Source organism: Allohahella marinimesophila, from assembly GCF_039538005.1.
In the GTDB taxonomy this organism is placed as follows: Bacteria; Pseudomonadota; Gammaproteobacteria; order Pseudomonadales; family Oleiphilaceae; genus Allohahella; species Allohahella marinimesophila.
This window is the reverse complement of sequence record NZ_BAABBO010000001.1, coordinates 862,368-919,719: the sequence shown is the minus strand read 5'-3', so window position 1 is coordinate 919,719 and position 57,352 is coordinate 862,368. Positions and strand designations below refer to the sequence as shown.

General features: G+C 56.6%; 54 protein-coding genes and 5 tRNA genes (2 of these 59 only partly in view). 22 read left to right on the top strand and 37 right to left on the bottom strand.

The window, feature by feature from the left end:
* Positions 1–385, bottom strand: the 5' portion of a protein-coding gene (gene rraA / locus ABD735_RS04155) for a ribonuclease E activity regulator RraA (RefSeq protein ID WP_344803561.1). 101 nt of this gene lie to the left of the window's left edge; 385 of the gene's 486 nt are visible here — the first part of the coding sequence; the start codon lies at positions 383–385; its stop codon lies beyond the left edge, outside the window.
* A gap of 13 nt (positions 386–398) precedes the next feature.
* Complete coding sequence (ppsA, locus tag ABD735_RS04150; RefSeq protein WP_344803559.1) at positions 399–2,768, bottom strand: phosphoenolpyruvate synthase; 2,370 nt, start codon at positions 2,766–2,768, stop codon at positions 399–401.
* Positions 2,769–2,922: 154 nt separating this feature from the next.
* Between ppsA and ppsR the strand changes: the two genes are divergently transcribed.
* Positions 2,923–3,741, top strand: a complete 819-nt coding sequence (ppsR, locus tag ABD735_RS04145; protein ID WP_344803557.1) for a posphoenolpyruvate synthetase regulatory kinase/phosphorylase PpsR — start codon at positions 2,923–2,925, stop codon at positions 3,739–3,741.
* A gap of 40 nt (positions 3,742–3,781) precedes the next feature.
* On the opposite strand, the gene ABD735_RS04140 is transcribed toward ppsR, so the two are convergent.
* Complete coding sequence (locus ABD735_RS04140) at positions 3,782–6,820, bottom strand: insulinase family protein (protein ID WP_344803555.1); 3,039 nt, start codon at positions 6,818–6,820, stop codon at positions 3,782–3,784.
* Positions 6,821–6,971: 151 nt separating this feature from the next.
* On the opposite strand from ABD735_RS04140, the gene ABD735_RS04135 reads away from it, so the two are divergent.
* From ABD735_RS04135 to ABD735_RS04120, 4 genes are all read left to right on the top strand, one after another.
* Positions 6,972–7,652: a hypothetical protein gene (locus tag ABD735_RS04135; RefSeq protein ID WP_344803554.1), complete on the top strand. Its 681-nt coding sequence runs from the start codon at positions 6,972–6,974 to the stop codon at positions 7,650–7,652.
* A gap of 69 nt (positions 7,653–7,721) precedes the next feature.
* A complete protein-coding gene (locus ABD735_RS04130; protein ID WP_344803552.1) occupies positions 7,722–9,269 on the top strand; it encodes an MORN repeat-containing protein in 1,548 nt (515 codons plus the stop codon).
* 47 nt (positions 9,270–9,316) lie between these two features.
* The gene (locus ABD735_RS04125) at positions 9,317–10,444 is read left to right on the top strand and encodes a response regulator (protein WP_344803550.1); all 1,128 of its coding nucleotides are present in this window, start codon (positions 9,317–9,319) and stop codon (positions 10,442–10,444) included.
* Positions 10,445–10,476: 32 nt separating this feature from the next.
* Positions 10,477–11,340 (top strand): 6-carboxytetrahydropterin synthase, encoded by an 864-nt coding sequence (locus tag ABD735_RS04120; protein WP_344803548.1) that lies wholly within the window; start codon positions 10,477–10,479, stop codon positions 11,338–11,340.
* A 196-nt stretch (positions 11,341–11,536) separates the two neighbouring features.
* Here ABD735_RS04120 and ABD735_RS04115 read toward each other — a convergent pair.
* The 4 genes from ABD735_RS04115 to msrA all read right to left on the bottom strand — a co-directional run bounded on the left by ABD735_RS04115 (position 11,537) and on the right by msrA (position 14,079).
* A tRNA-Glu gene (locus ABD735_RS04115) sits at positions 11,537–11,612 on the bottom strand.
* A gap of 84 nt (positions 11,613–11,696) precedes the next feature.
* Positions 11,697–11,772: transfer RNA gene (locus ABD735_RS04110), tRNA-Ala, on the bottom strand.
* Between the two features lie 58 nt (positions 11,773–11,830).
* The gene (gltX, locus tag ABD735_RS04105; protein ID WP_344803546.1) at positions 11,831–13,366 is read right to left on the bottom strand and encodes a glutamate--tRNA ligase; all 1,536 of its coding nucleotides are present in this window, start codon (positions 13,364–13,366) and stop codon (positions 11,831–11,833) included.
* A 41-nt stretch (positions 13,367–13,407) separates the two neighbouring features.
* Positions 13,408–14,079 carry a peptide-methionine (S)-S-oxide reductase MsrA gene (gene msrA, locus ABD735_RS04100; RefSeq protein ID WP_344803544.1) on the bottom strand — a complete coding sequence of 224 codons (672 nt, stop codon included), beginning with the start codon at positions 14,077–14,079 and terminating at the stop codon, positions 13,408–13,410.
* Between the two features lie 189 nt (positions 14,080–14,268).
* Here msrA and ABD735_RS04095 point away from each other — a divergent pair, with 189 nt between their 5' ends.
* The 3 genes from ABD735_RS04095 to cmoB are packed head-to-tail and all read left to right on the top strand — an operon-like array spanning position 14,269 to position 17,416.
* Positions 14,269–15,618: a response regulator gene (locus tag ABD735_RS04095; protein ID WP_344803542.1), complete on the top strand. Its 1,350-nt coding sequence runs from the start codon at positions 14,269–14,271 to the stop codon at positions 15,616–15,618.
* Positions 15,615–16,388 carry a carboxy-S-adenosyl-L-methionine synthase CmoA gene (gene cmoA, locus ABD735_RS04090; RefSeq protein WP_344803540.1) on the top strand — a complete coding sequence of 258 codons (774 nt, stop codon included), beginning with the start codon at positions 15,615–15,617 and terminating at the stop codon, positions 16,386–16,388. The genes ABD735_RS04095 and cmoA overlap by 4 nt, the downstream gene beginning before the upstream one ends.
* A complete protein-coding gene (gene cmoB, locus ABD735_RS04085; RefSeq protein ID WP_344803537.1) occupies positions 16,385–17,416 on the top strand; it encodes a tRNA 5-methoxyuridine(34)/uridine 5-oxyacetic acid(34) synthase CmoB in 1,032 nt (343 codons plus the stop codon). The genes cmoA and cmoB overlap by 4 nt, the downstream gene beginning before the upstream one ends.
* A gap of 59 nt (positions 17,417–17,475) precedes the next feature.
* Here cmoB and ABD735_RS04080 read toward each other — a convergent pair.
* Together ABD735_RS04080 and ABD735_RS04075 are read right to left on the bottom strand one after the other, a co-directional pair.
* A tRNA-Gly gene (locus ABD735_RS04080) sits at positions 17,476–17,550 on the bottom strand.
* A 168-nt stretch (positions 17,551–17,718) separates the two neighbouring features.
* Positions 17,719–18,159 carry a DUF924 family protein gene (locus ABD735_RS04075; protein WP_344803535.1) on the bottom strand — a complete coding sequence of 147 codons (441 nt, stop codon included), beginning with the start codon at positions 18,157–18,159 and terminating at the stop codon, positions 17,719–17,721.
* Positions 18,160–18,239: 80 nt separating this feature from the next.
* Between ABD735_RS04075 and ABD735_RS04070 the strand changes: the two genes are divergently transcribed.
* The 6 genes from ABD735_RS04070 (at position 18,240) to galU (ending at position 23,748) form a co-directional block, all read left to right on the top strand.
* Entirely contained in the window at positions 18,240–18,623 is a 384-nt protein-coding gene (locus ABD735_RS04070) for a sirohydrochlorin chelatase (RefSeq protein WP_344803533.1), read from the top strand.
* A complete protein-coding gene (locus ABD735_RS04065) occupies positions 18,620–19,657 on the top strand; it encodes a TIGR01777 family oxidoreductase (protein ID WP_344803531.1) in 1,038 nt (345 codons plus the stop codon). The genes ABD735_RS04070 and ABD735_RS04065 overlap by 4 nt, the downstream gene beginning before the upstream one ends.
* Before the next feature lie 96 nt (positions 19,658–19,753).
* Positions 19,754–21,568 (top strand): proline--tRNA ligase, encoded by a 1,815-nt coding sequence (locus tag ABD735_RS04060; protein WP_344803529.1) that lies wholly within the window; start codon positions 19,754–19,756, stop codon positions 21,566–21,568.
* Positions 21,537–22,151, top strand: a complete 615-nt coding sequence (locus ABD735_RS04055) for a lytic transglycosylase domain-containing protein (RefSeq protein ID WP_344803527.1) — start codon at positions 21,537–21,539, stop codon at positions 22,149–22,151. The genes ABD735_RS04060 and ABD735_RS04055 overlap by 32 nt, the downstream gene beginning before the upstream one ends.
* Positions 22,152–22,164: 13 nt before the next feature.
* On the top strand, positions 22,165–22,776 hold the full coding sequence (locus tag ABD735_RS04050; protein WP_344803525.1) for an NUDIX domain-containing protein: 612 nt from the start codon (positions 22,165–22,167) through the stop codon (positions 22,774–22,776).
* A 132-nt stretch (positions 22,777–22,908) separates the two neighbouring features.
* Positions 22,909–23,748, top strand: coding sequence for a UTP--glucose-1-phosphate uridylyltransferase GalU (galU, locus tag ABD735_RS04045; protein ID WP_344803523.1), 840 nt, complete (start codon positions 22,909–22,911; stop codon positions 23,746–23,748).
* 78 nt (positions 23,749–23,826) lie between these two features.
* On the opposite strand, the gene ABD735_RS04040 is transcribed toward galU, so the two are convergent.
* Genes ABD735_RS04040 through ABD735_RS04030 form a run of 3 tightly spaced genes read right to left on the bottom strand, consistent with a single transcriptional unit; the run spans position 23,827 to position 26,238 of the window.
* A complete protein-coding gene (locus ABD735_RS04040; RefSeq protein ID WP_344803521.1) occupies positions 23,827–24,318 on the bottom strand; it encodes a helix-turn-helix domain-containing protein in 492 nt (163 codons plus the stop codon).
* A gap of 41 nt (positions 24,319–24,359) precedes the next feature.
* Complete coding sequence (locus tag ABD735_RS04035; protein WP_344803519.1) at positions 24,360–25,190, bottom strand: alpha/beta fold hydrolase; 831 nt, start codon at positions 25,188–25,190, stop codon at positions 24,360–24,362.
* 1 nt (position 25,191) lies between these two features.
* Positions 25,192–26,238 (bottom strand): M14 family zinc carboxypeptidase, encoded by a 1,047-nt coding sequence (locus ABD735_RS04030; RefSeq protein ID WP_344803517.1) that lies wholly within the window; start codon positions 26,236–26,238, stop codon positions 25,192–25,194.
* A 96-nt stretch (positions 26,239–26,334) separates the two neighbouring features.
* Between ABD735_RS04030 and ABD735_RS04025 the strand changes: the two genes are divergently transcribed.
* Both ABD735_RS04025 and ABD735_RS04020 read left to right on the top strand, forming a co-directional pair.
* Positions 26,335–26,808, top strand: coding sequence for a flavodoxin family protein (locus tag ABD735_RS04025; RefSeq protein ID WP_344803515.1), 474 nt, complete (start codon positions 26,335–26,337; stop codon positions 26,806–26,808).
* Positions 26,809–26,909: 101 nt separating this feature from the next.
* Positions 26,910–27,611 carry a glutathione S-transferase family protein gene (locus tag ABD735_RS04020; protein WP_344803513.1) on the top strand — a complete coding sequence of 234 codons (702 nt, stop codon included), beginning with the start codon at positions 26,910–26,912 and terminating at the stop codon, positions 27,609–27,611.
* 53 nt (positions 27,612–27,664) lie between these two features.
* Here the strand turns inward: ABD735_RS04020 and ABD735_RS04015 are convergent.
* The 7 genes from ABD735_RS04015 to dapA all read right to left on the bottom strand — a co-directional run bounded on the left by ABD735_RS04015 (position 27,665) and on the right by dapA (position 33,095).
* Positions 27,665–27,741, bottom strand: a tRNA-Val gene (locus ABD735_RS04015).
* Positions 27,742–27,894: 153 nt separating this feature from the next.
* Positions 27,895–28,410 carry a molybdenum cofactor biosynthesis protein B gene (gene moaB / locus ABD735_RS04010; protein WP_344803511.1) on the bottom strand — a complete coding sequence of 172 codons (516 nt, stop codon included), beginning with the start codon at positions 28,408–28,410 and terminating at the stop codon, positions 27,895–27,897.
* Positions 28,411–28,417: 7 nt separating this feature from the next.
* Entirely contained in the window at positions 28,418–29,425 is a 1,008-nt protein-coding gene (locus ABD735_RS04005; protein WP_344803509.1) for an NAD-dependent epimerase, read from the bottom strand.
* A 31-nt stretch (positions 29,426–29,456) separates the two neighbouring features.
* Positions 29,457–30,269, bottom strand: a complete 813-nt coding sequence (locus ABD735_RS04000) for a TIGR04219 family outer membrane beta-barrel protein (RefSeq protein ID WP_344803507.1) — start codon at positions 30,267–30,269, stop codon at positions 29,457–29,459.
* A gap of 56 nt (positions 30,270–30,325) precedes the next feature.
* The gene (purC, locus tag ABD735_RS03995) at positions 30,326–31,060 is read right to left on the bottom strand and encodes a phosphoribosylaminoimidazolesuccinocarboxamide synthase (RefSeq protein ID WP_344803807.1); all 735 of its coding nucleotides are present in this window, start codon (positions 31,058–31,060) and stop codon (positions 30,326–30,328) included.
* Positions 31,061–31,065: 5 nt separating this feature from the next.
* Positions 31,066–32,208 (bottom strand): NlpB/DapX family lipoprotein, encoded by a 1,143-nt coding sequence (gene bamC / locus ABD735_RS03990; protein WP_344803505.1) that lies wholly within the window; start codon positions 32,206–32,208, stop codon positions 31,066–31,068.
* A gap of 8 nt (positions 32,209–32,216) precedes the next feature.
* The gene (gene dapA / locus ABD735_RS03985; RefSeq protein WP_344803503.1) at positions 32,217–33,095 is read right to left on the bottom strand and encodes a 4-hydroxy-tetrahydrodipicolinate synthase; all 879 of its coding nucleotides are present in this window, start codon (positions 33,093–33,095) and stop codon (positions 32,217–32,219) included.
* Positions 33,096–33,258: 163 nt separating this feature from the next.
* Here dapA and ABD735_RS03980 point away from each other — a divergent pair, with 163 nt between their 5' ends.
* The gene (locus tag ABD735_RS03980) at positions 33,259–33,750 is read left to right on the top strand and encodes a peroxiredoxin (RefSeq protein ID WP_344803501.1); all 492 of its coding nucleotides are present in this window, start codon (positions 33,259–33,261) and stop codon (positions 33,748–33,750) included.
* Here ABD735_RS03980 and ABD735_RS03975 read toward each other — a convergent pair.
* Complete coding sequence (locus ABD735_RS03975) at positions 33,747–34,826, bottom strand: AI-2E family transporter (protein ID WP_344803499.1); 1,080 nt, start codon at positions 34,824–34,826, stop codon at positions 33,747–33,749. The two genes, ABD735_RS03980 and ABD735_RS03975, sit on opposite strands and share 4 nt — an antisense overlap.
* Positions 34,819–35,142, bottom strand: a complete 324-nt coding sequence (locus tag ABD735_RS03970; RefSeq protein WP_344803497.1) for a sulfurtransferase TusA family protein — start codon at positions 35,140–35,142, stop codon at positions 34,819–34,821. Before ABD735_RS03970 ends, ABD735_RS03975 begins: the two co-directional genes overlap by 8 nt.
* Positions 35,143–35,283: 141 nt before the next feature.
* Between ABD735_RS03970 and ABD735_RS03965 the strand changes: the two genes are divergently transcribed.
* The gene (locus ABD735_RS03965) at positions 35,284–36,864 is read left to right on the top strand and encodes a M48 family metalloprotease (protein WP_344803495.1); all 1,581 of its coding nucleotides are present in this window, start codon (positions 35,284–35,286) and stop codon (positions 36,862–36,864) included.
* Here ABD735_RS03965 and nadA read toward each other — a convergent pair.
* From nadA to ruvA, 11 genes are all read right to left on the bottom strand, one after another.
* A complete protein-coding gene (nadA, locus tag ABD735_RS03960) occupies positions 36,861–37,940 on the bottom strand; it encodes a quinolinate synthase NadA (protein ID WP_344803493.1) in 1,080 nt (359 codons plus the stop codon). The two genes, ABD735_RS03965 and nadA, sit on opposite strands and share 4 nt — an antisense overlap.
* Before the next feature lie 209 nt (positions 37,941–38,149).
* Positions 38,150–38,225: transfer RNA gene (locus ABD735_RS03955), tRNA-Lys, on the bottom strand.
* Between the two features lie 81 nt (positions 38,226–38,306).
* The gene (gene ybgF / locus ABD735_RS03950; RefSeq protein WP_344803491.1) at positions 38,307–39,149 is read right to left on the bottom strand and encodes a tol-pal system protein YbgF; all 843 of its coding nucleotides are present in this window, start codon (positions 39,147–39,149) and stop codon (positions 38,307–38,309) included.
* A 29-nt stretch (positions 39,150–39,178) separates the two neighbouring features.
* Positions 39,179–39,748 carry an OmpA family protein gene (locus ABD735_RS03945; RefSeq protein WP_344803489.1) on the bottom strand — a complete coding sequence of 190 codons (570 nt, stop codon included), beginning with the start codon at positions 39,746–39,748 and terminating at the stop codon, positions 39,179–39,181.
* A gap of 56 nt (positions 39,749–39,804) precedes the next feature.
* Positions 39,805–41,127 carry a Tol-Pal system beta propeller repeat protein TolB gene (gene tolB / locus ABD735_RS03940; RefSeq protein WP_344803487.1) on the bottom strand — a complete coding sequence of 441 codons (1,323 nt, stop codon included), beginning with the start codon at positions 41,125–41,127 and terminating at the stop codon, positions 39,805–39,807.
* Between the two features lie 36 nt (positions 41,128–41,163).
* Positions 41,164–42,249 (bottom strand): cell envelope integrity protein TolA, encoded by a 1,086-nt coding sequence (gene tolA, locus ABD735_RS03935; RefSeq protein ID WP_344803485.1) that lies wholly within the window; start codon positions 42,247–42,249, stop codon positions 41,164–41,166.
* Positions 42,250–42,251: 2 nt separating this feature from the next.
* Positions 42,252–42,677, bottom strand: coding sequence for a protein TolR (tolR, locus tag ABD735_RS03930; RefSeq protein ID WP_344803483.1), 426 nt, complete (start codon positions 42,675–42,677; stop codon positions 42,252–42,254).
* An 80-nt stretch (positions 42,678–42,757) separates the two neighbouring features.
* Positions 42,758–43,432, bottom strand: coding sequence for a protein TolQ (gene tolQ / locus ABD735_RS03925; RefSeq protein ID WP_344803481.1), 675 nt, complete (start codon positions 43,430–43,432; stop codon positions 42,758–42,760).
* Between the two features lie 70 nt (positions 43,433–43,502).
* Positions 43,503–43,931, bottom strand: coding sequence for a YbgC/FadM family acyl-CoA thioesterase (locus ABD735_RS03920; RefSeq protein ID WP_344803479.1), 429 nt, complete (start codon positions 43,929–43,931; stop codon positions 43,503–43,505).
* Positions 43,928–44,992 (bottom strand): Holliday junction branch migration DNA helicase RuvB, encoded by a 1,065-nt coding sequence (gene ruvB / locus ABD735_RS03915; protein WP_344803477.1) that lies wholly within the window; start codon positions 44,990–44,992, stop codon positions 43,928–43,930. The genes ABD735_RS03920 and ruvB overlap by 4 nt, the downstream gene beginning before the upstream one ends.
* Positions 44,993–45,006: 14 nt before the next feature.
* Positions 45,007–45,702: a Holliday junction branch migration protein RuvA gene (gene ruvA, locus ABD735_RS03910; protein ID WP_344803475.1), complete on the bottom strand. Its 696-nt coding sequence runs from the start codon at positions 45,700–45,702 to the stop codon at positions 45,007–45,009.
* A 188-nt stretch (positions 45,703–45,890) separates the two neighbouring features.
* Between ruvA and imuA the strand changes: the two genes are divergently transcribed.
* The 3 genes from imuA to ABD735_RS03895 are packed head-to-tail and all read left to right on the top strand — an operon-like array spanning position 45,891 to position 51,384.
* Positions 45,891–46,730, top strand: coding sequence for a translesion DNA synthesis-associated protein ImuA (gene imuA, locus ABD735_RS03905; RefSeq protein ID WP_344803473.1), 840 nt, complete (start codon positions 45,891–45,893; stop codon positions 46,728–46,730).
* Between the two features lie 5 nt (positions 46,731–46,735).
* Positions 46,736–48,190, top strand: coding sequence for a Y-family DNA polymerase (locus ABD735_RS03900; protein WP_344803471.1), 1,455 nt, complete (start codon positions 46,736–46,738; stop codon positions 48,188–48,190).
* Complete coding sequence (locus ABD735_RS03895) at positions 48,187–51,384, top strand: error-prone DNA polymerase (RefSeq protein WP_344803469.1); 3,198 nt, start codon at positions 48,187–48,189, stop codon at positions 51,382–51,384. Before ABD735_RS03900 ends, ABD735_RS03895 begins: the two co-directional genes overlap by 4 nt.
* A gap of 18 nt (positions 51,385–51,402) precedes the next feature.
* Here ABD735_RS03895 and ABD735_RS03890 read toward each other — a convergent pair whose 3' ends face one another.
* The 4 genes from ABD735_RS03890 to ABD735_RS03875 form a co-directional block, all read right to left on the bottom strand.
* Positions 51,403–52,176 carry an SDR family NAD(P)-dependent oxidoreductase gene (locus ABD735_RS03890; RefSeq protein WP_344803467.1) on the bottom strand — a complete coding sequence of 258 codons (774 nt, stop codon included), beginning with the start codon at positions 52,174–52,176 and terminating at the stop codon, positions 51,403–51,405.
* 11 nt (positions 52,177–52,187) lie between these two features.
* On the bottom strand, positions 52,188–53,189 hold the full coding sequence (locus tag ABD735_RS03885; RefSeq protein WP_344803465.1) for an NADP-dependent oxidoreductase: 1,002 nt from the start codon (positions 53,187–53,189) through the stop codon (positions 52,188–52,190).
* A 75-nt stretch (positions 53,190–53,264) separates the two neighbouring features.
* Entirely contained in the window at positions 53,265–54,068 is an 804-nt protein-coding gene (locus ABD735_RS03880) for a crotonase/enoyl-CoA hydratase family protein (protein WP_344803463.1), read from the bottom strand.
* A 1-nt stretch (position 54,069) separates the two neighbouring features.
* Complete coding sequence (locus tag ABD735_RS03875; RefSeq protein WP_344803461.1) at positions 54,070–55,872, bottom strand: acyl-CoA dehydrogenase; 1,803 nt, start codon at positions 55,870–55,872, stop codon at positions 54,070–54,072.
* Between the two features lie 159 nt (positions 55,873–56,031).
* On the opposite strand from ABD735_RS03875, the gene ABD735_RS03870 reads away from it, so the two are divergent.
* Positions 56,032–57,012: a GlxA family transcriptional regulator gene (locus ABD735_RS03870; protein WP_344803459.1), complete on the top strand. Its 981-nt coding sequence runs from the start codon at positions 56,032–56,034 to the stop codon at positions 57,010–57,012.
* Here the strand turns inward: ABD735_RS03870 and ABD735_RS03865 are convergent.
* Positions 56,982–57,352 carry the 3' portion of a hypothetical protein gene (locus ABD735_RS03865; protein WP_344803457.1) on the bottom strand. Its footprint extends 370 nt past the window's final position, so only the last 371 of its 741 coding nucleotides appear in the window; its start codon lies beyond the right edge, outside the window; the stop codon is at positions 56,982–56,984. The two genes, ABD735_RS03870 and ABD735_RS03865, sit on opposite strands and share 31 nt — an antisense overlap.

Genomic DNA, 57,352 nt, shown 5'->3' with positions numbered 1-57,352 from the left:
CATTCAAATCGCCCAAGCCACGCTTTTCAGTCTTCCTCGGTATCGAGGCCAGTGCCTGCACCCCAAGGTCGGTATCTGCCAGCTCATCCACGTCGCGTACGCAGCCATAGATGATGAGCCCTTCCCAACCATTCTCGGCAGCCTTCTCGGCAAGCATGTCACCCAACAGGGAGGCGCGCATTGAACCGCCCCCGTCGACGACCATGACCTTGCCACGACCCGGCTGGCCGACCTGATCCTTGACGATCGAATTGTCCTCGAAACATTTAACTGTCACGACTTCGCCGCCAAAAATTTCTCTGCCGCCAAAGTTGCTGAACAGTGGCTCCAGTACCTGTACATCGTGACCGTGATCGTCACAAAGATCTGGTGTGGAAAATGTCATGTTGTCTCCCTCTCTAGATCTGTTTTTCCGCCAGGAAGAACCAGGTATCCATGACTGAATCCGGGTTCAGCGACACACTGTCGATACCCTGATCCATCAGCCATCGTGCGAAATCAGGATGATCCGATGGGCCTTGACCGCAGATACCGATGTACTTGTTCTGACGCTTGCAGGCAGAAATGGCCTGTGACAGCAGTGCCTTCACGGCATCGTTACGCTCATCGAAGAGATGGGCAATAACACCAGAGTCGCGATCCAGACCAAGGGTCAACTGCGTCAGATCGTTCGAGCCGATGGAGAAGCCATCGAAATACTCGAGGAACTGGTCCGCGAGCAGGGCATTCGCCGGCAATTCGCACATCATGATGACACGAAGCCCGTTTTCGCCACGCGTGAGACCATTTTCAGCCAGCAATTCCACGACCTGCTTCGCTTCACCAACGGTGCGAACGAAGGGCACCATGATCTCGACATTGGTAAAGCCCATGGTATCGCGCACGTATTTCAGTGCACGGCATTCAAGTTCGAAACAGTCGCGAAAAGTCTCGGAGATATACCGCGAGGCGCCGCGGAAACCGAGCATTGGGTTTTCTTCTTCAGGCTCGTAAAGCGTACCGCCAATCAGGTTGGCGTATTCGTTCGACTTGAAGTCAGAGAGGCGAACGATCACCTTCTGAGGATTGAAGGACGCCGCCAGGGTGCTGATACCTTCAACAAGCTTGTCGATAAAGAAGTCGACAGGGCCGGCGTAGCCGCTGATTCGCTTTTCGACGACCTGTCTCACATCTCTAGGCAGCGTATCGAAGTTGAGCAATGCCTTTGGGTGCACGCCGATCATGCGGTTGATAATGAATTCCAGCCGCGCCAGACCTACCCCTTCATTCGGCAGACCCTGGAAGTCAAAGGCTCGATCGGGGTTGCCGACGTTCATCATGATTTTGAACGGGAGTGCCGGCATCGACTCGATGCTGTTCTGGCGCAATTCGAAGTCGAGCAGTCCCTCATAGATCAGACCGGTATCGCCTTCGGCACATGAGACCGTGACATTCTGGCCTTCCTGCAGGACTTCGGTCGCATCGCCACAACCGACGACGGCAGGAATGCCCAGCTCACGCGCAATGATGGCGGCGTGACAGGTCCGGCCGCCACGGTTGGTCACGATGGCGGAAGCGCGTTTCATAACGGGCTCCCAGTCGGGATCGGTCATATCAGTGACAAGCACATCACCATCTTTCACCTTGTCCATCTCATTGATGGAATGCACCAGGCGCACCGGGCCCTTGCCAATTCGCTGACCGATGCTGCGACCTTCGCAGATGACAGTGCCCGATTCCTGCAGCAGATAACGCTCCATGATGGCGGAGCTATTTCGGCTCTTGACGGTTTCAGGTCTGGCCTGAACGATGTATAGCTTGTGGTCGTCACCGTCCTTCGCCCATTCGATGTCCATCGGCCGCTTGTAGTGCTTTTCGATCTCGATGGCCATACGGGTCAGTTCCATGACCTCATCATCGGTCAGAGAAAAACGTGCGCGCTCGGCCGGATCCACATCGATGGTTCGAACAGACCGGCCAGCTGAGGCATGATCGCCATACACCATCTTGATGGCCTTTGACCCCAGGTTCCGTTTGAGAATAGCTGGGCGGCCTTCAGTGTAGTTCTTCTTGTACACATAAAACTCGTCCGGATTTACCGCGCCCTGGACTACCGTTTCTCCAAGACCATAGGAGGACGTGATGAACACGACCTGGTCGAAGCCTGACTCGGTATCCAGTGTAAACATGACACCACTGCTTGCCGACTCACTGCGAACCATGCGTTGAATGCCTGCTGACAGAGCAACGTGCTCATGGGCGTAGCCCTGGTGCGCGCGATAGGAAATGGCCCGGTCGTTGAATAGTGAAGCAAATACTTCCTTCACGGCATGTCGGACGTGATCCAGACCAGTGATATTGAGGAAGGTCTCCTGCTGACCAGCAAAGGACGCATCAGGCAGATCCTCGGCAGTCGCCGAAGAACGTACTGCGACAGGTGCTTCGGTCGCCCCTTTCTGCATCTGCTCATAGGCAGCGGCCAGATCCTTTTCCAGGCCAGCCGGCAATTTGGAGTCAGTTATCCAGCCACGAATTTCGCGGCCGCACTCGGCGAGCGCGACTACATCGTCAATGTCCAGCCTGTCCAGCCTGTCCTTGATCCGCTGTGCGAGACCATCCTGTTCGAGAAACTCACGATAGGCATCCGCAGTGGTCGCAAATCCATTCGGCACGGTGACGCCCGCGCCTGAGAGATTGCTGATCATTTCACCCAGCGAAGCATTTTTCCCGCCAACCTTGTCGACGTCGTGCATGCCCAGCTTGTCGAACCAGATGATGTTTGTTGCCAAAGTCTATCTCCCTGTCTCATACCATGAGCCTCGGACTATGAGGCTCCAGTGTTAGGTCTCTATACTATTGCGAGAGTCTTCTCAGAATGTTTCGAGAATTTTGAATGCGAATTCTGTAGGCTATCATAGCCTATTCGCCACGAGTACTCTATCGATGAAACGTACCGCCTTTTTCATTTCCGATGGCACCGGAATCACCGCACAGGCGCTTGGTCAGGCGCTCTTGGCGCAATTCGAGACCATCGATTTCGAGCGCATTACCCTGCCCTATATCGATAGTGTCGAGAAAGCCCAGAACGTCGTCGCGCGCATCAACCGGACTGCTGATACGGACGAAGGCAGCCCAATTATTTTCGACACCATCGTCAACAGCGAAATACGCAGCGTGATACGCACCAGCCAAGGCTACATGATCGACATTTTCGGTACGTTTCTTGAGCCGCTGGAGATGGAACTCAAGCATAAATCGTCGTATACGGTGGGAAAATCGCATTCCATAACGGGCAGTGAGCGCTACAGTGAGCGAATTGCAGCCATGAACTTTGCGCTGGAAAATGATGATGGCGCGAGAACGCGACAATATTCGGATGCCGATCTGATACTGGTGGGCGTGTCGCGCAGTGGCAAGACACCGACCTGCATCTATCTGGCACTGCAATGCGGTCTGAAAGCGGCCAACTACCCGCTCACTGACGATGACATCCTGGACCAGAAGCTGCCGAAAGTGCTGCAGCCTTATCGCGACAAGATCTTCGGACTGACGATCGATGTCGACAGGCTGGTAGCCATCAGAAACGAGCGCAAACCCAATTCCCGTTATGCCTCAGTCAAGCAGTGCATGTACGAGCTTCAGGAAGTTGAACTGATGTACCAGCGTGAACGCATTCCGCACATCAATTCCACCCACTATTCAGTCGAAGAAATTGCGACCCGCATCCTCATGGAAACAGGCATCGAAAGGCGCGTACGCTAACGCCGAGAGGCGCCCTGTTCGGGCGCCCAGGCACTCAGCATCAAAGCTTGCGAAGGCTGAACCGTGACTTATCCAGCTCGGCGGCACCGCGCTCTCCCACTACCAGGCCAACTGAGTGTCTGGCCGCATCTGCAGCCGCTGTCAGATAACGCTCGGCGACCTGTTTCAGCTCAGTAGCGCCAGTGTTCAGAACACTTGACCTGAAGCGGGCGTGGTAGGCATCGTCGCGACCAAACAGCGCGTTGATGAAGGCAGTCTTGCCTTCGCCGGCTGGCGAGCGTGGTTTGTCCAGCCCACCGATGACGCCGAGGATCGCCTCCTCAAGTGCAGCCTCCTCAATCTTCGTCTCTAGTAACCAGTCTACAGACCGCGCAAAATCCTTCAGCGTGTCATTGAGCCTTGGATCCCGATAGCTGTAAAACTTGAACGCACAGCTGCTGGCATCCTGAGCTGCCCCGCCACCATAGGCACCACCCTGCTCGCGCACTGCCCGATGCAGATAGCCGTTTCGCATCAGGTTGCCAATGACGGTGAGTGCAGCATTATCAGGATGATCCGCAGGCACGGTGGGCACAGCAATGGACGCGAAGTTGACCTGTGAATTGATCTGCCAGGCCTGCTGCACATGGACTGGCTGATCCAGCCTGACTGTGCGGAGATTGAGGTCTGTCATACCAAGTGTGAGGTCGGCACCAAAACGGTCGACAATCGACTGGCCATGCCGCAGGAAGGAGGATTCACCTATGGCCGCCAGCTGGCCAGGTTCTCCCAGCAACTTCCGGTGCAGATCAGCCAGCTTGCCGGCAAAGGCTTCGAGCTTCGCCCGGTCGGTAAATCCGGCTATGGTTTCGCGCAGCCAGGGAATCGACTCAATGCCACCCATGGTGTAGCCCACGGCAGCGCTCGCGCTCAGGCCGGATGCTGCCAGCGACATTGCCAGGCTGTGACCCGAGCCTGTGACACGCTCCAATCGACGCGTCAGAATCTGGCTGCACAGTTCATGTATGCGATCCAGCTCATCGAAGCGGCAGTCAGCCATGGTTCGCGTCATCAGGTCAGCCAGTTTGTCACCATTACGCTCCAGCGCCTTGCCACCGAGAATAAACGCACCCCCGCAGAAGGCTGAGGTATCGAGCGGGCCACGGTACTGGGTGAACGCTCCGATACCGCCGGTGCTCGCAGATTGCTCTTCCTGAATCTGAAGATAACCTGCGTCGCCCACACCAAGCTCGGGGATAATGGCTGACAGCAAAGGCAGCAAGCGCAGTTCTTCGTCACTGAGGCTGGGAATCGAGGACACATATTGCAGATAGACGAGGCCATTGGTGCCCTGGTCATAAGCCGTGAGCACCTGCCCCTTGTCATTCGACTTACCATAGGCGTCGGCGGGTTTGACCATAGGCTTGTTCGGCGGCACATCTGCGAGCCCGACCTTCGGCAGGATGTCGGGCTTGTCGACCGAGGCCTGACGGGCAGTGAGCGCCTCGGCGCGGTCGATCAACTGCTGCTTCTGCCCAGCACTCAGGCGTGACTTGATGTCTGCGAGTTTTCCCGCCTCCATTGCTGCCTGTCTTGCCGCCATCTGTTCATCCGGCACCAGCGCCACCGTGACCCGATGGCTGTTGTCCAGCAGCAGGCGACGCACCAGCTGACAAATGTAATCCGGGTCGGTAATTTTCTGTCTCAGAGACTCAAGCGCCTCATCGATATCGAGGTGCGAGCCGGGGTTGATGCCCGCAAGCGCAGGTGAAAGCCCAGCCAGGATCAACTGCAGGCCGTAAGGATAGCCATCCCCGGAGATTTCACGCTGGCTCAGCTCAAGCTGATGCAGCACCGACTGCAGCTTCTCCTGATCAATTCCATGCTCGGCAATATCCTGCAGCACGCCGAGAACAAGCTGTTCAAACGCCTCGATATGACTTCGTTCGGAGCCTTCGAGACCACAGACGAACACCATCTCACGAAAGCTGTCTTCGAGGCCGCAGAGACCGCTTGGCGAGTTCCCCAGATCGGTGGTTTCTATCGCCTGCATCAATGGCGAGGCGCTGTGCTCGAGCAGCACATTGGCCAGCAGGTGTGCTTCGAGGTTCTGCTCAAGATCGCTGCCATCGCCCAGGAGCCAGCCCATGACGATATGCGTCTTGTTCTTCAGGCCGGTGTCTTCATCAGCCTCGCAGGGATAATGCTCGATGGCCGTGACCGGCGCCGCATAGCGCTTTTCGGCAGGAATGGCGATTAGCCTCGATAGCCCTTCATCCGCAGCAGCAGCGCTTGGCGTGACGCTGTCGGGCACTGCGTTGAAATGCGCGAGCGCCTTGTCATGCAGAGACTGCTGGATGTCTTCGACCGGCAGATTACCAAAGGTCATGATGACCGCGTTGGACGGGTGATAGTGCGTGGTATAGAACTGCTTGAGCTGCTCGTAGCTCAACTCGGTGATCTCCGCCGGGTCGCCGCCACTATTATGATGATAGGTGGAGCTCGGGAACAGGTGACGGGTCACGGCTGCCCACAGTTGCGACATCGACGAGCTCATCGCCCCCTTCATTTCGTTGTAGACCACACCCTTGTAGACGAGCGGCGAATCCGCGTCGGAGGGGTCAGCTACTTCAATGCGATGACCCTCCTGAGCGAAATCCAGCTCATTGAGCGTGGGAAAGAAGACCGCATCGAGATAGACATCCAGCAGGTTGAAGAAATCCTTTCGGTTTTCGCTGGCGAAGGGATAGGCCGTCCAGTCTGCGCTCGTGAAGGCGTTCATGAAGGTATTCAGCGAACGACGCGTCATCATGAAAAAGGGATCACGTACCGGATAGCGCTGACTGCCGCACAGCGTGGTGTGCTCGAGAATGTGAGCAACCCCCGTGGAGTCGGTAGGCACGGTACGCAGGCCAATCAGGCAGACATTCTCATCGCTCTCGGAAGCGAGGTGATAATGCACACATCGGCTGGCTTCGTGATACCAGGTTTGCAGGGTGACGTTGAGCGACTCGATTGTTTCGGTCGAAATCAGGCGGAAGGCCGCGGCAGCAGGGCTGACAGCGCTGTTCGCGACAGCATGACTAGGGTTTTTTCTCATAGATTATTATGCCAAATGATGACAGGTTCAGGGGCAAGCCTATCACAGGGTGCTATGGTTGTGACTAGACTGATAACTATCGGCGCAATAGCCATGCTGTGCCTGAACAACGTAAATTCTGTGGTCAACGTATGCTGCGATCTGACAAGTCATGATGAAAGCGTCTTCAGCCCAAGATGAAGTGAGGGAGTCGGCCACGTCTCGCGCCGAGCCATCAGCTGGTGAAAACCTCGAATTCGGTCCGCCACGCCCAGGCCCGCACTTAGGCCCTGCGGACGCCCCCGACCCGAATGTTGTAGAGTCGCCGGAGCGTCGCACTGTCTTTTTCGACACCGCGCTGCTGTCGCGGCAGTACGTCAGGGAGCGCAGCCGCTATGTTGCCGAGTTGAAGCGCCAGCCTGGTATGTTACGCAAGCTGCTGACGGCCTCCGTGCTGTATCTCACACGCAGAATGGTATGGAGCTTCGGGTTCTTCCCCATCGTCATAGCGTTCTGGCTTCCACTGGTATTTGCACGTTTCAATCCGGTGGTGATGGTCAATAACCTCTTGCCCTCGCTGCAGTCATTCGTTCAGGCCAACCCCCAGGGGCAGGCCGCCGCGCTGGAAACGGTATTCATTGCCTGGTTCTCCATCGGCTTTGCGTTTACAGTATTCGATCTGATTCTGACGCCATTCAGAAACCCGCTGGAACAGGCAACCGAGTACCATATGCAGGCCTGGCTGGCGCTGCGGGCGCCCGGCGTACGTGCTGCTGATATAGAGGCTGCAGATCTGATGGAGGATGAGACAGAATCAGTACAAAAATCAGGCAGCCAGGGCACTGACTCCTGATTCAGTTCACAACAATCTGTTACAATAACGGCTACACTGCCGCCTGTTACCCGTACCCCTGAGGGACTCATGGTCGACCTGAGACCGCTACTGTTCATAAATCTGCTGGTATTCATGCTGTTCGTCACTGCGGCTTTCGCTGCTTACGAACACGGTCGTCTGGACAACCTGCTGACCTCCTCTATCCAGCTTGCTGGGCTGAGCACCGAAAAATCTGTGTCCAGAAGCGACGAGGCCGACGAGCGCTCGCCCACTGCTACGGTTGCAAACGTCTGGGAGGATACTGCCGATGCCCGTGGAAAAGTTGAGCGAAGGCCTGAACACCTCAGTGATTTCAGCCCCTACGATGAAAACACCGAGGCCCTGGCCGCCAACGAAGACGTCGATCAGGCCATACTGTTTGTCGATCAGCTCGAAGCCGGCAGTGAGCAGGCCTCTGAGGAGGCCTCCGAAGCTGCCGACAAGATTGCTGGCACGCTGGCCCTTGCTACCACCGACTCAGGCTCCGACGCTGTAAAAGCGGCAGCCGATATCGCCCGCAAGGCCAGCGAACAGGCAGAAGCAGCCGCTGAGCAGGCTGCAGCGACCCAGGTTCCAACGGACGCGACGGCTGAAGCGCCTGAAGTGCCTGAGCCCGCGGCGGAAGCGCCAGCCAAACCCGTCAAGCCTGTGCCACCGACACCAACTACTGGCACCCTGGTCATTCGCTCAAATGTGACCGGTGACCGCGCATCGATCAACGGTCGCGACTATGGTGCCACAGCAGTGACCGAGCGGCTCAAGCCTGGCAGTTACGAAATAACGGTCAGCAAAGCAGGCTATGAGCCATGGTCGACACAGGTCAGGCTCGAGCCAGGCACGAAGCGAGTCATTCATGCGAAGCTTAGCGAGATCAAAGGTGTCGATTTTGTGGATGGCGTCTGGCGGAACAATGTCCGCAGTGGGGAAGGCCAGTATCAGTCCGGTGATGGGACGCGCTACGTCGGCAACTTCGACGACGGGCAGTTCGAAGGCTTTGGCAGCCTGCGGAAAGCCGATGGCACACAGTACGAGGGCAACTGGCTCGATGGCAAATATCACGGCAGTGGGACCCTGATACTGCCTGATGGGACCAAGTATGTCGGCAGTTTCCGCAACGGTCAGTACGATGGCCAGGGCACCCTCACGCTGGCCAATGAAGATATTTTTACTGGCCTGTGGAGTAACGGTAAGCTCAACGGCGAAGGCACCTTCACCAGTTCGGATGGCGACCTGTACGTTGGTAGTTTCGTGAACAACGAGTTTCACGGCCAGGGCACGATTACCTATGGCGATGGCTCGCATTATGAAGGCACCTTTGCCAACGGCGAATATCAGGGCAAGGGCGCCCTCACCTTCGCAGATGGCAAGCGTTACGTCGGCCAGTTTCTGGATGGCAAGTTTCACGGCCTGGGCGAATTCATGAATCCGAACGGCAGCAAGATTTCAGGCAACTTCAAATTTGGAGAGCCTTTTGGACAAGCTACACTTACAACGGCGCAGGGTGAGGTCTTCACGGCAAGAACGAGCGAGCCCGGCACCTGTTACAGAGAACAAAGTTACCGAGCGACGGCCTGTCCGGAGCTGGAGGGATGGTAGGAACTATGTCAGCACTTACACAAGACAGACGCGAATTGGGGACTCAAATGAGTATCAGAACAGCTTTACTGGTAGATGACTCCAAGGTCGCCCGGTTTGCTCTGAGCAAGTTGCTTGAAAACAAGAATCTGGCCGTGACCATGGCTGGTTCTGCAGAAGAGGCGCTCGACTATCTTGCGGCCAATGAGGCACCGGATGTGATCTTCATCGACCACCTCATGCCCGGCATGAGCGGTGTCGAAGCCACCAAGGCCATCAAAGCCAATCCTCATACCGCCTCCATCCCGGTAGTCATGTGCACGTCCAAGAAGTCACGCGAATTCGAGGATGCGGCCAAGCGCTTCGGTATCTATACCATTCTGACCAAGCCGCCACAGAGTGAGAATATCGACCGCGTACTCCAGGAGCTCAGCACCGACATCGCCACTGGCAACCTTAACAAGGAACCGGTGGATCCGACTGCACTCGACTTCGTGCACGCTGACGAGAACGAAACTTCGCTCACCGCTGCCCAGGCCTCTGCGTATTCGCAATTCCTGGAAGCAGCTAACTCGTCATCTCATACCAGTGCCCCTGCTCCGGCGGCTGGTAATCAGGTCTTTTCAAGCGCTCTGGATGCCGACACTATCGAGCATATTGCCCGCTCGGCAGTGAAGGTCTCGATGAATACCCGGATTCACGAGCTGCTGACCGACCTTTTCGACGAGCAATATCATCATATCAAGCGCGTCATCGACGAGCAGAACAAGCAGGCGTCCACGCTCACGACCGAACTCGACCGCATCGTCGACACCAAGCTGAATGTGTTGCGCGATACTTTGACAGAGAGCGTCACCCTGGCCGTGACGCAGGAGATGGAAGACATCCGCCGGGCAGTAAAGGAGCGCCCAGCCGCCAGCCAGGGCATGACACCGGTTCAACTCGACGAGCTGAAGGATCACCTGACCTCGGTACAGAGCATCGACACCGACTTCTGGCAGCAACTCCAGGCGGAAGCCATTCAGCAGGCGCATGACATTTCCAGGGAGACGGCGGAAGACATCGCTCGTAGAACAATCGAGATGTATGCCGAGAAGGAACGCCGTGAAAACCGCAAGACCTATGGTCTGGCCCTGGCGGTGAGCTTGAGCGTATTTTCTCTCGGTATTGCCTATCTGGTCGGCTTCATGGGTTAATACCTGCCGGCACACCAGCAGCTGGACAGGTAATGAACAGACTTTTCGTAGATGATCTCACCGTACTCGACTTTTCCTACCTGCATCCTGGCAGGGGAATTGTCGGGGAGAGCTGGATTGTCGATATTGAACTCGCAGGCGAACTCGATGCCCAGGGCATGGTGTTCGACTTCGGCCATGTCAAAAAACTCCTCAAGCAGTCGATCGAATCGACCATCGATCACAAGCTCGTCATTCCCGAACAATTGCAGTACCTCGATGTAGAGCACTACAACGAGGGGGATGTCGCCCGCACGGACCTTTCCGCCACCCTGGCCGACGGCAGCCTCGTGCGGCTGTCCTGTCCTGCAGAGGCCATTGTCATACTGCCGTTGGCTGATATACAGATCGATACCGTCGTGCCGCTTCTCAAACAGCAATTACAGGCGGCTCTACCACCCAATGTCAAAGAGCTCAGTCTCTATCTCCGCGAGGAGGTGATTCAGGGCCCCTACTACCACTATACCCATGGTCTGAAGAAGCACGAGGGCGACTGTCAGCGGATTGCGCACGGGCATCGTTCACGCATCGAGATCTACAGCGACGGGCGAAGAAGTCAGCTGACAGAGTATCAGTGGGCCAAGCGCTGGAAAGACATCTATCTGGGTCACTCAGAGGACGTTGTCAGCGAGGAAATGCATAACGGCAGGAAACATATCGTGTTCGAGTATGAAAGCTCTCAGGGGCGCTTCAGGCTCGTTATTGCAGAGCAGTCAGTGTACATGCTCGAGACTGAAACGACAGTAGAGTGCATTGCCGAACATATCGCAGCCAGGCTCAAGCGGCAAAACCCCCAGAACCGCTTCCGGGTCAAAGCTTTTGAAGGCGTTCGCAAGGGTGCCATCGCCGAACGCTGAGCCATCAGTCCAACAAGGCGCCCGCCGTCACACCCTTGGGCTGACGGCCTCCTCCTTGCCTCGGAGGCACTTTTCGACAGGCGAAAAAAAAGGCCAGGTATGAACCTGGCCTTTTTCATTTGCAGAGCCCTGGAGCAGTTCGAACCTTGGTTCTTGCTGATCCATCTCACATCGGGCCTGCGACACATCACGAAGATGGCGTCCCCAAGGGGATTCGAACCCCTGTTACTGCCGTGAAAGGGCGGTGTCCTAGGCCTCTAGACGATGGGGACTAAAACTTTGACTCCTGAGCTTGCACCCAGTACGTCCATCACTGCAATTTCTACTACTACAACCTTACTTCCATTGCGCCGGATTGGTGGAGCCAGACGGGATCGAACCGTCGACCTCAACGCTGCCAGCGTTGCGCTCTCCCAGCTGAGCTATGGCCCCGTTGACCAGCACAACGGGGGCGTATGTTATGGATAAGCCCCCTATGAGTCAAGCGCTTTTATTCAGTTTTTTGTGCTAAAAATTCAGCGTAATCTTTTTCCGCCTGCTTGAGCTTTTTCTTTGACAAACCGCCAAGAATTTTGATAGCAGAACGGAGTCTTGCACGCGTCATATCCGGCCCCAGCATCTCCATCGAATCGACGATGGACCAGGATTGACTCGTACCCGCAACGCTCACGAAGACCGGGAACATAAACACGCCAAGCTTGACGTCCAGATAAGCGGCCAGCGACTTGAGCGCCGCGAAGAGCGCATCTTTATCCCAAACCTGCTGCGAGTCAAGCGTCCAGCTCGTCAGTTGTAGCGCACTGACCATATCTTCGGCTGAAAACTTGTTGTGCTCGAAATCTGCCGGCGCCAGTGGCAAGTCGCCGGCGAAGAGGAAGGTCGTCATTGGCGCAATGTCGGAAAAGGCGCTCACACGCGTTCTGACGTGATTAACTACCGGCGTAAGGTGCCGCATGGGGTATCCCCATTGCTCGACCCGCTCAACGAAGCTGACGTCGTCCAGCGTCTCACGAATCCAGACGCTGTTCAGCCAGAGCAACTTCTCCACCGAGAACACCGGCCCGCCCAGCGACACCCGCTGTATGTCAAAATGTTCGATCATGGCTGGCAGATCGAAACGCTCGCGCTCGTCAGGCATGGACCAGCCCATACGGCCCAGGAAATTCAGCAAGGTTTCAGGCAAGATGCCGAGTCGTTCGAAGTAACGGATACTCACAGGGTTCTTGCGCTTGCTCAGCTTGGTCTTGTCTTCATTTCTAAGCAGCGGCATGTGGCAGAAGCGCGGCAGCTCCCAACCGAAGTATTCATACAACAGCTTGTGCTTGGGCGCTGAACTGATCCACTCCTCTCCCCTGATGACATGCGAGATCTCCATTTCATGATCATCGACCACGTTGGCGAGGTGGTAGGTCGGCATACCATCAGATTTCAGCAGGATCTGACAGTCAACTTGCGACCACTCAATGTCGATGGTCCCGCGCAGCATGTCTTCGATGACGCAGAGGCCCTCATCTGGCACTTTCATGCGGATGACATGGGGTTCGCCGGCCGCCAGGCGACGACTGACCTCAGCCTGCGGCAGTTCGAGATCACCTTTGATGCCAGGATTCAGTCCGGCCGCCTTGCGCTCTTCCCTGATCTGATCGAGCTCTTCGGAGGTGCGAAAGCAGTAGAAGGCATGGCCACTCTCGACCAGCTGTTCTGCGTATTTGCGGTAGCGATCACCACGCTCGCTTTGTCGATAGGGCGCGTGGGGGCCGCCCACATCCGGACCTTCCGCCCAGCTCAGACCCAGCCAGCGAAGCGACTCGAGAATGAGCGCTTCTGATTCAGGCGTGCTGCGGGCCTGGTCAGTATCTTCGATACGCAGAATGAAATCACCGCCGTGCTGCCGTGCAAAGCAGAGGTTGAACAAGGCGATATAGGCTGTGCCGACGTGCGGGTCACCAGTTGGCGACGGCGCGATACGGGTTCGCACCCGGCGTGCCGGCCTGTCACCGGTCGCTGAGTTTTGAGTAGTGGTCATGAGTATCCCTGTGATGAGCTGAAGCGTTCAAGGCGCGTATGCTACTGCGCCACCGCTTCCATTGGAAACTCGACGTTGCAGCCAGCAAGGCCACAGTAGCCATTGGGATGCTTGTCCAGGTACTGCTGGTGGTAGCCTTCGGCATAGTAGAACTGTTCGTTCTGACGAATTTCCGTGGTGATTTTATATTGGCCGCGCTGCTGCTGTGCGAGCACATCCTCATAAACTCTGGCCGAACGCGCGGCGGTCTCGTGCTGCGCAGGCGTTGTGGTGTATATGGCGCTGCGGTACTGGGTGCCAACATCGTTGCCCTGCCTGAAGCCCTGAGTAGGATCATGGGCCTCCCAGAACACCTTGAGCAGACGCTCGAGACTGATGACCTTCGGGTCGTAGACGACCAACACCACTTCGGTATGTCCGGTCTGGCCGCTGCAGACTTCGTCATAGCTCGGGTTCGGCGTTGTGCCGCCAGCGTAGCCGACGGCCGTGGTATAGACGCCCTCAAGGCGCCAGAACAGCCGTTCTGCGCCCCAGAAACAGCCCAGACCAAAAACCACGCACTCATGCCCATCCGGGAATGGGCCTTTCAAGGGTGTTTCGAGCACATCGTGGACAGCGGCCGCCCCTTCGAGAGGCAGGGCTTCATCCCGCCCCTTGAGGGCATTTTCGGGCTCAACGATCTTGAGCGAAGCTGGGTCCTTTCGTAAAAACATGGCGCGATCTCCTGTCAGTTGAGGTGTTATACGTATCAGCGGCCTGACCTGGCGTATAGCTGCAGTCATCTCTCATTTCAGGCAGAATCCGCTCAGAGCTTTATGTCAATTTTCCTTGAATACCTGCAGATTGTGCTAGATTTAAGGGATACGCATTGCCTTACGCCCAATCTCACAGGATCTATCTGCATGGCACTTCAGACCGCGCTTGTTGTCGACGACTCCAAGCTTGCCCGGATTACGCTGCAGCGTTTACTTGAAAAGCACCAGTTGAGGGTGCAGACAGCCGAATCTGCCAAAGACGCGCTTGCGATGATCGATATGCAGAAGCCAGATATCATTTTCATGGATCACCTCATGCCGGAAATGGATGGCTTCGAGGCGACTCAGGAAATCAAGCGTAACGCCTCGACGACGCATATTCCCGTTATCATGTGTACAGGTAAGGAAGGCGTCGACGATTATGACGCCCAGGCCCGCGCAATAGGCGCTTCAGGCACGCTGTCGAAACCACCCCAGGCTGATGCGCTGGCAGCGGTGCTGCGTGAGGCTGGCAATGCGAGCACGCCTGCGCCGGCGGCGACAGCCCCGACTCCCGAACCGGCCCAGGCGGACATTCCGCAGCCACGAGTATTCCAATCAGAACTCGACCAGGCCTCCCTCGACAAGATCGTGGCTCAGGTCCAGAAGGCGCTCGACGAAAAGTTGTTGGCGCCTGCTTTCGCTGGTATCGAATCGCGGCTGAAAACAATTGAATCTGAAGTGGTGGACCTGGCCTCTGCCGAGGCGGCAACCCCACCATCGATGAGTGCTGACGACATCCGCGCATCAGTAGGTGAACAGGTGCGCTCTCGCTTCAGTGACCTGTTCGAAAGCCGGATCCGTCCGCAAATCCAGACTGATGTCGACAAGGCCATGCAGGCTGTGCAGCCAGTAGCCGCCGCGCCAGCCAAAACACCTGAAGATGAAGCGGCCGTCACTGCCCGTATCGTCTCCGATGTGGAACGGACACTCCGACCGATGTTCGATTCCGAGCTGCAAGCCGTTGAAGAGCGCGTGCAGACGGCTATGGACGAAACGTTGAGCGAATGGCGACGGGACCTGGATCAGCAGATGCGCGTCATCGCCGAAGAGAGTGTACTGACCCAGAAGAGCGACGGCAGTGTGGATATCGATGCTGCCGTTGCGCGTCTGCGTGAGGAAATGTCCGACGTCGCGACTGCCTCTGCCGTGGGTGCGGTCGACAGCGCCATCGAAGATCGACTGCAGACCTGGCAGAGTCGCCTGGACGCGGCCATTGCCGATATGCAGCGCCAGCTGTCCGAGACTTCACGCGCCGATACAGGGTTCAGTGACGATGTGCAGGCCCAGATCGAAGCCCTGGTCAGCGAGAAGGTGGCTGTGGCCGGCGGCGTGCTGCACGAGCAGTCGGATGCCGCAGCGGCGCAGAGCAGCTCAGGTGGCTCTGGCATGCTGCTCGGGATTGCTGGTATCGTTATCGCTACCATTGCACTCGTGAAAAGCTTCGGAGTCTTTTGAGAGACGAAATTTACCGGTCCGTCGACGCAGGTTCCAATAATCAAGATGATGCAGCGCCCGCTGCTTCGGTAGCCCCTTTCCGCTTCAACGAAACGGTTGCGCACGTCTTTCATGACATGATCAACCGCTCTGTGCCTGGCTATTCGCTCATGCTCGAGCTCATCACGCTTCTGGCAGGGCGACATGCTGGCCAGGGCGCACGGTGTTACGATCTGGGTTGCTCCCTCGGCGCATCTGCGCTGGCTATCGCCCAGGGCATGAAGCGCCACGGCAATGATAAGACCGCTCGTATCGTCGGCCTCGACAATTCAGCCGCGATGCTGACACGTTGCCGGCAGAATGTGCTGCGTGACGCCGAAGCGGCTGCCATGATCGAGCTGCTGGAAGCCGACATCTGCGAGCATCGCTATGAGCCCAGTGAGTTCATTGTATCGAATTTTACCCTGCAGTTCGTTCCACCCGAGAAACGTCCCGCCCTGCTCGGCAGACTCTACGACTCGCTGCAGCCGGGGGGCGCCTTCTTCCTGGCGGAAAAAATCCGCTATGACGACAGTGAAGTCGATCGACTCATGATTGAAATTCACGAACGCTTCAAGCGGAGTCGCGGCTACTCGGAACTTGAAATTGCGGCAAAACGGGCGGCCCTCGAAGCCGTGCTGTTACCTGAAAGCTCGGAGACTCACATCAGTCGGCTGAAGGATGCTGGCTTCAGCCAGGTGACCGAGTGCTTTCGCTGCCTCAACTTCAGCGCCTTTCTGGCCATCAGATGAGCAAGCCCTGGGCGAACTACACCAGCTTCTACGATCGCTTGCTTCTGCCTGCTTTCGAGGCGCTGTCTCGACGCGCTGACGACGAGATCGCCGAGTGCTATCGTGATGCGGCAGCGGCCTTCATAGCCCAGCGTGATCATGGCGATCAGGTGGCCTGGCAGGCTGCGATGGATGCCTTGCAGGCATTGGCCATAGACGGCCCGATCACCAGCAGGCTGAATGATCCAGTCGTATCGCTGAGCACTCAGCAGCCGCCGTCTCCGGCACTCAAAGAACAGCTCACGGCAGCGCTCGACGGGCTACATCCCTGGCGCAAGGGTCCGTTCAGGCTGTTCGATGTCTTTATCGACACGGAATGGCATTCCGACTGGAAATGGCAGCGGCTCGAGCCATGGCTCGACCCACTGAAGGGGCGTGCGATTCTGGACGTGGGCTGCGGCAGTGGTTACCACTGCTGGCGCGCACGTGGTGCTGGCGCCAGCCTGGTGGTGGGTGTCGACCCTTCCATAAAATTTCTGTACCAGTTCGCTGCACTCAAGCACTTCATGCCGGACGAGCCGGTGTTCTACCTCCCAATGCGTTCGGAAGATTTGCCTGCACAGTCCGGCCAGCGTAGTCGACTGTTCGACACTGTGCTGTCGATGGGCGTGCTCTACCACCGGAAAGAGCCACTGAACCACATCAACGAACTCAAGAGCGCGCTGCGACCCGGGGGTCAGCTGGTCATCGAGACACTCGTAGTCGATGGCGACGCACAGACTGTGCTGATGCCAGAGGATCGCTATGCGCAGATGCGGAATGTCTGGTTCATCCCCTCGCCCGAGATGCTGATGCTTTGGCTGAGGCGATGCGGCTTGAAGAACGTGAGGCTATGTGACGTCAGTACGACGACCGTCGAAGAACAGCGGGCGACACCATGGATGCGATTTCAGTCACTGCGGGATTTTCTTTCGCCAGATGATCCAACGCGAACTATAGAGGGTTATCCGGCACCGAAACGGGCCATCATCACGGCGACAGCAGTCTAGCGACAGCTCGGCATGAAGATCTGGTAGTGGCCTGGGCCATGAGGAGTATTCGGAAGATCTGGAGCGGGAAACGAGATTCGAACTCGCGACCCCAACCTTGGCAAGGTTGTGCTCTACCACTGAGCTATTCCCGCAAAATGTGGTCATGCGACGGCAATGCTCTACGCCGTAACACGCTGATCCGGCTAAGCTTAAACAGCCCGCGAACCAGTGAGGGCGCAGTATAGGGAGCTGTTATTCGCTTTGCAAGCCTCCTGATGTGCTTTAGTCCACATGTCCGTCATGAGAAGCTGAACGCAGCTTCACACCGTCAGCGTACCCTGCTCAGCGGCCGTCTGCAGCATGGCCAGTTGCTCCGGGGTCAGATGGTCCTTCATCCCGTCAAACAGCGCCCGGCCCTGCTGCCGAACTTTGGCAGGCCTGCTCGACATCATGGCCACATATATGTGCGCCCGTTGAAAATCATCCAGTGATCGGTCCTGGCCCCGCTCCACGGCCTGCAGACACAATTTTTCCACCCTGGGCAGATAATTGTTCTCAAGCACCGTGTTGGCAAACATGCTGTTCTGAACGAAGTGCAGAAGCAGGATTAGCGCTAGAGTGCCTTCGGGTCGGGCCGCCCAGTCATCGAATGTGCCCTCACTGGCCAGCAGGACCATTCCAGAAAATCGCCGGCGAAGCGCACGTGCAGATGATTCCCTATCGTGGAACCAGTATCTTAGAATCTCATCGGCTGACCACATACCCTACCTCATTCGTATTATCAGGGCCGGCTGACGGACTCTCGGCCTAAATGCCTTTCAACTCCTGTACGAGGCAAGACATGACAATTGATCATACCATCCTGATGGCACACGGTAGCCGCGACCCGCTTTGGGCCCAGCCGTTCGAAGCCCTCCACGAAGCTGTGTTGAAGGACCTGCCCGCTGAACACCCGACCACCCTCGCCTATATGGAACTGAGCGAGCCGACACTCGATCAGGCTGTGGCCAGCGCCGTCGAAGCTGGCGCAAAGTCGATTGCAATATTGCCGCTCTTCTTTGCCGCTGGTCGCCACCTGCGTGAGGACGTACCCGCGATGATCCAGGAACTGGAGAAGCAGTTGCCTGTAAGCCTTACCCTTCTGCCACCGGTAGGCAGCCACCCGAGCTTCTTCAATGCCGTCGCGGACATCATTCAGGACAGCATCAAGGAGTCCGGGTCATGAACGATGCCTTGACACACGTGCTTCTCACGGGCGGTACCGGCTTCGTCGGCACCCACCTCATCGACAGGCTGCTCCGTGGAAAAACCGGTTCGGGCACATCTTCTGAAGGCGGGAGGCTGCTGGTCAGCGTGCTCACGCGCAACCCTGATGATGCGGTCAAGCAGTTCACCAGACAGTTTTCCGATCTCGACGTATCAATTTCACCGCTGGTGACGACTGATGTTCGATCGCTTGCAGCCAGCCAACGCCATGGCATTCTGTGCATCGACCGGCTCGACCAGCTGAGCGACCTGGCTGCGCCTGAAGCGGTCATCAATCTGGCAGGTGCCGGCATCGCTGACAAGCGCTGGAGCGACTCGCGCAAGCAGGTGCTCCGCGACAGCAGAATTCACACCACAGAACAGCTCATTGGCTGGCTGACCACACGCGACACCCGGCCCCGCGTGCTGGTCTCTGCGTCGGCCGTTGGTTTTTACGGCGCTCAGGGCGACAGACCGGTGACTGACGACACGGCACCGCACCCAGAGTTCCAGCATGAGATGTGTGCCGACTGGGAGCAGGCGGCGTTGCAGGCGGAAAAACTGGGCATACGGGTTTTCATTCCACGTATTGCACCGGTACTCGGTCGCAGCACTCGCGGCAAGCTCGAAGGCTTTCTCAAGCGCCTGGTGCCACCATTTCGTTTTGGTCTCGGCGGCCCGATTGGTGACGGTCAGCACTGGATGCCCTGGATTCATGTCAGCGACCTCTGCAAACTGATATTGACCGCGCTCGAGGACGAGCGATTTTCCGGTCCGATGCTCGCGTGCGCGCCGGACACCAGGCGTAACGCCGACTTTGCAAAGACGCTTGGCGCCACTCTGCATCGTCCGGCGATACTGCCCCTGCCCGCCTTCGCTTTGAAGCTTGGTTTCGGCGAGATGTCGCGCTTGCTGCTGACCGGCCAGCAGGCCACACCGAAGGCCGTCGAAGCGCTTGGCTTCGAATTCGACTACCCGACCCTGGACAAGGCTCTGAAAGCCGTACTCGACTGAGCCGTTGTAGTCAGGGCGCTGGCTCACTAGAATGCAATTCAAATGAGCATTTAATCAGACACACGACCCCAATTCGCATGCAGCAGACGACATCATATGAAGGCTAGCCAATACCTGATCGCCACCCAGAAAGAAACACCCGCCGACGCAGAGGTCATCAGCCATCAGCTGATGCTCAAAGCTGGCATGATCCGCAAGGTCGCCGCCGGACTCTATACCTGGCTGCCCCTGGGTCTGCGCGTGCTGCGAAAGGTCGAAGCCATCGTTCGTGACGAGATGGAAAAGGCCGGTGCTCAGGAGGTCCTGATGCCAGGCATTCAACCTGCCGAGCTGTGGCAGGAATCCGGACGCTGGTCCAACTTCGGTGACGAGTTACTGCGCCTGAAAGATCGACATCAGCGCGAATTCTGTGTCGGCCCGACACACGAAGAAGTCATCACGGACCATATGCGCAACGAGTTGCACTCATACAAGCAGCTGCCTGCCAACTTCTTTCAGATCCAGACCAAGTTTCGTGACGAACGCAGACCCCGCTTTGGTGTGATGCGCGCGCGCGAGTTTCTGATGAAGGATGCCTACAGCTTTCACGTCGACCAGCAAAGCCTGGACGACACCTACGACATCATGTACCAGGCCTACTCGGCCATCTTCGACCGCCTGAGCTTGCGCTACCGTGCGGTTCAAGCAGATAGCGGCAGTATCGGTGGCTCCGCCTCGCACGAATTCCATGTGCTGGCCGACAGCGGCGAAGACGATATCGTGTTCAGCAGCGGCTCTGAGTATGCCGCCAATATTGAGAAGGCCGAGGCACTTGCGGTGGGGCCTGAGGGCGAACTGTGCACTGACGCCTTTACCGGCCACATCGACAGTAGCGGCATGCCTGCGGCCGAGTCTGTGTCTACGCCGGGCGTCAGTAGTATCGATGAAGTGTCAAAGCTGCTGAACGTCAGCCCTTCGGCTACGGTCAAGACGCTCCTGGTCGAAGGCGCCGAGGGCGGCCTTGTGGCCCTGTGCCTCCGCGGTGATCACAGTCTGAACGCTGTCAAAGCAGAGAAGCTCGATGAAGTGCTCACCCCGCTGACGATGGCTGATGAAGCCGTCATCGAAAAGGCGATCGGCTGCAAGCCAGGCTCGATTGGCCCCCAGTCGCTCAAGGCGAAAGGCATCCCCCTCATTGTCGACCGCTCTGCCGCAGTCATTCCCTTGTTCACTGCCGGAGCGAACGAAGAAGGACGTCACTGCACCAATCTCAACTGGAAGCGGGATGTCGGTGAGGATTTCACAGTCGCCGATATTCGGAATGTCGTGAGCGGCGACCCAAGTCCTGATGGCAAGGGCACCCTCGATATCAAGCGCGGTATCGAAGTCGGGCATATCTTCAAGCTTGGTGACAAATATTCACAGGCCATGAATGCCTCCGTGCTGAACGAAAATGGCAAGAAGGTCGTCATGACCATGGGTTGCTATGGTATAGGCGTCAGCCGCATCGTCGCGGCAGCCATCGAGCAGAATCATGACGAGGCCGGGATCATCTGGCCAGAGGCGCTGGCGCCCTTCACTATCGTATTGATTCCGCTCAACTATCAGAAATCAGAGCCGGTTCGCACCTTCAGTGACGATCTGTACAGCCAGCTACGCGCTCGAGGCTATGACGTTCTGCTCGACGACCGCAACGAGCGACCCGGCGTCAAGTTCGCTGACGCAGAGCTACTTGGCATCCCACACAGAGTTACAATCGGAGACAGGGGCCTGGCTGAAAATGAGATAGAATATAGACAGCGCAACGACACTGAAAACCGGAGTATCGCGGTCGATAATGCTCTCAACTTTCTTCAAACAGCTCTCGCCCATCCAAAAACGGGCGAGCGTCTTATCGTGGATGACGCGGCAGCCGAAGGGCAGTCGAAGTAGTGCTGCGTGGTTTCGTGCCTGCGTTTTGAGCGTGCTGGCGCTCGCGGTCGTCGGCCTCGAAGCGCACGCTTCGGCACAACAGCCTGATCCTGAATTGGCATCAGCACTTCGCCAGACCGTCAACGATGCGGCCAGCTTTCCCGATCGCTTCGCTGCCGAGGTCTGGCTTGTCGACATGTCTTCCCGGCTGTCTCGTTACGTCAAAGACCATGAAGAGCGGCTCCAGTTTCTGAAGCTGGTTCACCTTGAAGCCACCAAAGCCAACCTTAGCCCTGAGCTCGTGCTCGCCGTCATTCACGTCGAAAGTCTGTTCGACCGCTTCGCGATTTCAAGCGTTGGTGCCCAGGGCGCGATGCAGGTGATGCCATTCTGGAAAAAGGAAATCGGCCGTCCTGATGACAATCTCATGGATATGGCGACCAACCTTCGCTACGGCTGCACGATTCTCCGGCATTATATCGAGCGCTCGAAAGGGAACCTGACTGAGGCGCTGGCGCGATACAATGGCAGTTATGGCAGGATAAAGTATCCTGTGAAGGTGTTTGATCGCTGGGAAAAATACTGGTTCGTCAATGGGCAGTAAGTCAGGGAATAGCTTGGAACACGATTCGGAAAACAGTAACGCCAAGGCATCGCGATGGACCCGCCGCAGTCAGGCGGTGGTGTATGACAACCCATGGATCCGGGTCGAGCATCATGAGGTCACTGCACCGACGGGCGTGGATACCATCTATGGCCTCGTGCACATGCACAACACCGCCGTAGGCATCATTCCACTCGATGAAGACAATCATATCTGGCTCGTCGGTCAACTTCGCTATCCGCTAGACGCCTGGTCCTGGGAAGTGCCCATGGGGGGCGTGAAAACGGCTGGCCTGGAGCAGACGGCGGATGAGCAGCAGCGGAGGCTGCTCGACGGTGCCGCGAGGGAGCTGACCGAGGAAACCGGCCTCTCTGCTGAGCGATATACGGAGCTGGTTCGCCTGCATACCAGCAACTGCGTGACCGATGAAGTCGGGGTGGTGTATCTCGCTGAAGGCCTGACTCATGCCGCGCCCACTCCCGACCCTACCGAACAGCTCACCGTAAAGCGCCTGCCCTTCGTCGAGGCCTGGACCATGGCCATGAACGGCAGTATGAGCGACGCGCTGTCAGTCGCTGCGATTCTCAAGCTCGGCATACTGCGGCCACATCTGCTTGGGTCCTGATCACGCACCCATGAGAGTAGTCAGCACCAGAACAATACTGCCCTCGCCTGAGAAATCGTCTCGTCCAGACCGTATTCATGTTTTTAAGCCTTTCCAACTGATATACACTGAATCCATCAACAAGGAGTGATTATGATCAAGAAATGTCTCTTCCCGGTAGCCGGTTACGGCACACGCTTTCTGCCTGCTACCAAGGCAATGCCCAAGGAAATGCTGCCCATCGTCAACAAGCCACTGGTTCAATACGGTGTTGAGGAAGCGGTCGAAGCCGGTATCGATAACTTCGGTTTTGTGACCGGACGCGGCAAGCGCTCCATCGCAGATCATTTCGATTACTCCTATGAACTCGAGCATCAGATCAAGGGTTCAGGCAAGGAAGAGTTGCTCACGACCATTCGCAGTCTGATCAACAACAACAAATTCACCTTTACCCGGCAGAATGAAATGCTCGGCCTGGGTCATGCCATCCTTTCTGGCCAGACATTGATTGGCGACAATCCATTCGCTGTCGTGCTGGCAGATGATCTGTGTCTGGTCGACGATGGCGGGCCTTCTGTGCTTGCGCAGATGACCAAGCTGTACAACCAGTTCCGCTGCAGCATCGTCGCCATTCAGGAAGTGCCTGAGGACGAAGTTCACAAGTATGGTGTCATCGCTGGCGAACCGATGAAGGATGGCCTGTTCAGGGTCACTGACATGGTAGAAAAGCCGAAGAAGGAAGATGCCCCTAGCCGCTACGCCATCATTGGGCGCTACATTCTTACGCCGGACATTTTTGACATCATTCGTAAAACCAAGCCCGGCAAGAATGGCGAAGTCCAGATTACGGATGCCTTGTTGCAGCAGGCTAAAGACGGCTGCGTACTGGCCTATAAATTCAAGGGGCGCCGCTTTGACTGTGGTTCCATAGAAGGCTTCGTCGAAGCGACGAATCATGTCTATGAGAACTACTACAAGCAAGGCAGGAACTAGTCGCGCTGGAAGCTGGCCGCGCTCAGCGTGGCCGATATGGAATCGCCGCCCGGCACCAGTTGCTGCGCGGCGATTTTTTTAATGGCGGGATGACTTGCCCTTGGTCTGACTTGCAGCAGCCTTGGCAGCTGGCTTCGAGCTCCGCGGTAACATCTGCATGATGAAGGTCCGCTTTTCATCGTCACATTGGCGGTAGCGCTTCAATAATTCCCGTTCATCTTCCGCTGGCAAGCGGCTTTCCAGCTCTTCGCCTAGTTCGGCCAGCGCGCCAAGCATTCGCGTGGCTGGATCATCGTCGTCCTCGCTGTCCAGACCGGGCAAGACGAGTTGCCGTTCTGTACCAGCACTGGTATCCAGGTCCAGCAACACCTCCAATGGCACTGAAGCCTTCACGCAGAAGTCGATCAACTGATCGACATCCGGATATTCCCGCCGTCCCTCTTCCAGAGCCTCCCAATTCCGCACAAGGCTTTCAGGCACGGCGCACATCATGGCCACATCTTCCTGGGTCAGTTTCTTCTGATGCCTGACATCCTGCAGCTTCTGGTTGAAATTACGCAGGTACTTCATGCGGCTCTCCCTGGTATCAAGTCGCTATTATTCGAGGGGGTCTAATCTGCCGTTTTTTTGAGCGGCCAATGGCTGTTATACCACGAAGCCAGCGCTTCAGCTAACCACGCCGGATCCTCCACAGCCAGATCGTGCCCTGCAGACGGATGCGTCTGCAATGTCTGCTGCCAGGCAGTGGCCAGGCGCTCGGAACATACCGGGTCGACCAGGGCGTCACCCAGACTCCGCAGTACCAGACAGGGCACGGCCAAAGGTGCCACCAGCGGATCCTTGTAAGCTGCCGCCGCGCGCAACTGACGAAGCGCGTTGCCAGGCGTCACCGGATTGGCCTCAGTCCATTTCACCCACTGTTCGAGGCGATCCTCAGTGCGAAATTCAGGCCTCAGTGTGAGCTGCATGATAAAGCGCTCCAGCTCCCGGACGGCTGCCGTCTCTCCAGACTTGCGTACGAGTGAGGTCGCCAGGCGCGCGAGAATACGCAACCAGTTGTTCAATTTGAGGCGTTCCCACGGATAGGCATGTGGACGCATGCTCGAATTGATACAGGCAAAGCCGACGACGTCCTCAGGATACCGTTGCACCCACTCTGCAGCCAGCATGCCGCCCATAGAGATACCGACGAGCACCAGTTCGGTACCTTTCAGTTCGGATCGGATCGCGGACATCATGCCGCCTATTGAATCTGGGGTACGTTCACTGTACCGGCTACCATTGCCAGGCAAGTCAGCGCATATGATACGGGGCCGCTGTTTGGGCCGGGCATTGCTGGAGATGAGGTCGAGCTGCTGGCTCAGCTCATCCGGAAACGATTCCCAGTGACGGCCATCACGCATCCAGCCGCGCAAGAGCACAATGGTTGGCCTCTCAGTCATGCTAGGCATACCACAGCTGCTGTGCGGCGGCTTCGAAGCTCAGACGTTCATCATCATCCGGCAACCAGTTGGCGTGAGAACGAACAGCATCTTTCATGAAATCAAGAAAGGTGAGATGACGTCGTAACACCCGCTCGAGGCGATGGGGCAGAATCGGATGATAGAAGCCAAGCAGCTGGGTCAGTTGCCGCGGGTTCTTGCGCACCCACTGCCACGAGCCCAGCTCCATGGTCAGCGGCAGGAAACAGCGACCTTCTGCGAGGGCACCCTGGTAGAGGTAGTCCCACAAATCTCCATGGGTGGTGTAAACATTGGCCTGCGGTTCAAAGGTATAGATATTGTGCGGATAGGTCTCGGCCAGCAGTTTATGAAACGCATAGACCTCAGCGAGATGTTCGATCGGCTGGTTGGTGCAGGCGTAGGGAAACCAGAGCTGGTCTTTGAAGCCGAAGCCAGAGTGGCAGTCGAGCACCATGCTGAAGGGTGCAGGAAAGAGATGCGTCCGGGCAAATTTGCACAGCGCTGCGGATTCAGGCTCCAGCTGATCCGGAATGCCACGGAACCATGGCAGTTTGCGGCTCAGGCGCTGCCCACCAAGCAATAGCGGCACTGCGGTACTCGCTTCGACAGGTGCATTGCGCATGAGATCGACCCCAGCGGCATTGCATCTTGAGTTCAGCCACATACCGCTCGGATTCATCGCTGGCAGCACCCAGAGCTGCACCTCATCGAGCTCTGCCCTGAGCGCATCATCCCAGCGTAAACGCGCCAACAGGGTTCTCACGAAGGCCAGGATGATCTCGGTGCCTATGCGCTCGATACCATGGATTCCGCCGACCAGGGCCAGCGCAGGCTTGGTACTGTCAGCGTGGCCGATTTTCATGGCATAGATAGGCAGTTCGTGCTGCTTTACACTGACGGTGTCGAGAAGCTGCAGATGACAGCTGGCGGGATTATGCTCAGCCATGAGGCGGAGGACTTCCAGTTCAGGCACCTTGTGCCTGGTTTTGGAAGACAAGTTGCGCATTCGGGTGGCCAGAGTGGCCATTGTCAACCTCCTGTCGGCTGGTGGCGTGTTGCCATCGTAAAGTTGGGAAACAGTAGCAGCCTCGATGTCCCCCGCCTACAAAAATAGTGAGGCCTCATGAGTACAGTCCAAAGAACCCTGTTGATCATTTCGCATGCTCCATCGAGAAACACGCAGGCCCTGCAGCAGTCGCTTCTGGAGGGCGCAGGCGACGAGGGTATTGAGGCTGTGGCTGCCAATGTCCGCTCACCGTTTGATACGAAACCGGAGCACGTGCGAGCTGCTGATGCACTTATTTTATTTACTCCGGAAAACCTTGGCTATATGAGTGGCGCGCTCAAGGACTTCTTCGACAGAATCTACTACCCCTGCCTGGAGGACACTCAGGGTAAGCCTTACGCGCTCATCGTACGCGCCGGACATGACGGAACCGGGACATGTCGCGCCGTCAGCAGTATTGCAACAGGCCTTCGTTGGCGAGAAATCCGGCCACCGACAGTCTGCAAGGGAGACTATCAGCCGGCCTTTGCCGAATGGGCGCGCGAACTTGGTCTGCTGGTGGCGGCGAGCCTGGATAATGGTCTGATCTGAGAACTACTGCCGATACCGATAGGAATCCTCACGCGCGGCGGCAGCGTATGACAAGCCTCTCTTGAAGCAGATTTTCGCTGACACACACAGGAAATGTCGAAATGATTACGGTCCATCATCTGAATAATTCGCGCTCACAGCGCATACTCTGGCTACTTGAAGAACTCGGTATCGACTACGAGGTCAAGCGTTACGAGCGCGATCCAAAAACCATGGCTGCCCCGGCCTCTCTGAAGAAAGTCCATCCGCTCGGCAAATCACCAGTCATCACCGATGACGCCAATGGTCAGACCATCGCCGAATCCGGTGCCATCGTGGAATATCTTGCCGAATGCTACGGCACCAGGGATCGCGGCGACGAACCACTGCTACCGGAACGTAAGGGTGGCAAGCTGGACAAGGACTACTGGGATTGCCGCTACTGGCTACACTATGCGGAAGGCTCGCTGATGCCACCATTGCTCGTCGGCCTCATTACCGCCAAGCTCAGGGCCACAAAGATGCCCTTCTTCGCAAAACCCATTGCGAAAAAGATTGCGGATCAGATTGACCAGACCTTCACCCAGCCGCGGCTCAAAGAACACTTCGGCTTTGTGAATGAGCATCTGGCGGGTAAAACGTGGTTTGCAGGCAATCATCTGACAGCAGCAGACATACAGATGAGTTTTCCGCTCGAAGCGGCGGCTGCACGTGGCATGATCGACGGGAAATATCCGAACATCACGCAATTCGTCGACATGATTCACGACAGACCTGCTTATAAGGCTGCTCTTGAGCGTGGCGGCGAATATGACTACGCGTAAGGTCGAATCCGGCTGGATTCATTAATACTGTCGGAGGGGCTTGAACAAAGAATTGGTAGGACCGACCAGATTCGAACTGGTGACCTCCACGATGTCAACGTGGCGCTCTAACCAACTGAGCTACGGTCCTACTGAGGGCGTGTATTTAAGCAAATTCAGACTGGCCGTTCAAGCTGCCGAGAGTCGAAATATGAGAATAAATAGCCCGTCCTGGCAGAAATCTGTCCGGAAGTGAGCTTTTGGTCAGCCAAAGGCCCTTGAACACGAAAAAACGGGTCAGCATTCAGGCTGTGAGCATGCCTACAAAGTTGCAGGGCTTATGGCTAGCGTCCAACTGTTCGCTGAGGATTCGGGTCCACGCGGTTCTGCAGGCGCCAGTTGATCCGGGCAGACAAAAGATCAGCGTTCGGTTGGCCAGTCCAGCCACGCAGCGAGACTGTATGGTCGAAGTACCGATCTCATCGTAGGACAGCTGACGGAAGAGTTCGCCGAACCCATCGATGCTCTTGTCAAACAGTGGCAACAAGGCTTCGGGCGTACTGTCACGCGAATGAAAGCCGGTGCCGCCGGTGACGATCACCACTTGCACATCCGGGTCCGCAATCCAGTTGGAGACCACTGCCCGCATCATATAGATGTCATCCTTGACGATGGCTCTGTCTTCGAGCAGATGTCCATCTTCAGTCAGCATCGACACCAATGCATCGCCGGATGTGTCATTGCTCTCATCGCGCGTATCAGACACCGTCAGTACCGCGATGTTCAGCGTCTTCTGCGCAGGCGCAGCCGTATTGCTCATGAGGACATCAAACCTTGTAGTAGTCTTTGTACCAGTCTACGAAACGAGCGATCCCTTCTTCAACCGGAGTGGCAGGCTTGTAGCCCACGTCATCGATCAGCGCCTGCACGTCTGCAAAGGTGGCAGGCACGTCACCCGGCTGCAGCGGGAGCAGATTGCGCTCGGCTTTTTTGCCAAGACAGGATTCGAGGATCTCGATGTATCGTGACAGTTCGACCGGGTTGTTACTGCCGATGTTGTAGACGCGGTAAGGCACCCGGCTGGTCCCCGGATCCGGATCTGCCCCACTCCATTTATCATTAGGCCTTGCTACATGATCCGAGGTGCGGATCACACCCTCGACGATGTCATCGATGTAGGTAAAGTCGCGCTTGTGCTTGCCGTAGTTGAATACGTCAATTGGCTCACCAGCGAGTATGCGCTTGGTAAAGATGAACAGAGCCATGTCAGGGCGGCCCCACGGACCGTAAACCGTGAAAAAGCGCAAGCCGGTTGTGGGCAGACCGAACAGCGAGCTATAGGTATGTGACATGAGCTCGTTCGACTTCTTGGTCGCCGCGTACAGAGACAAGGGGTGGTCGACGTTGTCGTGAATGGAGAACGGCATGGTCTCGTTCGCACCATAGACCGAGCTACTCGACGCATAGGTCAAATGCTGGACATCATGATGCCGGCAGGCCTCGAGTATGTTCATGTGACCTACGAGGTTCGCCGTGATATAGGCATGCGGATTGGTGATCGAGTACCGCACACCGGCCTGGGCTGCCAGATGTATCACTCGCTCTGGCCGATACTTCTTGAAAGCTGCATTCACAGCGTCTGCATCGGCAATATCAATCCGCAGGTCAGTGAAAGCCTTGTGTGGTGTCAACCTTGCCAGCCGCGCTTCCTTGAGCGACACCTCATAATAGTCGTTGAGGTTATCAATGCCGATCACTTCGTCACCTCGCGCCATCAGGCGCAGGGCTACATGAGACCCGATGAATCCGGCGGTACCGGTAATCAAAACTTTCATCTTCTCTGCTCCGCAGGTAAGAAATCCATTATCAGAAGCTGAGACCTACACCCAGAAACGGGCCACCAAGCGTCATATCTGCATCGACATCATCGACATCTTCAAGCTTGATCTGAAGTTCACGCCAGCCCAGCGTGACGTCGACCATGCTGACTTCATAGTTCAGCGCCAGGTTGGCATCTACGATGCTGTTGCCCGAGTACCCGATGCCGGCTACGGAGGCATAGGCGGAGAGTCCGGTGAGCGGCAGATTCAGACCGGCGCCACCATACAGCATGGGAATCACTGCCTTGAACTCTTCTTCCACACGGTTAAAAGCACCGGTCTTCTCACGAATACTGATCTTGCCATCCACAAATTTGGCCTGCAGACCGAAATCGATGTGAACGACGGTATCGAGTAATTCCCAGAACACGATCGCATCCGCCTGATTCAGTTGCAGGTTATTGCTGGTTCGGCCACTGATGGCGACGCCGTCGAATACCTTCGCCGAGACTGTACCGTTGCCATCCTGATCCACAGCCGAGTACTGCACACGAACGTTGGGAATGAGCGGAATCGGATTTTCAAACATGGCGAAGCCAGAGAAATTGAAACTGTCGTCGAAACCAAGTTCGTCCTCGAGCTGGAAATCGCCGCCGCCGGAGCTGATATCACCCGTGATGCCGGTATACCAGGTGCTGGCGCCGAGGGACAAGCCGAGAATATCTGCCTGGGCAGGCGCAGCGAGCACAGCCGTTGCCAGTATGGGCAGGCACCAACGGGTCATCAGTGAGCGGGATACAGGCTTGCCCTTCAGTGCGTGACTTGCAGCCACACCTTCAGGTAATACGTTTCTTGTCATGGGTGCACCTTGTTCATTGTTGGAATTTGCAGCACGAGCCTTCAGTATAGTCGCGCTCAATCCGGGTTCGGGCCCTGGTTCAGATCTACACCAAGACGCCCGGCGACTTCCTTATAATAGTCGACAACCTGGCCCAGGTTCTGGCGGAAACGGTCTTTATCCATTTTCTCACCGGTAGCGCTGTCCCAGATTCGACAACCATCAGGACTGAATTCGTCTCCCAGGCAGAGCGTTCCGTCACCGGCCACGCCAAATTCGAGCTTGAAATCGACCAGCGTCATACTGGCCTTCGCGAACAGCTCAACCAGGTGGCTGTTGACCTCGAGCGACAGTCGCTTCATCTCATCGAGCTGCGCCTGACTGGCCATGTTCAGCGTCACGACCAGGGAGTCGTTCACCATGGGATCATGCAGCTCGTCATTCTTGACGAAGAGTTCATAGGTGCTCGGCTTGAGTGGCAGACCTTCGGTCAAGCCCAGACGCTTCACGAGACTGCCTGCTGCAAAGTTGCGCACGACAGATTCGACCGGAATCATTGTGAGGCGGCGTACGAGTGAATCCGTGTCCGAGAGCTTCTTCTGGAAATGGACTGGGATGCCTTTGTCCGCCAGATAAGTCATCACGAAGGCATTGATGCTGTTATTGATCACGCCTTTTTCCGCGAGCTGCTCCTTGCGAATGCCATCGAAGGCTGAGGTATCATCCCGAAAGTGCATGATCACGAGATCAGCATCTTCGGTCGCGTAGATATCTTTAGCCTTGCCTGAATAGAGCTTCTCGGTTTTATTCAATGCCATCAGCCTAGCTTCTCCATGACTTCATTCAGGATGGTAAGTGAGTCCGCCCGGTGCTGCTCATTGCCGCTGAGGGTGGAAATATCGTAGGGCACGCCTGCATTTCGCGGCAGAACATACACCCGCAGTTCATCCGATACGTTTTTCAGTTCAATCTGAAAGTTATAATCGTCGGATAGGCGGTCGGTATCTGTGTCTTCGTCGTCGCTGAACCACGAGGCCATGAAGCCGGGCTCTTCGCCGCTGCGCGACTCGTCATACTGAATGAATAGACGGCCATTGGCCCGGTTCTGGTCAATCAGATCGAAGCGACTGTTCAGCACGGCCTGCTCGAGTTCGAACCAGGCGCGCCCCTCATTGAGCTTGACCTGGATATACGGCACTGTCATGCCATCAGTCACCAGCCGAACCCGCTGTTCGCTATCTATGCGCTGGGCGACGAGAGAGTAGGTATTGAAGTCGGAGACGCTCTGACTCAGACCGTAAGCGAGCGACTTCAGCATCAGCTCCGGGCTGCGCCCAGGCTCCAGTGTTTCATCCGGAGCATCAGGTGCCAGCGCATCGGTCCTCACATCATAATCGAGCGACTGAATGCGGATTTCCGAACTCTTTTTCTTGAGGCCCTGGGTGACTTCTATCTGCATGGCCACAGCCCCCATCGGGTCAGAGGCTGGCATTTTCAACTCGTGCCGGCGGGTCCAGGACGAAGCCTTGGCCGACGTCGCTGGAAACTCGACGACCATGATGCCCTCTTCGATGCGATCTTCGCTGACATCCGCGCCATGAGATTCCCAATACTGCTTCATCGCTGGCCAGATACGCCCTGGCGGCTCAGAGGTGGACAGCCAGACGGCATCGTCGGACTTGCGCACGTTGAACAGCGACTCACTGATTTCGCTCTGTGGCTGTGGTGCGGCTGGCACCTTGAAGCTGCCGCGGGCGATGAAGGCTTTTTCTGCAGCTGGAATCGGATAACGATCACTCAGCCTGGTATCGCCCTCAAACACTTCAGGCACTTCCAACGGCTCTGCCGGCTTGACGGTCATGTATCGGTCACTGCGGTCCTCCACCCATGCACAGGCTGCGGCACTCAGCACCGCTGTGCCTAGCAGGAGGGATTTTGCAGAACGGGGTAAAACAGACATGGCAGTACTCAAGGTACGAGATCAAAAATGCGGAGGGCGTCGCGCACCTGCTGGTGATACTGTAATTGCAGAGGCGTCAGTGGCAGACGAATACCGCCTTCCATGATACCCATTTCAGTCAGCGCCCATTTTACCGGTATCGGGTTCGCTTCCAGAAACATGGCGCGGTGCAGAGGCTGTAGCTGGTCCTGCAGAGTTCGTGCAGCATCCGACTCGCCTTCCAGCGCGAGACGGCACAGTCGGGACATCATCTTCGGGCAGACGTTGGCCGTTACGCTGATGTTGCCTGCCGCACCACTGAGAATGAGCTCGACGGCGGTGCCGTCATCGCCCGAATAGACGGCGAAATTATCTGGAGCGCCGGCGATGAGTTCGCGTCCACGCTTGAGATCACCGGTAGCATCCTTGATCCCTACGATATTGGGGTGCTCTGCGAGCTGCAGCGCCGTATCGTTGTGGACATCACAGACGGTGCGGCCCGGGACGTTGTAAAGAATCTGCGGAATCTCGACAGCGTCGGCAATGGCCGTGTAGTGCGCGAGAATGCCGTTCTGACTCGGCTTGTTGTAATACGGCGCCACCAGCAGGCAGGCGTCCGCACCGGCGTTATGAGCCTGGCGGGTAAGGTGGATGGCCTCCTTGGTGGAGTTGGCGCCGGTACCGGCGATGACGCTGATACGACCATTCACCTTTTCAACGACAAAGCGCAATACAGTGGCGTGCTCGGCAAAATCGAGTGTAGAGGACTCACCTGTAGTGCCGACGGCAACGATGGCATTGGTGCCATTGACGATATGGTATTCGATGAGTCGTGCAAGCGCGTCCCAGTCGAGTTCGCCAGCAGACAGCATTGGAGTGACCAGGGCGACGATGCTCCCAGTGATCATGAACGGACTCCCAAGAATTAGAGGACAATCAGCCTGGATATTGAGACCGATTCAAAGAAGTAGCGTATGTTACTGCCGAGCTCAGCAGGAAACAAGCTGAGACTCGGGCGTGGCTGGAATGCACTGCGCCTGCAAAATCAAGCCCCGGAGAAGGAAGCAAGATATGAAGATTGGCGACACCCTCCCCCAGATCAGTGTGGACGTAACACCGCGAACCAAGCCCGGTGCTGACCAACTGGACCTTCCATCACTCAAGGGTCATCCAGTGGTGATCTATTTCTATCCGAAGGACAATACGCCTGGCTGTACGACTGAAGCGCAGGACTTTGCGGAACATTACGAAGAATTCAAGTCAATGCAGACGAAGGTTTACGGCGTATCGCGGGACGGCCTTCGCTCACATAACAATTTCAAGACCAAGTACGATCTGCCTTTTGAACTTATCAGCGACCCTGATGAGAAACTCTGCCAGCATTTCGGCGTGATCAAGCTGAAAAAACTCTATGGCAAGGAACACATGGGCATTGAGCGGTCCACCTTTCTGTTTGACCCCTCAGGCAAACTCGTCAAGATCTGGTCTGGCGTCAAGGTGAAAGATCACGTTGCCGAGGTGCTCGAAGCCGTTAAAACCTCACGTCTCGTCGACAACGCCTAGATATCTGAAGCACCGCCGTCATAGGCCAGCGATGCCGTTGGCCAGGCGGCAATGATCGCCTTTAGCAATGTGGCCAGGGGAATGGCAAAGAACACGCCCCAGAGCCCCCACATCGCGCCGAAGAACAGTACGCTCACGATAATGACGACCGGATGCAGGTTCACGACCTCGGAAAACAGGAGCGGCACCAGCACGTTGCCATCCAGCGCCTGAATGATGCCATAAACGGTCATGACCCAGATGAACTCGCTCCCCCAGCCAAACTGGAAAATGCTGACCAGCGCCACGGGAATGGTCACCACAGCCGCGCCAACGTAGGGCACCACCACTGACAAGCCCACCAGCAGCGCCAGCAGCGCCGCGTAGTTCACGCCCATGAGCACAAACGACACGTAGGTCGCCGCGCCGACGATAACGATCTCGAGCACCTTGCCCCGAATGTAGTTCGCAAACTGCTGATTGGCTTCGGTCCAGATGGTATTCATCAACTGGCGCTTGGCGGGGAGACGTCTGGACAGCCAGCCGACCAGCAGGTCCCTGTCCTTGAGCATGAAGAACACCAGGATGGGTACGAGGACCGCGTAAATCAGGATGCCGATGAGCGCTGGAATACTCGAAGAAATTGAACTCACGAGCCACTGTCCCATAACGCTGGCTTCGGTGGCTATCTGCCCATAGAACTCGCTTATTCTTTCCTGTGACAGATATTCAGGGTAGCGAAGAGCGAACTGATCAATCTGCGCCTGGGCGCCGTTGAGCATTTTCGGCAGCTCCTTTACCAGTTCGGTAGTCTGCGAAAACAGCAGCGGCAGCAGGAGGAATATGGACGCCAGCGTCAGGCTGAAAAACACCAGGAACACCAGCACAGTCGCTGCCAGATGAGGCATTCCTAGCCGCTTGAGACGAATGACGACGCCCTGAAGCACATAGGCAATCACCAGGGAAGCCAACACAGGAGCCAGCGCAGAGCCGAAGTTGATGACCAGCGCCAGGACCAGCACCAGGAGCAACAGAAGAATGACGGCTTCTTCGTCTGAAAAATATTTATGGAACCAGGACCGGAGAACTTTAATCATTGCGCAAGGAGGGCTCGCCTGTTATCGGGGCAATCGCCCCAGTGTCATGAATAATATGATAGATGAAGCAGTCGCCTTCCACCTGTTCTGCGATCAGGTCGAAGCTACTCAGTCGCAGAAAGGCTGGGAAATCCTTGCGAGTCCCGGCATCGTCTGCAGTGACTTCAAGCATTTCATCAGCTGCCAGCGTCTTCAGGGCCAGCTTGGTTTTAAGCAGTGGCATGGGGCAGCGGAGTCCGCGCAGATCGAGTTTGCGAATCTTCTCCGGCGAAATTGCTGATGACTGCCGCACACTTTTTTGACTAGACTGATTCATAACACGGTTTTCCGGCTGAACATATCTACAGCATATTGTGTATTGATTGAAATCACACGGCTACTGCAGGGATTAATTAGTAAAAAACTGTTAAAAGAAGAGGATAGCGCCTTCAGGCTGTCCTGCATTGAGGTCTTTCCATTGCTGTCCATATCTTCCAGTGCAAGCCCCCACAATTACAGCGGCACATCCAGCACATGGTCGCTGCTGAGCTGTACGCTAGTGTTCATCTGCGGAATGTTCTTCAACAATCAGCCGCGCGCCGACGAGTTGCCCAATCTTGGCGATGGCAGTTCGGCGATCAGCCTGTCGGAAGAACGCCAACTCGGCGAAATCTGGCTGCAGAAGCTGCGCGGAGGCATGCCTCAGGTACAGGACTGGTATGTGCAGCAATACGTCAGGGACCTCGCCTTCGTTCTGCTGCCAAATTCCGGTCTGTCCTATAACTCCAATGTTGCCGGTGGCTTCACTGAGGGGCGCCTCAACGCCACGGACATCAAGGTGATCGTGGTCGATTCGGCCGCCCTCAATGCCTTTGCTGTACCCGGGGGCATCGTCGGTGTGAATGCCGGTCTCTTCCTGTATGCACAGAGTGAAGAGGAGTTCGCCAGCGTGCTGGCGCACGAGCTTTCACATCTCAGCCAGCGCCACTTTGCGCGCAGGCAGGAAAACAGCAGGGCCAACGCTGCCCTTAGCATTGCCAGCCTCGTCGCTTCGATCATCGTTGCAGCCACTGCGGGTGGTCAGGCGGGTATGGCTGCCCTGGCCGGGTCGCAGGCCTACTCCATGAATCGGGTGCTTGCCTACAGCCGTGATGCAGAGCGCGAAGCAGACCGCTTCGGCTTGCAGACCATGATCGCCAGTGGTATGGACGCCCACAGCATGGTGTACATGTTCAAGCGCATGTCTGAAGCCAGCCGCTTTTCGAACCAGGTTCCGGAATACCTGCGCACCCACCCGCTGACCGAAAACCGGCTGTCTGACATGGCAGCTTACGCGGCCAACGCTCCACGTGGCGTCTACAAGGAACAGGCAGATTATTACTTCGCCCAGGCGCGTGCACGGACTGTGCTGGCCAATGACTATCGCGCAGCTTTCAAGCTGTTCGAGCAGAACCTGAAGGGTTCAGATGGTCTTCAGGCAGAGGGCTATCGCTACGGCACTGTCTTCGCAGCCATCAAGACCTCGGACTCGGCGCTGATCAAAGCCCAGGCGCCAGCTCTGGAACAGTTGAAAAAGCGTTATGGGTTTTCAGTGGCCGTCGCGCTTCTCGAGGCCGAAATGTACGCAGCACTGGATGATAAGGACAAGGCGGTCGATATCCTCACATCGAAGATCAGCCTGGCGCCCGGCAATTACCCCTTGCTCCGCACCCTGTCTGACATCGAATATGAGCGCAGGAACTACAAGGCGGCACTTGAACCACTGGAGCAACTGTCGACACGGTATCCAGATGAGCCCTCCATCTGGTACGACCTGGCAGAACTCTACGGGCTCGTTGGTAACATCCAGTCAGTGCATATGGCCCGTGCGGAGTACTTCATGCTCAATGGTCGATTGCGGAATGCGGAGAGCCAACTGCAGCGGGCACTCGAAAAAAGCAGCGAGTATCGCGAAAAATCGGTTATTCAGAACAAGATCAATGAGGTCGAAGCCATGGCGCGGCTACACAGCAAGATTCTTGGGCGGCCAGCAGATCTCGCCGGCCGCGATGAGTCTTAAGGTCTGAAGTCCAGCATTCGTTGAAGCGGGATCATGGCCTTTCGGCCAAGCTCCGGATCAACCAGTATTTCCTGATCCTTGTTCAGAAGTACGTTCCTGAGAGACTCCAGGCCGTTCATGGCCATCCACGGACAATGCGCGCAGCTGCGGCAGGTAGCCCCTGTGCCAGCCGTCGGCGCAGCGATGAGGACCTTGTCAGGCGCCTGTTGCTGCATCTTGTAGAAGATGCCTGCATCAGTAGCTACGATGAAGGTCTGTTCAGGACGTTCGCGCACTGCCCTCAGTAACTGCGAGGTCGAGCCGACGACGTCCGCCAGCTCTGTAACGGCCAGCGGCGACTCCGGATGCACCAGCACTGCAGCATCTTCATACACACGCTTCAGGTCCTTCAACGCTTCGGCCTTGAATTCTTCGTGAACAATACACGAACCATTCCAGAGCAGCATGTCAGCCCCGGACTTCTGCTGTATGTAGCGCCCCAGATGTTGGTCTGGTGCCCAGAGAATCGATTTGCCTTCACTCTGGAGGTGAGCGCACACATCAACTGCAATGCTCGAGGTCACCACCCAGTCGGCCCTGGCCTTTACGGCGGCGGATGTATTGGCGTAGACCACGACCGTGCGCTCTGGGTGTTGGTCACAGAAGGCAGAGAACTCCTCAATCGGACAGCCGATGTCCAGAGAGCAGGTGGCTTCGAGTGTCGGCATGAGGATAGTTTTTTCAGGGCTGAGAATCTTGGCTGTTTCGCCCATGAACTTCACGCCGCAGACGACCAGGGTCTCAGCCTCATGATGAGCACCAAAACGGGCCATTTCCAGACTGTCAGAGACGCAGCCGCCGGTCTCATCTGCGAGTTCCTGCAGATCGCCATCCGTATAGTAGTGAGCCACTATGGCTGCATTCTGCGACTTGAGGAGTTCCCGGATTTCACGCTTGAGGGCAGCCTTTCTTTCAGAACTCAAATCATTGGGTTCGTGTTCACGCGCGAAATGTTCCTGAACCAGTATGCGCGCAGAGGTATCCGCACTCACTTCAGATGAGGCATGCCTGATACGTTCTGCAGAGTCTTGATTCATGATGTGGTAGCTTCCAGCGCTGCGGTCATTCGAGGTTCTGACCAGATTGGCCCGAACACCCTGGTTCAGATGTGCAACTATACCAAGAGGGGAAAAGGCTGAACAGGTGGATGCGATGGCTTTGGGGTAGCGCCGCCACTGGTCGCAGCCTACTGTCGAGCAGACAAAAAAAAGCCCCTCGTAAAAGGGGCTGATTCGTCTGAATATGATGGTGGGTCGTGATGGATTCGAACCATCGACCTACTGGTTAAAAGCCAGCTGCTCTACCAACTGAGCTAACGACCCAAACGAGGCGCTCATAATACGGATTCTGAGCCAAATGACAAGGGCAAATGTAAGAATAAAACTAAAATATTGGGCTTGAAATCAGAGCTGTTTTTTGTAGTCGCCCGCCAAACGGGCAGCTGTGGTGTCAGGATAGCGCGCTTGCACCTCATTCAGCACTTTTCTGGCAGCGTCGTTCTCCCCCAGCCTATGCGTGGTCACGCCGAGCTTGTACATGGCATCCGGGGCTTTCCTGTGCTCAGGAAATTTTCCGACTACGAGCAGAAAGGACTGCTTCGCGAGTTCAAGCCTTGGCAGGACAAGATACACCTCTCCAAGCCAATAATAGGCATTCGCCGTAAGATCGCTGTCAGGGTGATCCTTGACGAAGGCATGAAGTGCATCGACAGCGGGCTCGTACTGACGCTGCTTGATGAGCGCGTAGGCATCGTCGTAAGCCTTTCGTGCCTCAGGGCTGGCGACCTGATTGCTGTCCGCCAATACCTCGCCAGCCTCGGTCGTAGCCTGAGGATCAACGGTTTCCCGAATAGTACCGGATTCCGCTAGCGGTGGCGGCACCGCGCCGACCGATGCATCACTTGGCGTCGCATTGCCTGGGCGGGCGTCATCGCTTCTTTTACTGTCAGATGTACCGTCACTACCCCCACCAGACAGCTTCTGCAAGCGCGAGTCCAGATCGATGTAGCGTGTTTTCTGCTGGTCTTCAGCTTGCTTGAGTCGATAAGTAAGCTCATCCACCTGTCCGCGAAGGTCGCGCAGCTCTTCTTTCATCTGGTCGACGGAATACAGCAACTGCGCGTTGATGGCGGCCGAATTGTCAGCCGCCTCCACTTTCAAGGCCGACAGACTGGAGAGCGCCATCAGGCCGACCAGAGCCAGCCCGAAGCTCATTCCACCAGACTCCCGGATTTTATTCACGAACATAGACAACTCCCGGGTTCATAAACTGACGACTACCGGTATTCCAGCACGACCCTACGATTCTTGCTGTAGGCATCGTCGCTGCTGCCGTAGTTGGCAGGGAACTCTTCACCAAAGCTTACGGTTTCGACCTGAGTATCAGCGGCGCCATTGACCAGCAGGAAACGCTCGATAGCCTTTGCACGTCGCTCTCCAAGGGCGAGATTATACTCCTTGGTGCCACGCTCATCGGTGTATCCGTTCAGAACGACACTAGTATTCGGATTGTTGCTCAGGTAGGTCGCATGAGCACGCAACGGCACCTGGGCAGCAGGCTCCACGAGCGCCTTGTCGAACTCGAAATAGAACACCCTCACATCGCGGAGCGCATCCTGCTCAGCCGTGAGCGCATCCTGCTCCTGTTGCCTGGCCTGCTCTTCGAGTTGCTGTTCGCTCAGGCCGCCGCTGCTGCCGAAACCGGTAGACTCACTGCCATTGGTATCGTCCTCAAGGCCTACAGTATCGGAGTCGAGATCCGGCCGCTGGTCCTGCCCGGCGCAAGCTGACAGAAAAACGCCGGCAACACTGGCCAGCAGGATAGAACGCAGACCGATCATATTCATATTAGATTTCCCTTGATGTGGCGGTAAATTATCATTTATTCGTGTGTACGGAGAGTTTAGAGAAACGGTGACCATGCAGGTTCCCGAACATCACCCTCTCTCGACGGTAAAACATATCTGGCGCCAGTCGTGACGCCGACTACAGCCAGCATACCCCGTCCGTTATCCTTTGTGGCGTAGATTACCATATTTCCATTTGGTGCCACGCTGGGTGACTCATCCATCCTGGTACCACTGAGGACATCCAGTTCCCGTGTTTCGAGATCCATTCTCGCGACATTAAACACGCCTTCCCGCTGGTGCACGAAGAACAGGCTCTCGCCATCCATACTGTAGCGGGGTCGAGCGTTATAGCGTCCGTCAAAGGTTAGACGTGTTTCGCCGCCGCCGCTAATGTCAGTTTTGTAGATCTGCGGGCTGCCGCCGCGGTCGGAGGTAAAGACCAGTGACTTGCCATCTGGAGACCAGTTCGCCTCAGTGTCTATGCCCCAATTATTGGTAATGCGCTTGAGGTCTCCACTGCCGAGATCCAGTGTGTAAATTTCCGGATTACCGTCTTTTGACAGCGTCATGGCCAATTTACGGCCATCTGGCGACCAGGCTGGCGCACTGTTGATGCCCTTGTAGGATGCGGTCTTGGTCCTGACACCTGAATTGATATCCTGAATGAATATCGCAGGACGACCGGTTTCATAGGACACGTAGGCCAGTTTCTTGCCGTCTGGCGACCAGGCAGGAGACAGAACAGGGCTAGGCGACTTGTAGATGACCTTCGAGCGCTGACCGTCGGCGTCGGCTATTTCAAGCGAGTACACCGGCTTCTTGTTGGTGCCTTCGAGCACGACATAGGCAATTTTGGTCGAAAATACGCCTTTGGTGCCTGTCAGCGCTTCATAAATGGCATCCGCCGCAGAATGCGCCATGTCTCTGAGCGCGCCTTCCTTGCCCGTGACTACACGGCCCAGGATGCGCTTGCGCGAGGTGACGTCATGCAGCTCATAACGAAGCTTCAGCATGTCCGGCCCGTCGCCCTTGCTGATCGCACCAACTACCAGGTAACGCTGCCCCAGCAGAGACCAGTCACGAAAGAAGATATCCTCGCCCTTGCTGGGGAGACTGAGAAAGTTCTGCTTGCCAAGAGGCTCGAAATCGCCACTTCTTCGCAGATCTTCCGTGATGATCTCGGAAGGATCCTGGGGCAGACTCCCTGCCGTCTCATTCGCGAATGGCACGATGGCAATTGGCACGGCACCCTTCACGCCCTGCGTGATCTCGATGACGAGATCGGCACGCGCTGCAGCCGACAGCAGCAGCGAGAGCAGTAGTGTGGCCACTACAGTAAACCTGGCAGCGGCGATTGGCATGGTCTTGTTCAGCAAACTGTCTGCACTCCTTGATTCAAGATGGTCGAAGCCTTACTTCGGCCGGAATTTGATGGTGATATTTCGAAAGTCAGCATTGAACAGCGCTGTATCTCGAGGCACCGGATACCGGGACACTGAATAGGCAGCATTGAGCGCAGACTGGTCGAAACCATTATTTCCGCTGCTCGATGCAATTCTGGCTGTCTTCAACTCACCCGTTGGCAGGAGCTCGAGTCGAATATCGACTTCCAGCCCCCGGTTCTGTCCAGGTGGCTCGATCCAGCTACGCTCTATCTTTTCAGTAATCTGTTGTATCAGTCTTTCTCGCTCACCCGCCATGGCTTGCAGCTGTGAGTTATTGGTCTGTTGAGCCGGCTGTCGGCTCGCCTGCTGGTCAAACATTTTTTCGAACTGGGCAGCTTCGTCGGCGAGCAACTGCTCTTCAGCGCTCTTGCGGTTCTGCTCTGCCTTGGCCAGCTCCGCCTGACGCGCAGCTTCGCGCTCCTTCTCTCGCGCCTGCCGATCCAGCTCACGCTGTTTCTCCTTGGCTATGCGCTGCTGCTCGAGAAAAGCCTTGTTCTTTTTTTCCTGCTCCAGCTTTGCCTGGGCCTCGCGCTTGCGCTTTTCCTTATCCTTTTTTTTCTTCAGGGCGAGTTCTGCGATCCGCGCCTGCTCCTTTTCGGCGGCTAGCCGAGCTTTTTCAGCAGCAGCCTGCTCCTTGGCCTGCTGCTCCTTCAGTCGCACGACTTCAGGATCAGGCTGCGGCGGCTCAGGCGGCTTTTCAACCGGCTTCGGTTCGGGCTTTGGCTCAGGCTTCGGTTGCGGCTTTGGCTCTGGTTGGGGCACAGGTTTTGGCGCTGGCTGAGTAGCCTGCATCATGGCCTTGAGTGTGTCGTCATCAATCATGACCGCCTGAATGTGGCGCGGCACTTCTATCATCTTGTCCGACGAATCGATGGTCACCCACATCAGCCCGATGAGCACCGCGTGCAGAACCATAGAGACGGCCACGGGCATGAGCCAGGGCACGTCCGTCGTCGCTGAGCGCGCCATGGATGGATTTGCCGACTGGCCGCCAGCAGACCGGTCGTTGGTGCTCGCTGTCAGATTTCGATCTGAATCAGAACCTTGAGTCATCGCTATTTGGGCTGCTCGGTAATGAGACCGACATCCTTCACCCCTGAGCTCCGCAGAATCGCCATCAGGTTGACTACGGTGCCGTACGAGGCATTGGTATCGCCACGCACAAGCACGAGTAGCTGGGGATCTTCGGCCTTCTGGGCTTTCACCTTATTGGCCAGCTCACCTAGCTCCAGCGGCTTGCTGCGCTCTTCGCCAAGTTCCACGTAATATGCGCCGTAGCTGTCTACGCTCACGATCAATGGTGGTTTGTCCTGGGGCAATTGCAGGGCATCGGAATCAGTCTGTGGCAGGGCGACATCCACGCCCTGCATCAGCATCGGTGCAGTGATCATGAAAATGACCAGCAGCACAAGCATGACGTCGATATAAGGCACAACGTTGATATCAGACATCGGCTTGCGCTTGATGCGAACAAAATCCATAAGCTGTCGGCTCCTTTACTGTAGGCCGTTACACTTCAAGGCAGCCCGGCTCTTCGCGAGCCTGAGGCATGCCCATGACATCAGGCAGCAGCTTTGGTGTGGGCGCGCCGGTGGAGAATACTGGAGAATTCCTCAGCAAAGGTCTGGTAGTTGTTTGCGAAAGTATCTGCTTGTGAGGAGAATCGGTTGTAGGCGATAACAGCCGGAATGGCTGCAAACAGGCCTATGGCCGTAGCGATCAGGGCTTCGGAAATACCTGGTGCAACGCTGGCGATGGTAGCCTGTTGCAACTGCGCCAGACCGCGGAAGGAGTTCATGATCCCCCAGACCGTACCAAAGAGGCCGATATAGGGACTGGTTGAACCCACCGTGGCGAGAAAGGACAGATTCGACTCAAGGCGTTCCATTTCACGGGTGAAGGACACCTTCATCGCGCGCTGGGTGCCCTCCATGACCGCATCAGGATCCACACCGGTCTGCTGACGCAGCCTGGAGAACTCCTTGAAGCCCGAGCGGAAAATCTGTTCCGAGCCAGAGTGCAGGTTTGGCGCAGCATTCACTTCCCTGAACAGCTGGTTCAGATCCATGCCTGACCAGAAGCGTTCCTCGAACTTCTGGGTCACCCGTTTGGCCTGGCGATACACCTGTGCGCGCTGAAAGATGACCACCCACGACAGTATCGATGCCAGCAGCAGTATGATCATGACTATCTGAACCAGGATGCTAGCCTCTGAAACCAGGGACCAGATCGACATTTTATCTTCCACGCAAACGAACCTCTTTCAAATGTTATTCAGGTTATGCTTCAAGCCCATAACAGGGCACTCAATCCTTTCCCAGTGCGGCCGCGAGGGCAGCAGGCATGGCAGTTGGCTTCAGTTTGTCGTGAGTGACGCAGGCGATTTTAATGCGACCACTGACGATGGGTTTGCCAAGCCCTGCCCTTGTTTCGGTGTCAGGCTGACGGAGGTAGACATGCTGACTGAACTCAATATAGCTGCGACCGAGCCTGATAACGTCTGCCGTGACCAATATTTCATCATCCAGGCGCGCGGGCTGATGATATTGCAGCTCGGCACTGTGAACAACGAATATGACCTCTGACCACAAGGTTTCCAATCGTGGAAAGCCCAGAGAACGAATCCGTTCAGTCCGCGCCCGCTCCATGAATTTGAGATAATTGGCATAGAACACGATGCCACCGACATCGGTATCCTCGACATATATTCGTATTGGCCAGGCAAAACTGCTCACGATGCGGGCCTGCCCGATTGTATCTGCTGCTCGTCGTTCTGGGCTTCGACCAGCAATGTCGCTGGCGCCGTCAGCCCGAAATGTCTATAAGCCAGCGCTGTCGCCATCCGGCCTCGCGAGGTCCGCATGAGGAAGCCCTGCTGGATCAGATAGGGCTCGATGACATCTTCCAGCGTGCCCTTGTCTTCGCCAAGTGCAGCCCCGAGGCTATCAAGACCCACCGGCCCGCCTTCGAACTTGTCGATGACCGCCATCACGAGACGGCGATCCATATGATCGAGCCCATGCAGGTCGACCTTGAGCATGTTCAGCGCCTGATCAGCGACCTCGCGGTTGATGCGTCCATCACTGCGAACTTCTGCAAAGTCTCTCACTCGCCGTAGCAGGCGATTGGCAATACGCGGCGTGCCGCGAGCTCGACGGGCAATCTCATGCGCGCCTTCTTCATCGATGCTCACCTGCATCATCTGGCCCGACCTGGATACGATATGACTGAGATCGGCAACGTTGTAGAACTCCAGACGCTGTACGATACCGAATCGATCGCGCAGGGGCGAAGTCAGCAGTCCTGCCCGTGTCGTGGCACCCACCAGAGTGAACGGTGGCAGCTCGAGCTTGATGGAACGGGCCGCAGGCCCCTCCCCGATCATGATATCGAGCTGATAATCTTCCATGGCCGGGTAGAGAATTTCCTCGACGACTGCACTCAGGCGATGAATCTCGTCGATGAAGAGCACATCATGTGGCTCGAGATTGGTCAGCAGCGCAGCCAGATCGCCCGCCTTTTCAAGCACTGGCCCGGAAGTCGTGCGTATGGCGGTGCCCATTTCATTGGCAATGATGTTGGCCAATGTAGTCTTGCCCAGACCCGGCGGACCGAAAATCAGGGTGTGATCGAGCGCCTCGCCACGCTTGCGGGCCGCTTCTATAAAAATTTCGAGCTGCTGCGACACCTGCGGCTGACCGACATAATCGTTCAGCAACTTTGGTCTTATCGCCCTGTCCTGGATCTCTTCCCGTGGCAGTGGCTGTGGCGCAATGAGGCGGTCAGCTTCTATCATATGTCGTCATATTGCTATTTACCTTTCACCATCGAACGCAAGGCCTGTCTGATCAATTCATCTCGCGTCAGCGCATCAGTATAGACTGCGGCAATCATACGGGTGGCTTCTGGCGGCTTGTAACCCAATGCAATCAAAGCCGTTTCGGCTTCGAAGCGAATCTTTGCCGGCGATGACGACTGGGCATCCAGAACATCATCCGCGCCGACCTCTACCAGCGCCCCAATACCCATGCCGCCTGATTCTGACGTGTCAGCATCACCTGTCAACCGTTGACTCGCCTGATCGGGCTTTTGCTGAAAGCTCCAATTGGCCAGCCGGTCGCGCAATTCGATCAACAGACGCTCCGCCGTCTTCTTGCCTATCCCCGGCAAACGGGTAAATGTAGCCAGATCTTCAGCACGCACCAGCGCCACCAGATCCCTTGCCGTCAGGTGCGACAGAATATTCACCGCAAGCTTCGGTCCGATGCCACTGACCTTGAGCAGCACCCGGAACAGATCACGATCCTGCCTGGTGAGAAAACCATACAGCAACTGGGCATCCTCTCGCACCACCAGATGTGTGTACAGGGCGTATTCGACATTGATCGTGGTGAGCTCGAGCGCAGCGGTGAGAGGCACTTCTATTTCATAGCCTACCCCACCAGCATTGAGCAATACATGCGGAGAATCAATTGAGAGCAAGCGACCCTGAATATACCCAATCACACTTTTTCCTCTTTATTCATGGGGTTAGCGATTCATATTAATTATTAATTTAACTTAAGCCCTCTTCAGACTGATCTTTCTGAGCTTTTCAAAACAGCTTTCGGATGCGGCCTGATAGTGATTGCGTGGCACCACATCGCTTCCTATACTGTATAAACAAACAGTAGTTCTGTACAACGGAGATGCACATGTCACTTGAACAGCTCATTGATAGCGGACGGGTCTGGCGCTATGAATCCCGCACATCCGGGCAGAGCTCGTTCCAGACTTCTGAGCCGGCACTGGCATTCTATGACAGTGAGGTTCGCCAGGATGTGACCCATTCGGACAGGCCATTTCAATCAGCCTCCCAACCAGCCCCACAACCAGTTCAGCTTGCTACGGGGTATTCGGTGCTGGACAGGGTGCTCACAGACAAGGGCTGGCCATGCAATGGCGTGACTGAACTCATCTATGCCAACGATGGTATTGGCGAACTTTCGCTGCTGTTGCCGGCGCTGCGTACACTCAGCCGCGGCCAGCGCTGGATCATCTGGATTGCCCCGCCCTTCCAGCTCAACTCTATCGCATTGGCTGCGGAGGATATAGATGTGCACAATCATATCGTGCTCAGCCCCGGCTCCGACCGTGATGTCTGGTGGGCTTGCGAAGAAGCCATCAAGAGTGGGGCCTGCAGTGCCGTACTGGCCTGGCCGGGTCTGTCCGGGGAAAACAGGCGGAGTCAGCAGTCCTCTCAGAAAGCCTATGCCTGTCTGCGCAGGCTGCAGATTGCAGCGGCTCAGCACAAGGTGGCCTGCTTTCTTTACCGGCAGAGCGCACAACCGGCCATGGATCAGGCTGGCAGCCCCAGTTCGCTGCGCCTTCAGCTCAGGCCCGATACAACATCAGGTGCGTTGATGGTTGAAGTGCTCAAACAGCGTGGGCCCCGGCCTCACGAGCAGATGAGTGTAAAGATTCCGAGGCCACAACCTTTCCACTACAGCCGACTGAGCGACCTGAAGCATCTGCTGCAGACCGCCGCCATCTGACTCCCATGCATTGGTTATACCTTCATCTGCCGCATTTATTTGCAGAGCACAGTCTGCCCGAGTTTCGTTCGGAACAGCCGGTTATCGTGGTGACCCAGGATGGTCGCCAGGTCATCGACATCAATCTGGCCGCGCAGCAGGCTGGGCTCGAAGTCGCCATGACCAGCGAAACGGCCTGCTGTCTGTGTCCAGCGGTGCGTGTGGTGAAATACAGTGCAGCCACTGCCTTTCAGGCCCTGCGCCATGTAGCAGTGGCCGCACTGGCAGAGTCGGCCTGGGTGAGCCCGGATGCGCCCGACGGGCTGTATATGGAAGTCGGTTCCATGCGGCGCCTGAAAGGCGACTATGCCGCACAGATCGCCTTTCTCCATGAGTTCTATGCCCAGCTCGGCTATACCGTGCACATCGCCCAGCACAGTCGCGCCAGAGCCGCGCGCATTCTCGCCAGGCAGATTGGGCCTGCCGCGGCTGATCAACCTGATGCCATCATCGAGCTGAGAAACTTGCCGGTGACCGTGCTGTCCCTGTCGGCACCCATGGTGAAACGGCTACACAAGCTGGGTCTCAGGACGCTTGGTGATCTGAAGGCGCTCGATACCGGTGAGCTGAATTATCGCCTTGGGACGAGCCTGGATGAGGTCGACTTCATTTTCGGTCGCCGACAATGGCTACCGGAGCCCTACTATGCGCCGGAAAGCTTCGACTGGTCGCAGTCTTTTGAACATGATATCGAGCAGCAGCAGGCGCTCTTCTTCCCCATCAGTCAGGGCATACGCACCTTCTGCCAGTTTCTGCGACTTCGCTGTCTGAGCGCGCAGCGTCTCATACTGGTGCTGCGCTTCCGTGAGAGCGAGCGCCACCCTGCCCGCAATCTGCAGATCAATCTGGCTGAGGCAGAGAACAGTACTGAAAGCTGGTTATACATGCTGAAGATGACGCTCGAACGCTGTGAGCTGCCCGCGCCTGTCATAGCAGCCTCGTTGCATGCAGGCGGGAGTCATGAGGCTGAACTGATACCGGTCGAACAGAAAGCGGCAGCATTGTGGGAAGCGCCAGCGGACCAGATCCGCGCCCGCCAGACCCGCCTGCTGAATCGTCTGGCCGCCAGACTTGGGGAGCACCGCTTACTGTTTCCGCGCTGCGTGCATGACCCCCGCCCTGAGCGACAGAGTATCTATGCCGGCTCGATTATCCAGGCCACTGAAGCAGCCGCCATTACACAGCTATCCGGCAGGACCAGACCGCTCTGGCTCACACCGGTCACGCCTCTCGCCTTCAGCTCCAAAGCCATGGTGAGCGAATTCCAGATCATTCACGGGCCGGTGCAGATCCACACCGGGTGGTGGGATGACGAAGCTTGCTATCGGAACTACTACATCAGCCGCCTGCCGGGCGGCAGCCTGTGCTGGATTTTCTTCGACAAGCATCAGCAGTGTTTTTCTCAGGGTCTGTTCGCGTGATCGATTTTGCCGAACTGCATTGCCTGAGTAACTACAGCTTTCTTCAGGGCGCATCGCATCCTGAGGAGCTGGTGCTGCAGGCTTTTGAACTTGGCTATCTCGGGCTGGCCATCACTGATGAATGCTCTGTCGCTGGTTCGGTAAAGGCCTGGAAACAGCTGGACCAGCTGAAAGAACAGGCGGCCAGTGAGAACCCGGAAGAGAACCACGCCAAGCGTAAGCTGCAGGCCAGGCTGGATCGTTTTCGTCTTGTTACCGGCAGTGAGTTCCGTCATGGCGGACATCACTTCGTGGTACTGGCGACCACTAAAACTGCTTACGCGGAACTCTGCCGCCTGATTACCCGCTGCCGACGCGAAGCAGAAAAAGGCAGTTATCACTTTCATCCGGAGTGGCTACGTGAAGAAATTCAGACGGGGCTCCTGCTCTGGCTGCCGGGCAATTCATCAGAGCAGACCATCAGTGCGGAACTCATCGCCATCATCAAGTCCTTTGGCGATCGTTGCTGGCTGCTGCTACAGCTACTACTCACGGATCATGATGCGGCGCATAGTGAGCATGTAGCTCAACTCAGCGAACGTTGGCAATTGCCGATCGTCGCCAGCAGCTATCCGCAGATGCATAGTTCCAGGCGAAAGATGCTGCACGATTGCCTGCGGGCCATTGACCTGAACATGTCGGTCAAGGCTGCTCGAGCGACGCTAATGCCTAATGCCCAGAATCATCTGCGGCCACTCAGCCGGTTGGCGGCGATCTATCCGGCGCCAGTGCTACAAGCCAGCATGGACATACTGGCGCGCTGCACCTTCCAGCTCGATGAGATCACCTACCAGTATCCACGGGAAGCTGTGCCCGAAGGGCTCGATCCCAGTACCTATCTTCGCAAACTCACCTTCGAAGGCGCCCAGGAACGCTACCCTGCAGGCATACCAGACAATGTGCTGGCCCTGATCGAGAAAGAGCTGCGCATCATCGCGGAGCTGCGTTACGAATATTACTTCCTCACGATTCACGACATCGTCCGCTATGCCAAAGCGCAGGACATTCTCTGCCAGGGACGTGGCTCTGCAGCGAACTCCGCCGTGTGTTACTGCCTTGGCATTACGGAAGTCGACCCATCCAGAAGCAGCATGCTGTTCGAGCGCTTCATTTCCAAGCGCCGCAACGAGCCACCTGATATCGATGTGGACTTCGATAATTCCCGGCGTGAAGAAGTCATTCAGTATATCTACCGGCGTTACGGCCGGGAACGCTGCGCCATCGCAGCCACAGTGATCAGTTATCGGCCCAAGAGTGCGATTCGTGATCTGGGCAAGGCGCTGGGACTCGAGATGCACCGGCTCGAAAAGGCCATTGCCAACTTTGGCTGGGGCTATCGCAGCAAGGCCAACTGGATCGATGAGGTCTTCAGTAGCGAACTGAGTGATGACAGCAAGACGCTGCGTCTGTTCAAGCGCCTGCTCGATGAATTGCTTGGCTTTCCAAGACATCTATCGCAGCACGTAGGCGGCTTTGTCATCACCGAAGGTCATCTCACAGACCTGGTGCCAATCGAGAACGCCGCCATGGTCGACAGAACGGTCATCCAGTGGGACAAGAATGATCTCGAAGCCCTCCACCTGATGAAAGTCGATGTGCTGGCGCTCGGCATGATGAGCGCGCTGCACAAGTCTTTCGCCATGATCAGCGGACTGACCGGTCGCACCTTCAGAATGAGCGATATTCCACCTGAGGCGGATCCCCGTGTTTTCGACATGCTGTGCCGTGCCGATTCCATAGGCCTGTTCCAGGTGGAGTCGCGTGCGCAGATGAACATGCTGCCCCGCCTGCGCCCGGCCACCTTTTACGATCTGGTGGTGCAGATCGCCCTGGTCAGGCCTGGCCCCATCCATGGCGACATGGTGCACCCCTATCTGCGACGGCGGGCAGGACTGGAAACGGTGGAGATTCCGCTGGAGGAGCTCAAGCCCATACTGGCCCGCACCTATGGCGTGCCGATCTTCCAGGAGCAGGTCATTGCCATGGCCATGATCGGTGCTGGCTTTACCGCAGATGAGGCCGAAGCGCTACGGCGTGCCATGGCGAGCTGGAAGAAGACCGGACACATGAGCGGACTGCGGGAAAAGCTCAAGGAGAATCTGGCCAAACGCGGTGTTCCGGACAGCTTCATCGATCGCATTGGGCGGCAGATCGAGGGCTTTGGCGAGTATGGTTTTCCCGAGTCACATGCCGCGAGTTTTGCACTGCTCGTCTATGCCTCAGCCTGGTTGAAGTGCTACTACCCGCTTGTGTTCTGCTGTGCCCTGCTCAACAGTCATCCCATGGGCTTCTATCAGCCGTGGCAGTTGATTCAGGATGCGAAACGTCATGATGTGCTGGTGTTACCCGTGGATATCAATCGCAGCCAGTGGGATCACACACTCGAGCCAATTTCGGAGCCCTCTGGGAAGGGCGCCAGCCCGGAACAGGATCTGCGACGGGATGCGCGACATGCGCTTCGGTTGGGCTTCAGGCTAGTCAAAGGTATACGGGAAGACAGCGGCCGCGCCATTGTGAGCAACCGCCCCGCGGGCGGTTTCCAGAGCTATGCGGCCGTGGTCAATATCGCCGAAATTCGTCGGGATGAACTCGAGGCGCTGGCCTCGGCCGATGCCTTCAGCTGCTTCGGCGAACATCGCTATCAGCAGCGTTGGCAGGCCGCAGGCCGTGGCCTGTACAAAGACCTGTTTTCAGAGTCGGAGCAGCAACGCAGTCCGGTGATGCCACCGGATCGCCTGCAAAACCTGCTGGAAGATTACGACAGTACATCGGTGCTGCTGAAAGACCACCCGATGGCCTATCTGCGAGACAACAAACAGTTGCACAGGCAGCACACCGCAGAAAGTCTGGCACGGCTGCCGAACAAGAGTCTGGTGATCGTGTCGGGCGTAGTCATCAATCGTCAGCGCCCCAAGACGGCAGCTGGCGTGACTTTTCTAACACTGGAGGATGAAACCGGCAGCATCAACCTGGTGGTCTGGCTGGCCTTGGCGAAGAAGCAGATGAAGGTGTTGGTGCAGTCAAGAATACTGAAGGTGTATGGCAAGGTTGAGCGCGATGTCGATGGACAGGTTGTCCACGTCATCGCGCATCATCTGGAAGATATCAGTGAGCAGATTCATGAGCTGAAGTCGGCTTCCCGAGACTTCCAGTAAGGCTGAAGCGCTGGCCGATCAGGCCAGCAAGCCACCATCGATCGCCCACGCCTGCCCGGTAACGAAACTGCTTTCGTCACTGCACAGCCAGGCCAGCAGATTCGCCGCTTCGACCGGTTCGCCGAGACGGCGCATTGGGTTGGCATTGGTGACTGCTTTCACCTGACGCTCATCCATCATCGACAGCGCCCGTTCAACCATGGGCGTGCGCAGGAAGCTTGGACACACTGCATTGACGCGAATATTCGCCCTGGCATACTCCACGGCCGCCGTACGGGTCAGACCGATGACGCCGAACTTGCTGGCCGAGTAAGGACCAAGCATGGGCGCAGATTGCAGGCCAGCGACCGAAGAGATGTTGATAATATGCCCGCCAGCGGGCGACCCATCAGCACCTTTCGTCTTCAGCATGTGCCGAAGCTCGTGCTGCATGCAGAGGAAAACGCCTTTGAGATTGATATCAATGGTCTTGTCCCAGAGCTCTTCACTACACTCGTGCAGCGGCATGTTCTTGTGCTCGACACCGGCATTATTGATGGCGACGTCAAGCTTGAGGCCACGTTTCTCGATCTCGGCAAACATGCTGGTCACCTGGGCCGAGTCAGACACATCCGCCTGAATGAAGGTCACGTTACCGCCGATCTCCTTCACGAAGGCCTCACCCGCCTCCCGATTGACATCGTTCAGCACGATGGTGGCGCCAAGATCCAGCAAATGTAAGGCCGTCTCGCGGCCAATACCTGAAGCCGCGCCGGTGATCAGCACGGTCTTGCCTTTCAGAGTTGCACTCATGACAGCTTTCCTTAGTGATCGACCTTGAGAACGAGCTTGCCGAAATTCTCGCCCTTGAACAGCATCATCAGCGTTTCGGGAAAGGACTTCAGACCTTCGACGACATGCTCTTTGGCCTTGAGCTTGCCTTCGTGAATCCAGCCGGCCATTTCTTTGGCGGCTTCACCATAATGCGCAGCGTTGTCGAACACGACGATACCTTCCATACGAGCACGGTTGACCAGCAGCGACAGATAGTTCGAAGGACCTTTGACCGGAGTGGTATTGTTGTACTGAGAAATGGCACCACAGATCACGATGCGAGCATGCTTGCGGATACGCGTCAGTACATCATCAAGAATATCGCCACCAACGTTATCGAAATACACATCGACGCCTTTCGGACAAGTGCGCTTCAGGCCATCCTTCACAGATTCGTTCTTGTAATCGATAGCGTCATCGAAACCGAGCTCATTAATGAGGAAATCGCATTTCTCCTTGCCACCGGCAATACCGACCACGCGGCAACCCTTGATCTTGGCAATCTGCCCGACCACACCACCGACCGCGCCAGCAGCACCGGACACCACAACGGTTTCGCCAGCCTGCGGCTTGCCAGTGTTGAGCAGACCAAAGTAGGCGGTCATGCCTGGCATACCCAGTACGCCCAGGAAGCGCTCGAGTGGCGCAAGCGCAGGGTCAACCTTGTGCAAACCACTGCCATCGGAAACAGCATAAGCCTGAACACCCAGGTGACCATAGACGTGATCGCCTTTCTGGAACTTGGGGTGCTTTGACTCAATGACCTCACCAACGGTACCAGCGCGCATGACTTCGCCGATCTGAACCGGCTCGATGTAGGACTTGGCGTCATTCATCCAACCCCGCATGGCAGGATCGAGCGAAATAAACTCGACCTTCACCAGCATCTGGCCATCCTGGATCTCGGGCGTGTCCTTCTCGACATATTCCCAGTTAGAGGCATCCGGCTCACCGGTAGGTCTGCTTGCAAGTAGAAACTGTCTGTTTTTCATGGTCATTCCTTAAGTCACTGTGACTTTCTGATTGTTCGGCTAGCAACTAGCTGAAGGGTGGCGCGTTGAATGTAATCAGCGCCCTTTGAAATTGGCGTCGCGACGCTCCATGAAGGAGGCGATGCCTTCCTGCATGTCTTCACTACGGATGATTGGCACGAGGTCGGCGTACATGTGCTCAAGCGCATCGGCTTCGAGTGTGCGGCGCATAAGTTTTGACGAACGCAGACTACCCTTAACGCCCAGAGGGGCGGCGCTCGCAATGCGCTCAGCAATTTTCAGCGCCTCGTCGAGTTGCTGACCAGGCTCAACCAGGGCCTGCACCAGTCCCCAGTCGAAGGCCTGCTGCGCAGACCACTCATCACCAGTCAGGAGATAGCGCTGCGCGTTGGCCCAGCCAATCTCCGTAGGCAGTCGAAGGGTCGCACCGCCACAGGCATGGAAGCCGCGTTTCACTTCAAGTTGTGCGAAGCGGGTGTCGGTGGCGGCGACTCGAACATCGGAGTTGAGTAGCAGCTCGACGCCAGCGGTAAAGCAAAGCCCCTGTACGGCAATGACGACAGGCTTGGTCAGCGGCTCACCGGCCAGCCCATAAGGATCGATATCCCCCTCGCGCAGATCCGGCATCTTTCCTTTGGAAAAGGTCTCTGCCCAGCCATCGAGCTCGAGGCCAGCGGTAAAGTTCTTTCCATGCGCAAAGACGACTGCGACCCGCAGGTCATCATCCCGCTGTAACCGCCCATAGGCGGCAGCGAGTTGATAATACATATCCACCGTGAGCGCATTGTACTTCTGCGGCCGATTCCAGCCGATCAGGAGCACGTGCCCCCGCTGTTCTATGGTGACATCCTGCGTTTTTGAACTTGCTGAGTCAGTCATATCAGAACCAGTTTGATTGCATATCCAGGGTGGTCGTGTCGCCAGACATCAGGAGATCAACATCGCGTTGTACCAGCGGCAGTTCATGACGATAAAAAAAGCGGCAGGCCTGTAATTTACCGCTGTAAAACGCGACAGCTTCATCATTTGAAGCGTCAGTAGCCTTGAGCAGGTGCTGCGCTTCAGCAGCCTGCATCAGCCAGAGCCACGCTACAGCCGTGTGCCCCACCAGATGTAAATACGATGCCGCGTTAGACAGCGCCACGTCCGGGCCAGACTTCTGCATGGCGGCGCCGACAGTGGCCGTCACTGCTGCCACCTGCTTGATCAAGGCATCCAGCTTCTTGACTTCCACCTCGAGCTCCGGCGGCGCCGAAGACAAGGTGTTCTGTATACGCTTGTGCAGAAGAGTCAGACCCTGTCCATTCTCCTGCCAGACCTTGCGACCAAGCAGATCGAGCGCCTGGATCCCGTTTGTACCTTCGTGAATCGGGTTGAGGCGGTTATCCCGCCAGCATTGTTCAACCGGATACTCCCGTGTATAGCCCGCGCCACCATATACCTGTATCGCCAGGTCATTAGCCTTGACGCCGTATTCGGACGGCCAGGCCTTCATGACCGGCGTCAGCAGATCCAGCAGGATCTGCGCCTCGTCGGCCTCGGCCTGCGGCGCACTACTGACGTCGTCGACCAGGCGGCCACCATAAAGCGTCAGAGCGAGTGCGCCCTCACAATAAGCTTTCTGTGCCAGCAGCATGCGGCGCACATCGGCATGCTCGATGATATTGACCGGGGGAGCGAGCGGATCGCGTGACGTTGCCGAACGACCCTGCGGGCGGCCTTTCGCATAATCGAGGCTCAACAGATAACCACGATAACCGATGGATGCGGCGCCAAGACCCACACCGAGCCGAGCTTCGTTCATCATCTGGAACATGTATTTCAGGCCCTGATGCGGTTCCCCGATCAGATAACCCACACAACTGCCCTTCTCGCCAAAGTTCAGCGCCGTGGACGTCGTGCCGCGATAACCAAGTTTGTGAAAGAGACCAGCCAGGGCGACGTCATTGCGCTCGCCGAGTGAGCCATCTTCCTTCAGGAGGAATTTCGGCACCACGAAGAGGGAGATGCCTTTCACGCCCGCGGGGGCACCTTCGATTTTGGCCAGCACCATATGGACAATGTTGTCGGTCAGCTCATGATCGCCACCACTGATGTAGATCTTGTGGCCCTTGATGCGATAGCTGCCGTCGTCTGCTGGTATGGCCTTGGTAGTGATATCGGCCAGCGAAGAGCCAGCTTGCGGTTCCGTCAGCGCCATGGTGCCGGAGAAACGGCCGCTCTGCATGTGCGGCAGGAAATGCTCCTTCAGCGAGTCACTGCCAAAATTCTTCAGCAATCGAGCCGCAGCCATGGTCAGGAAGGGATAGCCACTCGTGCTCGGGTTTGCCGCCATGAAGTAGGCCATGCAGGCCAGCATGACGGTTTCGGGCAGCGCTATACCGCCCTCCTCCTGCGATTCTCGACCAGCCAGAAAACCCGCGTCGGCTATGGCCGTCATGGCCTGCTTGACCTCCGGACGAATACTGACCGTCTTGCCGTCGAACTGCGGCTCATCCTCGTCCAGCAGTCTGTTATGGGGCAGCAGATATTCCTGGGCTATACCGGCTGCTGTTTGCAGTGCAGCCGTCAGACTCTCACGGTTATGGTCGGAGAATTCGCTGCGCTCACACAGGTCATCGGCTTTGAGCACGTCAAATAACAGGAAATCGAGGTCGCGTTCGTTCAGAAGCTGGTCGGTCATAAGGTAGCTGGCCACTCTTTAGCTGATAGACAGTTCACTAGCATTACAAATGCGGGTTGACAAAGGCAGTGGCGTATATGACATATTACTGTCCAAAAGGGCCACATTGAGTGCTGTTCGACTGCTTACAGCGCCATACTGTCCAGGGTGGGTTAATGAATGATCAAAGTAGTCGTGGCTGGCTTCGACGGCTGTCTCGCGTCAGCACTCACTGGCGCCGCAGACGTTTTCAGGCTGGCTGGTGTCACCTGGGAGCGTCTCCATGGGGAGATCTCCAAACACCTGTTCGAGGTGCAGATTGCGTCCGTGGGCGGTGAGGACATTCACTGTACCAGCGGCATCGTCATCAAGCCGCATATGGCCTTGGAGCATATCGAGGCCTGCGATCTCGTCCTCGTGCCGACCATTGGCGGCCGGCTCGATCGAGTGCTCGCCAGTTCCGGTGAGGTCGCGGCTCACCTCAGGCGGCTGGCCGCCGGTGGCAGTGACCTGGCCAGCAATGATACCGGCGCATTTCTTCTGGCAGAGTCAGGCTTGCTGGACGGTCGCAAGGCCACGACACACTGGGGTTTTACCGCTGAATTCCGCGCCCGATATCCGCAGGTCAGGCTACAGACGGAGAAGCTCATTACTACGGATGGGCAGGTCTTCTGTGCTGGCGGCGGCAGTGCCTGGCTCGATCTGGTCTTCTTCCTCATCGAGCGCTATCACGGCTACGAAATAGCGCGGACGACGGCGCGGGTGTTCGTATTCGATTATGGCCGCAACAATCAGTCGGCGTACAGCAGCCTTCAAGCGCGATTCAACCACAGGGATGAGCCGGTCTCAGTCGCACAGGCCTACATTCAGTCGCACTATGCCGAGCCGATACTCGTCACATCGCTGGCGGCACTGGTCAATCTGTCGGAACGAACATTCAAGCGACGCTTCAAACAGGCGACGGGGCTGCCGCCGAGAAGCTATTTGCAGAAAGTGAGAATCGACAGTGCCAGACGCCTGCTCGAGCGCAGCAGGGAAAACGTTGATCAGATCGCGCTGAGTGTTGGCTATAGCGAGAGCGCATCGTTCAACCGCCTGTTCAAGCGCGAAGTCGGCATGTCGCCAGGACACTATCGGTCCAAGTTTTCCCGCACAGTGTAATCGCGCTTGTCATCCGCCTTGAGATCATCGTAGGGGTCGATGTCTTCCACAGCTGGCTTCGACCGCTTACCGCCGAAAATCTTCTGTTTCTTCAGTGATCGGAAAGGATTAAAGCGACGCTTTTTCTTCGGCGGCGTGTAGTGCTCGACCTCGGGTTCGTCGAGCAGAAGGAGGGACTCTTCCTCGATGTTGACGTTGGTTGAACTGTCTCTGCCGACGAGCGGCCTGGGGTTGGCGACTTTTGGTGTAGCAGATTTAACGGCCGCAGGTGAGACAGGTTTCGGGGCGGAAGATTTCGCCGAGGGAGACCTGGCACTATCTGCCGACCTGGTAGGCCGAA

Coding starts and splice junctions, on each gene's coding strand:
- ppsR (WP_344803557.1), top strand. CDS start 2,923: ATGAAACGTACCGCCTTTTTCATTTCCGATGGCACCGGAATCACCGCA.
- ABD735_RS04140 (WP_344803555.1), bottom strand. CDS start 6,820: ATGAGAAAAAACCCTAGTCATGCTGTCGCGAACAGCGCTGTCAGCCCT.
- ABD735_RS04135 (WP_344803554.1), top strand. CDS start 6,972: ATGATGAAAGCGTCTTCAGCCCAAGATGAAGTGAGGGAGTCGGCCACG.
- ABD735_RS04130 (WP_344803552.1), top strand. CDS start 7,722: ATGGTCGACCTGAGACCGCTACTGTTCATAAATCTGCTGGTATTCATG.
- ABD735_RS04125 (WP_344803550.1), top strand. CDS start 9,317: ATGAGTATCAGAACAGCTTTACTGGTAGATGACTCCAAGGTCGCCCGG.
- ABD735_RS04120 (WP_344803548.1), top strand. CDS start 10,477: ATGAACAGACTTTTCGTAGATGATCTCACCGTACTCGACTTTTCCTAC.
- gltX (WP_344803546.1), bottom strand. CDS start 13,366: ATGACCACTACTCAAAACTCAGCGACCGGTGACAGGCCGGCACGCCGG.
- msrA (WP_344803544.1), bottom strand. CDS start 14,079: ATGTTTTTACGAAAGGACCCAGCTTCGCTCAAGATCGTTGAGCCCGAA.
- ABD735_RS04095 (WP_344803542.1), top strand. CDS start 14,269: ATGGCACTTCAGACCGCGCTTGTTGTCGACGACTCCAAGCTTGCCCGG.
- cmoB (WP_344803537.1), top strand. CDS start 16,385: ATGAGCAAGCCCTGGGCGAACTACACCAGCTTCTACGATCGCTTGCTT.
- ABD735_RS04075 (WP_344803535.1), bottom strand. CDS start 18,159: ATGTGGTCAGCCGATGAGATTCTAAGATACTGGTTCCACGATAGGGAA.
- ABD735_RS04070 (WP_344803533.1), top strand. CDS start 18,240: ATGACAATTGATCATACCATCCTGATGGCACACGGTAGCCGCGACCCG.
- ABD735_RS04065 (WP_344803531.1), top strand. CDS start 18,620: ATGAACGATGCCTTGACACACGTGCTTCTCACGGGCGGTACCGGCTTC.
- ABD735_RS04060 (WP_344803529.1), top strand. CDS start 19,754: ATGAAGGCTAGCCAATACCTGATCGCCACCCAGAAAGAAACACCCGCC.
- ABD735_RS04055 (WP_344803527.1), top strand. CDS start 21,537: ATGACGCGGCAGCCGAAGGGCAGTCGAAGTAGTGCTGCGTGGTTTCGT.
- galU (WP_344803523.1), top strand. CDS start 22,909: ATGATCAAGAAATGTCTCTTCCCGGTAGCCGGTTACGGCACACGCTTT.
- ABD735_RS04040 (WP_344803521.1), bottom strand. CDS start 24,318: ATGAAGTACCTGCGTAATTTCAACCAGAAGCTGCAGGATGTCAGGCAT.
- ABD735_RS04035 (WP_344803519.1), bottom strand. CDS start 25,190: ATGACTGAGAGGCCAACCATTGTGCTCTTGCGCGGCTGGATGCGTGAT.
- ABD735_RS04030 (WP_344803517.1), bottom strand. CDS start 26,238: ATGGCCACTCTGGCCACCCGAATGCGCAACTTGTCTTCCAAAACCAGG.
- ABD735_RS04025 (WP_344803515.1), top strand. CDS start 26,335: ATGAGTACAGTCCAAAGAACCCTGTTGATCATTTCGCATGCTCCATCG.
- ABD735_RS04020 (WP_344803513.1), top strand. CDS start 26,910: ATGATTACGGTCCATCATCTGAATAATTCGCGCTCACAGCGCATACTC.
- moaB (WP_344803511.1), bottom strand. CDS start 28,410: ATGAGCAATACGGCTGCGCCTGCGCAGAAGACGCTGAACATCGCGGTA.
- ABD735_RS04005 (WP_344803509.1), bottom strand. CDS start 29,425: ATGAAAGTTTTGATTACCGGTACCGCCGGATTCATCGGGTCTCATGTA.
- ABD735_RS04000 (WP_344803507.1), bottom strand. CDS start 30,269: ATGACAAGAAACGTATTACCTGAAGGTGTGGCTGCAAGTCACGCACTG.
- bamC (WP_344803505.1), bottom strand. CDS start 32,208: ATGTCTGTTTTACCCCGTTCTGCAAAATCCCTCCTGCTAGGCACAGCG.
- dapA (WP_344803503.1), bottom strand. CDS start 33,095: ATGATCACTGGGAGCATCGTCGCCCTGGTCACTCCAATGCTGTCTGCT.
- ABD735_RS03980 (WP_344803501.1), top strand. CDS start 33,259: ATGAAGATTGGCGACACCCTCCCCCAGATCAGTGTGGACGTAACACCG.
- ABD735_RS03975 (WP_344803499.1), bottom strand. CDS start 34,826: ATGATTAAAGTTCTCCGGTCCTGGTTCCATAAATATTTTTCAGACGAA.
- ABD735_RS03970 (WP_344803497.1), bottom strand. CDS start 35,142: ATGAATCAGTCTAGTCAAAAAAGTGTGCGGCAGTCATCAGCAATTTCG.
- nadA (WP_344803493.1), bottom strand. CDS start 37,940: ATGAATCAAGACTCTGCAGAACGTATCAGGCATGCCTCATCTGAAGTG.
- ybgF (WP_344803491.1), bottom strand. CDS start 39,149: ATGTTCGTGAATAAAATCCGGGAGTCTGGTGGAATGAGCTTCGGGCTG.
- ABD735_RS03945 (WP_344803489.1), bottom strand. CDS start 39,748: ATGAATATGATCGGTCTGCGTTCTATCCTGCTGGCCAGTGTTGCCGGC.
- tolA (WP_344803485.1), bottom strand. CDS start 42,249: ATGACTCAAGGTTCTGATTCAGATCGAAATCTGACAGCGAGCACCAAC.
- tolR (WP_344803483.1), bottom strand. CDS start 42,677: ATGGATTTTGTTCGCATCAAGCGCAAGCCGATGTCTGATATCAACGTT.
- tolQ (WP_344803481.1), bottom strand. CDS start 43,432: ATGTCGATCTGGTCCCTGGTTTCAGAGGCTAGCATCCTGGTTCAGATA.
- ruvB (WP_344803477.1), bottom strand. CDS start 44,992: ATGATAGAAGCTGACCGCCTCATTGCGCCACAGCCACTGCCACGGGAA.
- imuA (WP_344803473.1), top strand. CDS start 45,891: ATGTCACTTGAACAGCTCATTGATAGCGGACGGGTCTGGCGCTATGAA.
- ABD735_RS03900 (WP_344803471.1), top strand. CDS start 46,736: ATGCATTGGTTATACCTTCATCTGCCGCATTTATTTGCAGAGCACAGT.
- ABD735_RS03890 (WP_344803467.1), bottom strand. CDS start 52,176: ATGAGTGCAACTCTGAAAGGCAAGACCGTGCTGATCACCGGCGCGGCT.
- ABD735_RS03885 (WP_344803465.1), bottom strand. CDS start 53,189: ATGAAAAACAGACAGTTTCTACTTGCAAGCAGACCTACCGGTGAGCCG.
- ABD735_RS03880 (WP_344803463.1), bottom strand. CDS start 54,068: ATGACTGACTCAGCAAGTTCAAAAACGCAGGATGTCACCATAGAACAG.
- ABD735_RS03875 (WP_344803461.1), bottom strand. CDS start 55,872: ATGACCGACCAGCTTCTGAACGAACGCGACCTCGATTTCCTGTTATTT.
- ABD735_RS03870 (WP_344803459.1), top strand. CDS start 56,032: ATGATCAAAGTAGTCGTGGCTGGCTTCGACGGCTGTCTCGCGTCAGCA.